At 48.2% G+C, this 57,671-nt stretch carries 47 protein-coding genes (1 of these 47 running past the window's edge); 21 read left to right on the forward strand and 26 right to left on the reverse strand.

Annotated features, from left to right (window positions below; translation table 11 throughout):
* The first annotated feature begins 277 nt into the window (after window positions 1-277).
* From dnaA to gyrB, 5 genes are all read left to right on the forward strand, one after another.
* Window positions 278-1,651 (forward strand): chromosomal replication initiator protein DnaA, encoded by a 1,374-nt coding sequence (gene dnaA, locus GN278_00005; protein ID XAT59346.1) that lies wholly within the window; start codon window positions 278-280, stop codon window positions 1,649-1,651.
* Window positions 1,652-1,795: 144 nt separating this feature from the next.
* Complete coding sequence (locus GN278_00010; GenBank protein XAT59347.1) at window positions 1,796-2,914, forward strand: DNA polymerase III subunit beta; 1,119 nt, start codon at window positions 1,796-1,798, stop codon at window positions 2,912-2,914.
* 59 nt (window positions 2,915-2,973) lie between these two features.
* Window positions 2,974-4,080: a DNA replication/repair protein RecF gene (gene recF / locus GN278_00015; protein XAT59348.1), complete on the forward strand. Its 1,107-nt coding sequence runs from the start codon at window positions 2,974-2,976 to the stop codon at window positions 4,078-4,080.
* A 65-nt stretch (window positions 4,081-4,145) separates the two neighbouring features.
* Entirely contained in the window at window positions 4,146-4,766 is a 621-nt protein-coding gene (locus GN278_00020; GenBank protein XAT59349.1) for a LysE family transporter, read from the forward strand.
* 78 nt (window positions 4,767-4,844) lie between these two features.
* Entirely contained in the window at window positions 4,845-7,262 is a 2,418-nt protein-coding gene (gene gyrB / locus GN278_00025) for a DNA topoisomerase (ATP-hydrolyzing) subunit B (GenBank protein XAT59350.1), read from the forward strand.
* A gap of 49 nt (window positions 7,263-7,311) precedes the next feature.
* Here the strand turns inward: gyrB and GN278_00030 are convergent, their stop codons facing one another.
* The 15 genes from GN278_00030 to pncB form a co-directional block, all read right to left on the reverse strand.
* Window positions 7,312-8,361: a low specificity L-threonine aldolase gene (locus GN278_00030; GenBank protein ID XAT59351.1), complete on the reverse strand. Its 1,050-nt coding sequence runs from the start codon at window positions 8,359-8,361 to the stop codon at window positions 7,312-7,314.
* A gap of 3 nt (window positions 8,362-8,364) precedes the next feature.
* Complete coding sequence (locus GN278_00035; GenBank protein ID XAT59352.1) at window positions 8,365-8,838, reverse strand: YcgN family cysteine cluster protein; 474 nt, start codon at window positions 8,836-8,838, stop codon at window positions 8,365-8,367.
* Window positions 8,835-9,773 (reverse strand): bifunctional riboflavin kinase/FAD synthetase, encoded by a 939-nt coding sequence (locus tag GN278_00040; protein ID XAT59353.1) that lies wholly within the window; start codon window positions 9,771-9,773, stop codon window positions 8,835-8,837. The genes GN278_00035 and GN278_00040 overlap by 4 nt, the downstream gene beginning before the upstream one ends.
* A 49-nt stretch (window positions 9,774-9,822) precedes the next feature.
* Entirely contained in the window at window positions 9,823-10,266 is a 444-nt protein-coding gene (locus GN278_00045; protein ID XAT59354.1) for a (R)-hydratase, read from the reverse strand.
* Window positions 10,267-10,359: 93 nt separating this feature from the next.
* Window positions 10,360-11,232 carry a TIGR01459 family HAD-type hydrolase gene (locus GN278_00050; GenBank protein XAT59355.1) on the reverse strand — a complete coding sequence of 291 codons (873 nt, stop codon included), beginning with the start codon at window positions 11,230-11,232 and terminating at the stop codon, window positions 10,360-10,362.
* A gap of 224 nt (window positions 11,233-11,456) precedes the next feature.
* Window positions 11,457-13,466, reverse strand: a complete 2,010-nt coding sequence (locus tag GN278_00055; GenBank protein ID XAT59356.1) for a sodium-translocating pyrophosphatase — start codon at window positions 13,464-13,466, stop codon at window positions 11,457-11,459.
* 216 nt (window positions 13,467-13,682) lie between these two features.
* Window positions 13,683-13,922: a hypothetical protein gene (locus GN278_00060; GenBank protein ID XAT59357.1), complete on the reverse strand. Its 240-nt coding sequence runs from the start codon at window positions 13,920-13,922 to the stop codon at window positions 13,683-13,685.
* A complete protein-coding gene (locus GN278_00065) occupies window positions 13,897-14,850 on the reverse strand; it encodes a manganese-dependent inorganic pyrophosphatase (protein XAT59358.1) in 954 nt (317 codons plus the stop codon). The genes GN278_00060 and GN278_00065 overlap by 26 nt, the downstream gene beginning before the upstream one ends.
* Before the next feature lie 81 nt (window positions 14,851-14,931).
* Window positions 14,932-15,684 carry a peroxide stress protein YaaA gene (yaaA, locus tag GN278_00070; GenBank protein ID XAT59359.1) on the reverse strand — a complete coding sequence of 251 codons (753 nt, stop codon included), beginning with the start codon at window positions 15,682-15,684 and terminating at the stop codon, window positions 14,932-14,934.
* A 30-nt stretch (window positions 15,685-15,714) separates the two neighbouring features.
* Window positions 15,715-17,754 carry a DNA helicase RecQ gene (recQ, locus tag GN278_00075; protein XAT59360.1) on the reverse strand — a complete coding sequence of 680 codons (2,040 nt, stop codon included), beginning with the start codon at window positions 17,752-17,754 and terminating at the stop codon, window positions 15,715-15,717.
* Window positions 17,755-17,897: 143 nt separating this feature from the next.
* Entirely contained in the window at window positions 17,898-18,182 is a 285-nt protein-coding gene (locus tag GN278_00080; protein ID XAT59361.1) for a YggT family protein, read from the reverse strand.
* Between the two features lie 83 nt (window positions 18,183-18,265).
* Window positions 18,266-18,700 carry an aminoacyl-tRNA hydrolase gene (locus GN278_00085; protein ID XAT59362.1) on the reverse strand — a complete coding sequence of 145 codons (435 nt, stop codon included), beginning with the start codon at window positions 18,698-18,700 and terminating at the stop codon, window positions 18,266-18,268.
* Between the two features lie 272 nt (window positions 18,701-18,972).
* Window positions 18,973-19,614, reverse strand: a complete 642-nt coding sequence (locus GN278_00090) for a queuosine precursor transporter (GenBank protein XAT59363.1) — start codon at window positions 19,612-19,614, stop codon at window positions 18,973-18,975.
* 127 nt (window positions 19,615-19,741) lie between these two features.
* Window positions 19,742-21,112, reverse strand: coding sequence for an MFS transporter (locus tag GN278_00095; protein ID XAT59364.1), 1,371 nt, complete (start codon window positions 21,110-21,112; stop codon window positions 19,742-19,744).
* 94 nt (window positions 21,113-21,206) lie between these two features.
* Window positions 21,207-22,499 carry a nicotinate phosphoribosyltransferase gene (gene pncB / locus GN278_00100; protein ID XAT59365.1) on the reverse strand — a complete coding sequence of 431 codons (1,293 nt, stop codon included), beginning with the start codon at window positions 22,497-22,499 and terminating at the stop codon, window positions 21,207-21,209.
* Window positions 22,500-23,396: 897 nt separating this feature from the next.
* On the opposite strand from pncB, the gene GN278_00105 reads away from it, so the two are divergent.
* The 4 genes from GN278_00105 (at window position 23,397) to GN278_00120 (ending at window position 33,461) form a co-directional block, all read left to right on the forward strand.
* Window positions 23,397-28,925, forward strand: a complete 5,529-nt coding sequence (locus tag GN278_00105) for a filamentous hemagglutinin N-terminal domain-containing protein (protein XAT59366.1) — start codon at window positions 23,397-23,399, stop codon at window positions 28,923-28,925.
* 1 nt (window position 28,926) lies between these two features.
* A complete protein-coding gene (locus GN278_00110) occupies window positions 28,927-30,549 on the forward strand; it encodes a hypothetical protein (protein XAT59367.1) in 1,623 nt (540 codons plus the stop codon).
* Between the two features lie 39 nt (window positions 30,550-30,588).
* Window positions 30,589-31,101: a hypothetical protein gene (locus tag GN278_00115; protein ID XAT59368.1), complete on the forward strand. Its 513-nt coding sequence runs from the start codon at window positions 30,589-30,591 to the stop codon at window positions 31,099-31,101.
* Between the two features lie 149 nt (window positions 31,102-31,250).
* On the forward strand, window positions 31,251-33,461 hold the full coding sequence (locus GN278_00120) for a response regulator (GenBank protein ID XAT59369.1): 2,211 nt from the start codon (window positions 31,251-31,253) through the stop codon (window positions 33,459-33,461).
* 94 nt (window positions 33,462-33,555) lie between these two features.
* On the opposite strand, the gene leuB is transcribed toward GN278_00120, so the two are convergent.
* The 3 genes from leuB to leuC form a co-directional block, all read right to left on the reverse strand.
* Entirely contained in the window at window positions 33,556-34,662 is a 1,107-nt protein-coding gene (leuB, locus tag GN278_00125) for a 3-isopropylmalate dehydrogenase (protein XAT59370.1), read from the reverse strand.
* Window positions 34,663-34,805: 143 nt separating this feature from the next.
* Window positions 34,806-35,411, reverse strand: a complete 606-nt coding sequence (leuD, locus tag GN278_00130; GenBank protein ID XAT59371.1) for a 3-isopropylmalate dehydratase small subunit — start codon at window positions 35,409-35,411, stop codon at window positions 34,806-34,808.
* Complete coding sequence (gene leuC / locus GN278_00135; GenBank protein ID XAT59372.1) at window positions 35,411-36,817, reverse strand: 3-isopropylmalate dehydratase large subunit; 1,407 nt, start codon at window positions 36,815-36,817, stop codon at window positions 35,411-35,413. The genes leuD and leuC overlap by 1 nt, the downstream gene beginning before the upstream one ends.
* A gap of 428 nt (window positions 36,818-37,245) precedes the next feature.
* Between leuC and rsfS the strand changes: the two genes are divergently transcribed.
* From rsfS to idi, 7 genes are all read left to right on the forward strand, one after another.
* Window positions 37,246-37,614: a ribosome silencing factor gene (rsfS, locus tag GN278_00140; GenBank protein ID XAT59373.1), complete on the forward strand. Its 369-nt coding sequence runs from the start codon at window positions 37,246-37,248 to the stop codon at window positions 37,612-37,614.
* Between the two features lie 12 nt (window positions 37,615-37,626).
* On the forward strand, window positions 37,627-38,097 hold the full coding sequence (rlmH, locus tag GN278_00145; protein ID XAT59374.1) for a 23S rRNA (pseudouridine(1915)-N(3))-methyltransferase RlmH: 471 nt from the start codon (window positions 37,627-37,629) through the stop codon (window positions 38,095-38,097).
* A gap of 39 nt (window positions 38,098-38,136) precedes the next feature.
* A complete protein-coding gene (locus tag GN278_00150) occupies window positions 38,137-39,720 on the forward strand; it encodes a 2,3-bisphosphoglycerate-independent phosphoglycerate mutase (GenBank protein XAT59375.1) in 1,584 nt (527 codons plus the stop codon).
* Window positions 39,717-40,868 carry a peptidoglycan DD-metalloendopeptidase family protein gene (locus GN278_00155; protein ID XAT59376.1) on the forward strand — a complete coding sequence of 384 codons (1,152 nt, stop codon included), beginning with the start codon at window positions 39,717-39,719 and terminating at the stop codon, window positions 40,866-40,868. The genes GN278_00150 and GN278_00155 overlap by 4 nt, the downstream gene beginning before the upstream one ends.
* Entirely contained in the window at window positions 40,865-42,196 is a 1,332-nt protein-coding gene (locus tag GN278_00160; protein ID XAT59377.1) for a PDZ domain-containing protein, read from the forward strand. The genes GN278_00155 and GN278_00160 overlap by 4 nt, the downstream gene beginning before the upstream one ends.
* 169 nt (window positions 42,197-42,365) lie before the next feature.
* On the forward strand, window positions 42,366-42,872 hold the full coding sequence (locus tag GN278_00165; GenBank protein XAT59378.1) for an RNA pyrophosphohydrolase: 507 nt from the start codon (window positions 42,366-42,368) through the stop codon (window positions 42,870-42,872).
* On the forward strand, window positions 42,869-43,411 hold the full coding sequence (gene idi, locus GN278_00170; protein ID XAT59379.1) for an isopentenyl-diphosphate delta-isomerase: 543 nt from the start codon (window positions 42,869-42,871) through the stop codon (window positions 43,409-43,411). Before GN278_00165 ends, idi begins: the two co-directional genes overlap by 4 nt.
* On the opposite strand, the gene GN278_00175 is transcribed toward idi, so the two are convergent.
* Both GN278_00175 and GN278_00180 read right to left on the reverse strand, forming a co-directional pair.
* Window positions 43,408-44,121 (reverse strand): HAD family hydrolase, encoded by a 714-nt coding sequence (locus tag GN278_00175; protein ID XAT59380.1) that lies wholly within the window; start codon window positions 44,119-44,121, stop codon window positions 43,408-43,410. The genes idi and GN278_00175 overlap by 4 nt on opposite strands.
* Entirely contained in the window at window positions 44,121-45,029 is a 909-nt protein-coding gene (locus GN278_00180; GenBank protein XAT59381.1) for an aminotransferase class IV, read from the reverse strand. The genes GN278_00175 and GN278_00180 overlap by 1 nt, the downstream gene beginning before the upstream one ends.
* A 162-nt stretch (window positions 45,030-45,191) precedes the next feature.
* On the opposite strand from GN278_00180, the gene msrA reads away from it, so the two are divergent.
* Window positions 45,192-45,842 (forward strand): peptide-methionine (S)-S-oxide reductase MsrA, encoded by a 651-nt coding sequence (msrA, locus tag GN278_00185; GenBank protein ID XAT62469.1) that lies wholly within the window; start codon window positions 45,192-45,194, stop codon window positions 45,840-45,842.
* A 1-nt stretch (window position 45,843) separates the two neighbouring features.
* Here the strand turns inward: msrA and GN278_00190 are convergent, their stop codons facing one another.
* Both GN278_00190 and GN278_00195 read right to left on the reverse strand, forming a co-directional pair.
* Window positions 45,844-46,716, reverse strand: coding sequence for a ribokinase (locus tag GN278_00190; protein ID XAT59382.1), 873 nt, complete (start codon window positions 46,714-46,716; stop codon window positions 45,844-45,846).
* Window positions 46,717-46,769: 53 nt separating this feature from the next.
* A complete protein-coding gene (locus GN278_00195; protein XAT59383.1) occupies window positions 46,770-49,025 on the reverse strand; it encodes an NADP-dependent malic enzyme in 2,256 nt (751 codons plus the stop codon).
* Window positions 49,026-49,160: 135 nt separating this feature from the next.
* Here GN278_00195 and mutS point away from each other — a divergent pair, with 135 nt between their 5' ends.
* Window positions 49,161-51,764, forward strand: coding sequence for a DNA mismatch repair protein MutS (mutS, locus tag GN278_00200; GenBank protein ID XAT62470.1), 2,604 nt, complete (start codon window positions 49,161-49,163; stop codon window positions 51,762-51,764).
* Between the two features lie 43 nt (window positions 51,765-51,807).
* Here the strand turns inward: mutS and grpE are convergent, their stop codons facing one another.
* Entirely contained in the window at window positions 51,808-52,380 is a 573-nt protein-coding gene (gene grpE, locus GN278_00205; GenBank protein ID XAT59384.1) for a nucleotide exchange factor GrpE, read from the reverse strand.
* A 9-nt stretch (window positions 52,381-52,389) separates the two neighbouring features.
* Window positions 52,390-53,454, reverse strand: coding sequence for a heat-inducible transcriptional repressor HrcA (gene hrcA, locus GN278_00210; protein ID XAT59385.1), 1,065 nt, complete (start codon window positions 53,452-53,454; stop codon window positions 52,390-52,392).
* Window positions 53,455-53,566: 112 nt separating this feature from the next.
* On the opposite strand from hrcA, the gene GN278_00215 reads away from it, so the two are divergent.
* The 3 genes from GN278_00215 to GN278_00225 are packed head-to-tail and all read left to right on the forward strand — an operon-like array spanning window position 53,567 to window position 56,035.
* Entirely contained in the window at window positions 53,567-54,280 is a 714-nt protein-coding gene (locus GN278_00215; GenBank protein XAT62471.1) for a ribonuclease PH, read from the forward strand.
* The gene (rdgB, locus tag GN278_00220) at window positions 54,277-54,888 is read left to right on the forward strand and encodes an RdgB/HAM1 family non-canonical purine NTP pyrophosphatase (GenBank protein XAT59386.1); all 612 of its coding nucleotides are present in this window, start codon (window positions 54,277-54,279) and stop codon (window positions 54,886-54,888) included. Before GN278_00215 ends, rdgB begins: the two co-directional genes overlap by 4 nt.
* On the forward strand, window positions 54,851-56,035 hold the full coding sequence (locus GN278_00225; GenBank protein XAT59387.1) for a coproporphyrinogen III oxidase: 1,185 nt from the start codon (window positions 54,851-54,853) through the stop codon (window positions 56,033-56,035). Before rdgB ends, GN278_00225 begins: the two co-directional genes overlap by 38 nt.
* A 45-nt stretch (window positions 56,036-56,080) precedes the next feature.
* On the opposite strand, the gene GN278_00230 is transcribed toward GN278_00225, so the two are convergent.
* Entirely contained in the window at window positions 56,081-57,004 is a 924-nt protein-coding gene (locus GN278_00230; GenBank protein ID XAT59388.1) for a ParB/RepB/Spo0J family partition protein, read from the reverse strand.
* Between the two features lie 10 nt (window positions 57,005-57,014).
* Window positions 57,015-57,671, reverse strand: partial view of an AAA family ATPase gene (locus GN278_00235; GenBank protein ID XAT59389.1) — the 3' portion only. The gene runs 165 nt beyond the window's last position; only the last 657 of its 822 coding nucleotides appear in the window; the start codon falls outside the window, past its right edge; its stop codon occupies window positions 57,015-57,017.

The following is a 57,671-nucleotide window of genomic DNA, read 5'->3' on the forward strand; positions in this document are numbered from 1 at the left end:
CTTGATTCTTGCGAGTCACTGCGCCTTGGGGGACAGTACATTGCCTTGTGATGTTTGATTGTTCAGGCTTTAAAGCCAACGATCATTTCTTTGGTTATGCTGTTTTTACTTTGTCGGATTTAATCCTGACAAAAGTAGGTCGTTGTATTTGTGGGCTTTAAGTGGGTCGCGAACAGCATGCCGTATAAGTAACGGTGTTTTTGGTGAACTGTGGTGTATTGATCCAGTGTGTTATGGGATCAATACAGGGGATATGGATGGCTGGGATAAAAGGATTATGACTGAGGACGAATGGGGTGCTTTACAAAAAACACTTTCAAACACAATTGGCCAAAATAACTATGCTAACTGGATTGCTCCTTTGGAATTTTGCTGTGTTGAAGGAAACATAGCGGTCTTTAATGTGCCTACAAATTTTCTTGGGAACTACGTGTCCCAGAATTTTGGCGATATATTACTGTATCAAATTTCGGCGTCGAATGCTGAAATTCAGCGTATTCGGTTTCAAGTTCCGGAAAACAAGCCCAAGAACGCTATGCAGTCAGAGCCTAGTCAAAAATTTGTTTCTAAGAACATTAAATCTGACAGGAACTTTCAAAAAGACGAAGAGCTTCCCGGTGCTCCATTAGATCAAAGGTTCAAATTTGAAACCTTTGTAGTTGGCAAGCCAAACGAGCTTGCACATGCTGCGGCAAAGCGGGTTGGCGAAGGCGCTTCTGTCACATTCAATCCGTTGTTTCTTTATGGCGGTGTGGGTTTGGGCAAAACCCACCTGATGCACGCTATTGCATGGGAGTTACAGTCCCGCCGCCCTGAATTGAACGTTCTTTATCTATCGGCAGAACAGTTCATGTACCGATTTGTACAGGCCCTGCGCGATCGCAAAATGATGGACTTTAAACAGTTGTTTCGCTCGGTTGATGTTTTGATGGTAGATGATGTTCAGTTCATCGCCGGAAAAGACAGCACCCAAGAAGAGTTTTTCCATACTTTTAATGCTTTGGTTGATCAGAACAAACAAATCATCATTTCGGCAGACCGCGCTCCAGGCGAAATAAAAGACCTTGAAGATCGGATCAAAAGCCGGATGCAGTGTGGTTTGGTGGTTGATCTACATCCAACTGATTATGAGCTACGTCTAGGGATCCTTCAGTCGAAAGTAGAGGCACATAAGCCGCAATATCCCGAACTTGAGATTGAACCGAATGTTCTTGAATTTCTTGCGCTGCGGATTTCCACAAATGTGCGCGTACTAGAAGGCGCTTTAACGCGGCTGTTTGCCTTTGCGTCTCTTGTCGGACGACCGATCAATCTTGAGCTGGCTCAAGATTGTCTTGCAGATGTCCTGCGCGCTTCTGAGCGCAAAATCACGGTGGAAGAAATTCAGCGCAAAGTATCCGAGCACTATAACATTCGTCTATCTGACATGATTGGCCCCAAACGCGTGCGGACTTATGCCCGCCCAAGACAGGTCGCGATGTATTTGGCAAAACAGCTGACCAGCCGTAGCCTGCCTGAAATTGGACGCCGCTTTGGCGGCCGCGACCACACGACCGTAATGCACGGTGTAAAGCGTATCGAAGACCTAAAAGTACAAGACGGTCAAGTGGCTGAGGACTTAGAGATGCTTCGGCGGGCGCTTGAGGCTTAATTATTCATTAATTTAGACTTTTTTATCAGTTTCAGAAGGCTTGCCTTTGACAGTGGGTTTGTTTGCATGGCAAATAAGAAAACACTTGAGCCTGACGACTGATAGGTTAACTTTCGCCTCCCGGCAAAGATTGGAGCAAAGGCAATGAAACTGAGCATTGAACGCAGCGTGCTGTTAAAAGCGGTCTCTCAGGCACAATCCGTGGTCGAGCGCCGGAATACGATACCGATTCTCGCAAATGTGTTGATCGAGGCCGAGGATGAGCACGTGCATTTCCGCGCCACTGATCTAGACATTGAAGTGATGGACCGCGCAGTTGCGCAGGTCGAACGCGCTGGATCAACAACCGTATCTGCGGTTACCCTGCATGAAATTGTTAGAAAATTGCCAGACGGGGCTTTAGTCACCCTGACAGACGACGGCGCAAGTGGCCGGATAACCGTTGAAGCCGGCCGCTCAAACTTTTCGCTTGCAACGTTGCCAAAAGAAGATTTTCCAGTGATGGCAAGCTCGGAATATACGGCGAACTTTACCGCGCCTGCGCCAGTTTTGCGGCGTCTTTTTGATAAATCTAAATTTGCCATTTCCACCGAAGAAACAAGATATTACCTCAATGGTGTCTATATGCATGTAAGCGAAGCCGACGGCGGTCAGGTCTTGCGCTGCGTTGCCACAGACGGCCACCGCCTTGCGCGGATCGACGCAGACCTTCCAGAAGGCGCCAAAGATATGCCAGGGGTGATTGTACCGCGTAAGACGGTCGCTGAGTTGCGAAAGGTTTTGGAAGACGACGATATGCAAATTGCCGTATCTGTGTCAGAAACCAAAGTGCGCTTTGCAACACCCGATATCACAATGACTTCTAAAGTAATCGACGGTACGTTTCCCGATTACACAAGGGTTATCCCACAAGGTAACACACGAAAGCTTGAAGTTGACGCAAGTGAATTTGCACGTGCTGTTGATCGCGTGTCCACCGTATCTTCTGAGCGCTCGCGCGCCGTTAAACTATCGCTTGACGAAGACCGTTTGGTTTTGTCCGTCAACTCGCCCGATAGCGGCGCAGCTGAGGAAGAACTGGCTGTGGCCTATGGTGATGAGCATCTCGAGATTGGCTTTAACGCCAAGTACCTGTTGGAAATTGCCAATCAGGTTGATCGTGAAAATGCGGTCTTCATGTTCAATTCGTCTGGCGATCCAACCTTGATGCGCGAAGGCAACGATGCAAGTGCCGTTTATGTCGTCATGCCTATGCGCGTTTGATTTGCCATTTTCAGACATCTATTCGGTGTTTCTTGCACGCGATCTGTTGTGCCTAAAAGATACAAAAAATGTCGTACCTTAGTACGCTAACCCTGTCGCATTTTCGCTCACACAAGGTTGCGCGTTTAAGCGCAGGCAAGCGGCCCGTGGCCATCTACGGCGCAAATGGATCAGGCAAAACAAATATATTGGAAGCTATTTCTTTGTTTTCCCCTGGGCGCGGCCTGCGCCGGGCCAGTGCCGAAGATATGATGCGCCGGCCAGATAATTTAGGCTGGAAAATCGAAGGCATTATATCCGCTGAATCAACCAAATATGAGGTAGAGATTACCTCGACCAATGGCGCATCCCGCCAAGTTAAAGTGGATGGAAAACCCAAGGCACAAACCACATTAGGTCAACTTGTTCGGGTGCTATGGCTTGTGCCGGCGATGGATAGATTGTGGATTGAAGGCGCCGAAGGCCGGCGGCGCTTTCTTGATAGAATTACCCTGAGCTTTTCACCTGCCCATGCAGACCACTCCCTAAAATATGAAAAAGCTATGCGAGAACGCAATCGGCTTTTAAAAGATCAGGTTACTGATCCGCATTGGTATGCCGCTTTAGAGGGACATATGGCAGAGGCCGGTGTGGCGATTATGTCTGCGCGCCGGGATGCATTGGACAAAATACGTGCAGCTCAGATTGGGGCAAAAACCGCATTTCCAACAGCTGATTTATCCATTGCTGAAATAGAAAGGGAATTGGGCGAAGATGTTGACGCCTATTGCGCAGCATTGCGGGACAATAGAGGCCGCGATATGGCCGCTGGGCGCTCTTTGCTAGGGCCTCATAGAAGTGATTTGCTCGGGGTTTACCAAACCAAAGCCATGGCGGCCAAAGATTGCTCAACTGGAGAGCAGAAAGCGCTGTTAATTTCGATTATTTTGGCAAATGCACGCGCCTTATCTGCAGAACTCGGCGATCCCCCTCTGCTTTTGCTGGATGAAGTGGCCGCCCATCTTGATATTGATCGCCGCGCCGCACTTTACGACGAGATTTGTGAACTAAATGCCCAAGCTTGGATGACCGGAACAGAACCGGGACTTTTTACCGAATTGGAAAATAGGGCCCAAATGGTTTTTGTTTCGGATAGCGATGGGCTTTCTGTTGTATCGCAGGAATAATTTAGCTTGATGGGCTGGGGCAGCGTTTGTAAGCCCGACCAGCTTCTAAAAGGGGTTTTCAGACTGTGACCGTTTCTTTTGTTGAGCTGCTTCTGTACGCCGGTGGAATTTTCATCCTTTTCATTACACCCGGACCAGTATGGGTTGCAATCGTGGCGCGCACGCTTTCCGGCGGCTTTAACGCGGCATGGCCTTTGGCTTTAGGTGTAGTGGTAGGCGATATCATCTGGCCATTTCTTGCCATCCTAGGGGTCACATGGGTGATAGGGACCTTCAGCGGCTTTATGATCATTTTGCGCTGGGTTGCATGTCTCATTTTTCTTTTCATGGGGATTTCTTTAATCCGCAACGCAGATAGAGAAATTCATCAAAATAGCCATCTGACCAAACCCGGGGTATCCGCAGGGTTTTTTGCAGGTCTCGCTGTTATTCTCAGTAACCCAAAAGCCATCCTCTTTTATCTTGGCATATTGCCCGGGTTTTTCGATTTGGCGCAAGTTTCGGCATTGGATATTTTCGCCATCATTACAATATCTGCCCTGATCCCCTTTTTAGGAAATTGTTTTTTATCCTTGATGGTGACGCAAACTCAACACTTATTGAAATCTCCGCAAGGCTTGCGCAGAGCACATATCTTATCCGGGTTTCTGTTGATAATGGTCGGGATCATTATCCCACTTACATAATGCAAAAAAGCTGCCGTTAAGCGTGACATTCCTCTTAAAAAAACATATAGTGGGGCCAAAATAAATAGGATATCAGAATTGTCCGAAACCGAGCAAAACAATCAAGACTACGGCGCCGATTCTATTAAGGTTCTCAAGGGTTTAGAGGCCGTTAGAAAACGCCCGGGAATGTACATTGGCGACACTGACGATGGCAGTGGACTGCATCATATGGTGTATGAGGTTGTCGACAATGGAATTGATGAGGCGCTGGCCGGTCATGCCGACCATGTGAGCGTCAAAATTAACGCTGACAACAGTATTTCAGTTTCTGACAATGGTCGCGGAATTCCGGTGGATATCCACGAAGAAGAGGGTGTTTCTGCAGCTGAGGTTATCATGACCCAACTGCATGCAGGTGGTAAGTTTGATAGTAATTCCTACAAAGTTTCCGGCGGTCTACATGGCGTTGGTGTTTCTGTGGTTAACGCTTTGTCAGTCTGGCTTGAGCTGCGCATCTGGCGGAACGGCAAAGAGCATTATGCAAAGTTTGAAAATGGCGAAACCAGCGAACATCTAAAAGTTGTCGGCGATGAGGGTGACCGGCGCGGCACCGAGGTGCGGTTTCTGGCCTCAACCGAAACCTTTTCTAATCTGGATTATTCTTTTGATATCCTCGAAAAACGCCTGCGCGAGCTGGCCTTTCTAAATTCTGGTGTCAGAATTATCCTAGAAGACCTTCGGCCTGCCGAGGCACTTAAAAGCGAGCTCTTTTTTGAGGGTGGGGTAAAGGAATTTGTGAAATACCTCGATCGCTCAAAAACTTCGGCCTTGCCCGAACCCATTTTCATGAGCGGTGAGCGCGACGATATTGGGGTTGAGGTCGCAATGTGGTGGAACGACAGCTATCATGAAAATGTACTGCCGTTCACTAATAATATCCCGCAGCGCGATGGCGGAGCGCATTTGGCCGGATTTCGCGGCGCTCTTACCCGGACAATCAACAATTATGCACAGTCCAGCGGGATCGCAAAAAAGGAAAAGATTAACTTTACGGGCGACGACGCGCGTGAAGGGTTGACCTGTGTGTTATCTGTAAAAGTCCCAGATCCTAAATTTTCCAGCCAGACCAAAGACAAATTGGTCAGCTCTGAGGTGCGCCCCGCCGTAGAAGGTTTGGTCAATGAAAAACTTGGCGAATGGTTTGAAGAAAACCCGAACGAAGCCAAGATTATTGTCGGTAAAATCATCGAAGCGGCTTTGGCGCGGGAAGCAGCCCGCAAAGCACGCGAATTAACCCGCCGCAAAACCGCAATGGATGTAAATTATCTTGCCGGCAAACTTAAAGATTGCTCAGAAAAAGATCCGGCCAAATCCGAAGTCTTTCTGGTCGAAGGTGACAGCGCCGGCGGCTCTGCGCAAACTGGACGTGATCGGCGAACCCAAGCGGTTCTACCTTTGCGGGGCAAAATTCTAAACGTCGAGCGCGCGCGTTTTGACCGCATGCTCAACAGTCAGGAAATTGGAAATCTTGTGATGGCCCTTGGGACGGGAATCGGTCGCGATGAATTTAATATCGAAAAGCTGCGCTATCATAAAATCGTAATCATGACCGACGCGGATGTGGATGGCGCGCATATTCGAACTTTGCTGCTGACATTCTTTTACCGCCAGATGCCCGAACTAATAGAAGGCGGATTTCTTTATATTGCCCAGCCGCCCTTGTTTAAAGTCAGCCGCGGTAAATCCGAGGTTTATCTAAAAGACCAAGCCGCGCTTGAAGATTATCTGATACAGCAAGGCGTAGAAGGCGCGGTTCTAAAGCTTAGTGGTGGCAGTGAAATCGCCGGTCAGGATCTTGTGCGGGTGGTTGAAGAAGCACGGCAACTAAAGCGTGTTCTTGATGCCTTTCCCACATATTACCCCCGCCATATCCTAGAACAGGCCGCCATAGCCGGTGCGTTTGTGCCGGGCGTTGTGGATGCCGATTTAAAAGGGACAGCGGATAAGGTTGCAGAGCGCTTGAACCTGATTGCGGAAGAGTATGAACGCGGTTGGCAAGGCCGCATTACTCAAGATCACGGTATTCGTTTAACCCGCATTTTGCGCGGTGTTGAAGAAGCAAGAAATTTAGACGGGCCAATGCTGCGATCAGGCGAGGCGCATAAAGCCGGAAGCTTTACCCAAAGCCTGCAAGAAACCTATAGTGCAGCAGCATCTTTGCACCGCAAAGAACGAAGCCAAATGATTTTTGGGCCGCTTAGCTTGCTTCAGGCAATTTTGGATGAGGGCGAAAAAGGGCTTTCGCTACAGCGCTATAAGGGCCTTGGGGAAATGAACCCGGGCCAGCTATGGGAAACTACGCTTGATCCGGATGCGCGCACATTTCTTCAGGTCAAAATTGATGATGCCGCTGAAGCAGATGATTTGTTTACCAAGCTGATGGGTGATGTGGTGGAACCCCGCCGTGAATTTATTCAGAAAAATGCTCTCAACGTTGCCAATTTGGATTTCTAAGAGGCTTTCATCTAGCGTCTTTTCATGATGCTAGCCGTCCCAAAACGTCTTAGATATCCCGCATAATATCCAGAAATATATCAATCTGGTGTTTTTCGATGGACCAATCACAGACAAAACGGGCGGTTAGGATTTCATCGGCCGGTCCGTTGTCTAGATCGCTGTTCCTCAATGAATAGTCCGCCCCAGCCCGGTTTGCTTTTTGGTGATCTGCACGGCTTAGGCGAATAAATATCATATTGGCCTGCGGTTCATAGGCAAAGTTCACATGTGGCATTTGACGCAAGCCATGCGCTAAATAACTGGCATTGGCATTGGCTTTTCGCGCTAGGTCCAACCATAAATCGTTTTTGAGGTATCCCTGCATTTGAGCCGCCAGATAGCGGGTTTTGGAAAACAGATGCGCACTACGTTTGCGCCTTAATTCAAATTCCCAAGCGTGCTTTGGATCAAAAAAGATCACCGCTTCAACACCCATAAGCCCGTTTTTAGTCCCGCCAAAACTCAACGCGTCAACTCCTGACTTCCACGTCATATCGGCGGCGCTGCACTCAAGCGATACCAAGGCATTGGCAAATCTTGCGCCGTCCATATGGACAGGTATTCCATATGATTTTGCAATTTTCGTCAAAGCCCGAAGCTCATCCAGAGAATAAAGCGTTCCTTTTTCGGTTGTCTGGGTTAGTGAAACCGGACCTCTTTGCGGGCCATGTACGCCGTGGGTTTCTTGGGCAGTGACCGCAGCTCTCAAAGCATCAGGGGTGATTTTGTCATCACATTCGATCAAGGTCAGCTTTGCACCGCCGGTGAAAAACTCTGGCGCATTGCATTCATCTTCGTGGAGATGCGCAACTGGAGAACAGAAAATTGTTTGCCATGGCTCGCTTAGGGTGGCCAATGCCAGAGCGTTTGCCGCTGTGCCCGTGCCAACAAGATAAACGGCGGCCTCGGGCGCTTCAAAAACCTGACGCAGACTGCCCTGCACATCGGCCATAAATCTGTCATCACCATAAGCTTTGTGATAGCCACTATTTGCGTCCCTTATGGCATCAATAATTTGATCTGGTATAGGTCCAGCATTGTCCGATTCAAAAAACAAAGCTTACTGCTCCTCAATCAAATGATGTTCCCAATCATCTTCGTCAATTTCGAACTCTGGCACAGTTTGCCCTTGAATGGAAATCCCTGCTTGATGAACACTTTGCGGCGATCCTGAGATCAGAGGGTGCCAGTCAAACAGAGGTTTTTCCTGCCATAGCAACAAATAGGCACAGGTTTTTGGAAGCCAATAGGCGTGCGTTGGAATGCTGTCTGGGGTCAACGAAATGCATTCAGGAACAAACTGATGCCGGTTGCTGTATTGGCTGCACCGGCAGGTATCGTTGTCAAATAGACGGCAAGCAACGCGGGTTAGAAATACCTCGCCGCTGTCTTCATCTTCGATTTTATTCAGGCAGCATTTTCCACAGCCATCACACAGCGCTTCCCATTCATCAACCGACATCTCGGCAAGGGACTTTTTCTTCCAGAACTCTGCGCTAAGGCCGCTGTTCTCACCCCGGTCCCGCTGGGTCATTTTGCAGCCAGTATTTCACGCGCCAAAAGGCAATCGGCATCCATTTGTTTTATAAGTGCCTCTAAACCGTCAAATGACAGCTCAGGGCGAAGACACTCAACCAATCCAATGGACAGGCTGGTACCATAAAGGTCGCCGGAAAAATCAAAGATAAAGGTTTCCAAGTTTGGGGTGTTTTCCCCGAACATCGGGCGCACGCCCAATGATGCTGCGCCGTGGTAAGACCCGGCAAACGGGCCTTCTAAAATATCCACCATTACCGCATAAACACCAAGTTTTGGAAGATGCAAACCATCCATTGACATATTGGCGGTTGGATAGCCCAACTCGCGGCCGCGCTGCTCGCCGCTGATGACTGGGCCTTCTATGCGGTGCCAATGGCCAAGCTGATCTGCCGCATCGCGCGGCCGTCCTTCAGAAAGTGCCGTTCTAATGGAGGTTGAGGATACTTCACCAAGACCTGCTGCAATCAAAGGCGCAATCGTGACCCCAAAGCCGTATTCATGCCCAAAGCTCACTAAATCCTCTACCGTGCCTGCACGGGCTTTGCCAAATCGAAAATCGGCGCCAACCACGATGTGCTTTAGCCCCAAACCATCGACAATGACGCCTTTTGCAAACTCTCGCGGCGTCAACGCTGAAAGGGCCGCGTTGAAATTTAGCTCATAGAGACGCTCGACCCCAAGTTTTTCTAACCGGGTTGAGCGGGCCTCTGGACTCATCAAACGAAAGTCCGGCGCATTAGGAGCAAAATAGCTTCTTGGGTGCGGCTCAAATGTTAAAACCCCAAAGGGGGCGGAAATAGAGCTGCCTTGGGTTCGGGCGATATCAATCACGGATTGGTGCCCAAGATGGACACCATCAAAGTTGCCAATCGCAACACTCGCGCCTTTGTCCTGAGGCTCTACATATTTATAATCACGAATAATTCTCATAGATTTGAGGTAGCGCTCAAATTAGTCAGACGCAAGGGCGAGCGATGGGTTAATCAAATTTTCGACTTGGGGCCAAAACAGTAGCTTCACCTACCAGAACGTTTTTCCCACCTACCTGACACAGGCAGTCCATGCGCACCCGCCGTTTTGATAGATCAATATCCGTGACCTTCACCTCGGCGTAAACCATATCCCCGGGTCTTACTGGCGCAAGAAATTTTAAAGTCTGTCCCAGATAAACCGTCCCGTGACCAGGAAGCTGTTCACCAATCACTGCCGAAATAAGTCCCGCCGTAAGCATACCGTGGGCTATTCTTCCTTCAAAAATTGTATCCCGCGCATAGGCGTCGTCTAGATGAACGGGATTATGATCCGTAGACACTTGCGCAAACATTTCTATATCTTCATCGCTCACCACTTTTCTGAGGTGGCGGGTCATGCCCATTTCTATATCTTCGATACAAATTGTTCCGCGTGGCAGATTGTCCAACATGGGTTCCTCAAGGTTTTCATGTAATTTTTTTACGAATAATGTATGTATTGAGAAACTTTATTACTTTGCAGGTGCAGAAAATCAACCCCTGTTTCAGCGTAAAAACCCAATTGTATAGCGTGGTGCTAGGTTTTGGGTGGCAAGATAAGTGTTTAACGCTTCGGGATTAGGTTGATTTTCTGTTTTGGTTTCCTCGGCGGCCAAACCGCCCGAGATGAACAAAGCATCAATGCCTTCATCCACCGCGCCTTTGATATCTGTTTGAATGCCATCGCCAATAGCCAAAATTCTTGTGTCTGGAATTGGCTCACCCATTGCCGCCAACCTACGGCGCGCAAGATCATAAATCGGGGTGTGGGGCTTGCCAAAATAAAGGCTTTCGCCTCCCATTTCGCTATAAAGCTGCGCCAAGGCCCCGGCGCACCATTCGCGGGTACTTCCCCGATCTACAATAATATCAGGGTTTGCACAGAGCAGTTTTAAACCGTTGCTTTGTGCGTATGAAAACTCCTTGCGCATAACTTGTGGATCTGCTTTCGCATCAAATGGGCCAGTACACACGATACCTTCGGCTTCGTCCAAAGAAACGCGGCTAATATCAATGGGATCATCCAAAATTTTCAACGGATCAAAAAACGGTAAATCGCGCGGCTCACCGATAAAATACACCTTTTGCCCGACTGCGCCTTGATAAAGGGCTGAGCGTGCGCTGTCACCCGAAGATGCAATGGTATCCCAGGCTTCATCATCAACGCCAAATGTACCAAGCTGATTTTGAACCCCGGCGCGCGGCTTCGGGGAATTGGTCACCAAGATAACCTTGCCGCCCATCTTGCGATACTCTTTAAGCGCCTGATTGGCGGCGGGAAAGGCTTTGACACCATTATGAACACAGCCCCACAGATCAACAAAGAGGGCATCATACTGGGCAGAAATTTCCGAAAGCTCGCTGATGATTTGCGTCATTGTGATCCTTTAGCAGTATTGCATTTTCCACCTGCTGCCGTGGTATCATTCGTTTTGCAAATTGAAAATACACTTAAAGGATCAACGGGGTGGATATTATCTAATGTACCATTTCACCGCAAAACGGCGCAAATTAACATTTTAACGCAGCCCAGTATTTATCAATGTCAGAGAATTAAAAAGTGGGCAAAGCCCCGAAGCTTGTCGGGGCTTTGCATAAGTCTTTAAAGCAGTGGCGCAATCACCAAGCTGACAATGGCCATAACATTGATCAAAATGTTCATGGACGGACCTGATGTGTCTTTGAACGGATCACCAACTGTGTCGCCCACAACAACGGCACTATGGGTTTCGGACCCTTTGCCGCCAAGGTTGCCCTTTTCGACGTACTTCTTGGCATTGTCCCAAGCCCCACCGGCGTTCGCCATCATAAGGGCCATCAGCACACAGCCCAGAAGCGCGCCGCCAAGCATGCCACCAAGCGACTGAGCGCCAAGACCAAAACCAATCACCACTGGCGCACCAACAGCAATTGCACCCGGCAGGACCATCCGCTTAAGCGCAGCGGTTGTCGCAATATCAACACATCTTGCTGTATCCGGCTCTGCTTTGCCTTCTAGCAATCCAGGAATTTCACGGAACTGTCTGCGAATTTCGTTGATCATGTCAAACGCCGCTTCGCCCACAGCTGTCATTGTGATGGATGCAATCAAGAACGGGATCGTTCCGCCGATAAACATCCCAATCAAAACCGTAGGATCAGAGATTTGCAATGTGAACGCGCCTCTTCCGCTGGCAGCCCAAGCGGCCTCAACGGTTTCCGAGAACGCAGCAATGATCGCCAAAGCGGCCAGAGCAGCAGCGCCAATGGCAAAGCCTTTACCGATCGCTGCTGTTGTATTGCCAACCTCATCAAGGCCATCTGTGATTTTGCGTGTCTCTTCGCCCATACCAGCCATTTCAGCAATGCCGCCAGCGTTGTCTGCAACAGGGCCGTATGCGTCGATTGCCATGGTGATGCCAACTGTGGCCAGCATACCGACCGCAGCAATGCCCACACCATAAAGACCGGCAAGTGATGTTGAGATAAAGATAATCAATGACAACACCAAAATCGGTGCAACAACTGATTCAAGTCCGACCGCAAGGCCGGTGATCATCACAGTGGCTGTACCGGTTTCGCCCGATTTAGCGATTTTGCGCACGGGGGCGCCGCCAGTGTAATATTCAGTGATCAAGCCGATTGCGATACCGCCTACAGCCCCGCTTACAACGGCCCACCAGTAATTTGCCGAAATTCCCATGTTTTGGATCAGGAACCATGCCATGATGATGAAGACCAGTGGTGCGCCCATTGTTCCGCTGCGCAGCGCCGCTTCGGGGGCTGAACCGGAACGCAAGTTGACCACAATGATGCCCAGAACCGACGCGATCAAACCTATGCTTGCAAGCATCAAAGGCAGAGCCATCATCGAAGCCTGAAGTTCGGGGCTGATCGCCATTGTTGAAGCGATAGCAATACATGCGATCATTGCGCCACAGTAAGATTCAAAGATATCTGATCCCATGCCCGCAATATCGCCGACATTATCACCAACGTTGTCAGCAATCACACCGGGGTTGCGTGGATCATCCTCTGGAATGCCGGCTTCAACCTTGCCGACCAAATCCGCTCCGACATCGGCGCTTTTGGTAAAGATACCGCCGCCAACACGGGAAAATAGCGCAACTGTCGATCCGCCCATACCAAAGCCGTGAATGGCATGTGCAGTGTGCGGGTCACCGCCAAAATAGTAATATAGACCGCCCAGACCCATTAAGCCAAGCGATGCAACACAAAGCCCCATAATCGATCCACCTAGAAAGGCAACCGACAGAGACTTTGCCTCGCCATGCTGGTTCGCCGCAACAGCTGTACGGACATTGGCTTTGGTTGCTGAGAACATCCCAAGATAGCCTGCAACCGCTGAGGAAACCGCACCGACGACAAATGAGATCGCTGTGTTTAGGCCCAGTGGCGAGAAATAAATTCCCACGAGCAAGACCAAGCAGAAAAGCCCAAGCATTTTATACTCGCGGTGCATAAACACCATGGCCCCCAAGTGGATTTGGTCACCGATTTTTTTCACTAAGCCGTCACCTGCGTCTTCCCGTAATACCATCCGGTAAATAACAAACGCTATGATTAACCCCAACACGCCAAGTGCGGGCGGCAGCGCCAATAAATGAGTCATCCGTGGATTTCCTTTTTTGTGCTAAGAAACTGTTAGGGCGGGTTTTACCTATATTTCTGCCAGCGTTGCAACACATTAATCCACAAATAGAGAACCCAGCTAATCGTGTGATCTGCAGGTTGACAAATTACAGCTGATTTGGATGCAAAGCGAAGGTGCAGCAAATACCAAAATTGACAGCGTATGTACTAACTAACTATCTAAAAAATATAAATTTTATTCAATTCCTATCATTTTTGTTAACTGTCGTTTTACAGCTGAGCCGGGCGTAAAGCCCAAAGTGGGAAAACCGCCTCTCTCTGCAATTAATTTTGAAACTGTAGCTTTCTGTGCTGCCCAAATGCATTCCGGTATTTGGTTTTTACCCACACGTTGAAATATACAGCACTCTTTAAATTTTAAGCTTGAGAGAATTTGGCGGCTTAATCCATCAAGCCGCCAAATTACAGTTGCCATCTAGCGATCGATGTAGCGCAGGAACAATCTGTTTTTTGCGGCTCATTAAGCCCGGTAAAACCATTGTATCTTCTGTCACTTTTGCCCCGAATACCAGCTCTGCAAGCGCTTTGGTATGCTCGTCTGGAATTATCAAAGTTGCCTCTTCTCTGGATATATCAATCACAAACAACAAAATCTGATCGATGCTGCTTGATGCAATGGTATCGGGAATTGCTTTTTTCAGTCCAGCCTTACGGGATAGAACAGCCCCGGGTGTTTGGGTTTCCAGTAGCGACACTCTAAATTTTGTGTCATTTATCACATAATCTTTGCTATCCAATGTGAGCAAGCTGCTGTCACTCAGACCTGAAATATCTGATTTGGCCTGCAACATTTGGTTTGCATAACTTTTGATATCGATCCCTAAATCCACAGCTAGATTTTCCGCCACTTTGCGGTCTTGCTCGGTTGTTGTCGGGCTCTTGAAAACTAGAGTATCTGATAGAATGCACGACAGCGCCAGCCCCTTTAAACGATCAGGCATTTGATCCGCCACCTTGACGCCCATCAACTCAATCATCAAGGTTGCCGTGCATCCGAGGGGCCGCACGGTAATATTTATAATGTCTTTGGTAGCTAAACCGCCTACCCATTTATGATGGTCGATTATTTCTTGTATCTGGCATTGGTTGATGTTTTCCGGCAGTTCGTCGGGATTGTTGGTGTCAACAATGACAACCGGGGTCTCTGCTGCCAATTCACCAAGAACATCAGGCTTGCTGATTCCCCAGAAGTTCAAAACAAATTTTGCTTCATTATTCGGCTCACCAAGCACTTTGGCGGTGGCAGGTGTCTTTTTAATTTCCGTCAGATACCAAGCCCAGATTATGGCGCTGCCGGTACTATCCGTATCGGGGGACCGATGCCCAAACACAAAAAAACTCATAAACAAATTCCTTAGATAAAAATATAAAAAAGTCATATAATCTGCAGGAAACAAATTGTCACCGGGCTGCGGCCAAATGCCCTAACCGCGAAGAAAAACAGGCTTGTTTTCAGTGGATAAATTAGGCTTATACCGATATCCGCCAGCATCAAAATCACATAGTGACTCTGTGTTTGAGATCCGGTTTGAAACAACAAAACGCGCCATCGCTCCACGCGCACGCTTTGCATAAAAGCTAATAATTTTTGGGCCTTTTTCAGTGTTTTCCATAAATACCGGCGAAATTACCGGCATTGACAGTGCTTGGGTGTCCACGGCTTGAAAATATTCTTGTGAAGCGCAGTTAATTATGGCTGTGCTTTTTGTGGTTTTTGCTTGCGCGCTAAGCTCTAACGCCAATGCTGAGCCCCAGTATTCGTAAAGGTTTTTACCGTGTTCAGTCTTTAACCGGCTGCCCATTTCCAACCGATAGGGTTCAATTTCATCCAAGGGGCGCAGTATCCCGTAAAGACCTGATAAAATCCGCAAATGCTCTTGTGCCCACCGCAATGCGTCTGCATCTAGGGTTGCCGCCTCTAGCCCTTGAAAAGTATCTCCTGCAAAAGCAAAGGCCGCGGGTTTGCGATTTTGGCTGCCAAAATCAGAAAATCTTTGATGGTTGAGTTTTGCCAAATTGGGGCTGATCTTCATCAGCTTTGCAAGCTCACCGCTTGTCAGTTTCGCTGCTTCTGTTACCAGTTCGCGCGTACGCTCAGGAAACACTGGCTGTGTTGGCTGCAATCCGGCAACCGGGTCCATATCAAGTTTTTTAGCGGGTGATACAACAACCAGCATGAGCAACCTCAAATGTTTACACCCTGTTATCTAGGGCGCTTTTTCAAAAACGTCCAGAAACGCTTGGCCAAACCGATGTGTTTTTTGATCACCCAGCACTTTTGCCATGCTGTCCAGATCGCGCGGCTTTAGCTTAATAAGTTTGGCCAGTAATGCGGCCGAGCAAGTAAGAGGTTTATCAATGCCCTGCGTTCCGCGTGACAGTTCGGCCTGAACCTCAAGCAACCGGTCATAAAGCTCGCCATCCTTGCGCCCCGCAAGCTTTCTACGCTGCGGATGGGGCTGTGTGACGCTTTCGTTGATCACATTTAAAAATGTCAGACCATAATTTTCCAGTTTTTTGGCCCCTACACCGTTAATGCGCGCCATATCATCAAGGGTTTGTGGACGGCTTTGAGCCATCTCAATTAAGGTGCGATCATTAAAAATGATATAGGCTGGCACATGCGCAGACTCAGCCAACTGGCGGCGCTGTGCTTTAAGAGCCGCCAGTAAGGGCGCATCTTCTTCACTAACGAGCGCCTTTGCCTCAGCGCCTTTTTGAATCTGTTTCATCGTGTCTTTTCGCAGCGATATGGATTGCTCTGCACGCAGCACAGGCAATGCTGCATCCGTCATTCGAAGGGCGCCCATACGCTCTTTATCGGGCCGGATTAAATCATGGCCCATCATTTGCCGAAAAACCGCTTGCCATTGCGCCCTCGAAAGGTCTTTGCCGACCCCAAAGGTGGGCAGGTCCTGATGCCCGCGCTGCCGGACCTTTTCTGTTTCCTGACCAAGTAAAATATCGATCAAATGCCCAGCGCCAAAGGTTTCTTTGGTACGCAAGGCCGCCGACAGAGCTTTTCGAACAACATCGGTTCCGTCAAATATCTCTGGTGGTTGGTCGCATAAATCGCAATTTTTACAGGTGATTTTTGTTTCACCAAAATAGGACAAAAGCGATTTGCGGCGGCACTCTAGCGCCTCTGCCAAACCGAGCAATGCATTCAAGCGGCCATGATCGGCCAAACGCCGATCGGCGTCGGCCAATCCTTCGTCGATTTGGCTTCGCCTTAGGCGAATATCTTCTGCCCCATAAAGCGTAATCGCTTCGGCTGGCGCCCCATCGCGCCCAGCGCGGCCAATTTCCTGATAGTAGCTTTCGATGGATTTGGGCAGGTCAGCATGCGCAACCCAGCGGATGTCAGGTTTATCCACCCCCATCCCAAAGGCCACAGTTGCCACGACAATCAACCCATCCTCGGTGGCAAACCGGGCTTCAACATCGCGCCGCATATCGGCCTCCATCCCGCCGTGGTAGTGGCAGGCTGAATGTCCCTCTTCCCTCAGTGCAGCGGCAAGCGTTTCGGTTTTGGCCCGAGTACCACAATACACTATGCCAGATTGCCCTCTTCGCGCCAGAGCAAAGGCAAGTAGCTGTTTTCGGGGGGCATTTTTGATAGCAAAGGATAAATGAATGTTGGGTCTATCAAAGCCGCGCAGGAATGTAGTGGGCGCTGCACCGTCGAATAGCCTTTCGACAATCTCTTGCCGGGTTTCGGCATCTGCGGTTGCTGTAAAAGCAGCCAAGGGCACGCCCAAAGCACGTCGCAATGCGCCAATGCGCAGATAATCGGGCCGAAAATCATGTCCCCACTGGCTCACACAATGGGCTTCATCCACCGCCAGCATACTGACGTGATACCGACGTAATACCGACTGCATAGAATCCGCCGCCAACCGTTCTGGCGCTAGGTATAAAAGTTTTAGCTTTCCTGCGTTCAGCGCCTCAAAAACCGCATCCGTTTCCTGCTGGGTATTGGCCGAAGTTAGAGCCCCCGCAGCAACACCCGAGGCTTGCAAAGCCCGCACCTGATCCCGCATCAAAGCAATCAATGGAGAGATGACAACCGTCAACCCATCGCGCATCAGCGCAGGAAGTTGAAAGCACAAAGATTTGCCGCCGCCGGTTGGCATAATGGCCAAAACATTGTCACCGCAAGCCACTGCTTCAACGATTTCTTTTTGACCGCGGCGAAACTTACTAAACCCAAAAACATCGCGCAGCAGTGTTTCTTGGTGCGCCATCAAAGTCCCTGTTTTTCTTTTTCAATGCTCGTGAATTGGGTGTCCCATACTCGCCAGCATCAAACAAGTCCCAGACATGAAATTAACCAAAATATCGCCCAATTGAGTTTCTATCAGGTTAAATATCCGTACTAAACAATTGCTTATCGCAATAGGATTTCTGGCAAAATATAGTCACGCAAGGAAATGATAATGACAAAAGCCACCAAAGGAGCAAGATCAAGAGGGCGCGTGTCAGGAAGAATGCGCCGGATCGGATTATAAATCGGTTCCAAAAGCCGGTTCAAACCATACCAGATTTGCGACACCAATTGCTGATGCAAATTAAGCACCTGAAAGCTAATGAGCCAACTCATGATGATATGTACAATCATAATAAAGAAAGCGATATCAAGAACCAGCCTGATCGGTCCGTAAATTGCCATCATCTATGCGGCCTCCTAATTTTGATACTGCACAAGTAGGGAATTGATTACAAAAGGGCAAGGGGAGCGGTCAAACAGTGTTTAAATTAATCATCGGCAGTATCAGTTGGGCGCAATCTTCCACGGGTTACTTTCACGCCTGCGCGGGCCTTTTTTGAATCTAACCTACGCCTTTGGCTGGCTTTGGTCGGCCGTGTCGGGATGCGCCTTTTCGGGGTAACTAACGCCCGAGAAATCAGTTCCACCAACCGCGCACGCGCAATTTCACGGTTGCGCCCCTGATGACGAGTTTCATCGCACTGGATGATAATTGCACCTTCTTTAGTCCACTTTCGTCCTGCCATTTTTTTAAGCCGTGATTTAACCGGGTCAGCTAAAGACGGAGATCTTGCCGCTTCAAACCGCAGTTCAACTGCCGAGCTGACTTTATTGACGTTCTGTCCACCAGGACCAGATGCGCGGGTAAAGTGCTCTGTCAGCTCCCAATCCTGCAGGCTAATGTCATCCGAAATCCGCAGCATGTTGCAGGTGTCCTGATCTAATCCCTAAAATGTTTTTACTATCATTCAAAAAGGGCCGTCCGTTGCGGACGACCCTTCGAGACTTACGGAGGTGGGCCGGTTAGGCGCTCACCAATTTAGTCGATCACACGACCAAGGTTTGCCTCAGGCGTGTGTCTCCCAAACTGTTCCGACACCTCTCTCCAATACCTCTCTAGACACTGGACCACCTCCTTTCGTTTTGTTTCAGATACAAAGTATGGTGGCACAGATTAAAGATTTGTCAAAATGTTTTATGCAGAGGGTTGCAAAATTTTGCCGATAGCAATCCGAAAGGGGATCAGCGCAATCAATGCTAAGGTCATTTTCACCAACCAATCGGCAATAGCTAAAGACACCCATAGCGGATAAAGCGCACCAATATTCATCAGCGGAACAGCCTCCCATGCCCAAGAGATTTCTTCATTTGCAGAGGCCGGAAACAGCGTAATGCGGGCAGAAAAGGCAATGGTGAAAAACAGTGCGGTATCTAAAGCCGAACCGACAAAAGTAGATGCCAGAGGCGCACGCCACCAGACGCCTTGTCGCATGCGGTCAAAGATGAAAACATCGACAAGCTGCGCGGTCAGGAAAGCTATGCCTGATCCAACCGCAATCCTTAAAGCAACGGCAGCATATTCATATCCGTCGCCCTGCAGCAGTATCTGACTGCCGATCAAAGAACATATAATGCCGGTCACAAAACCTACAAAGACAACCCGTCTTGCAGCGTGGGGGCCGTAAACACGGTTCATCAAATCCGTTACCAGAAAGGCAAAAGGATAAGTAAAGGCACCCCAGGTCAGTAGCCCATCAAGAATAAGAAACTGAACGAGGATGTTTGAGGCCACAACAATGGCCGCCATGGCAATTACGCCGGGAAGAAGTCTTTGCATTTTGTAATCCGTTTTATCAAGGTCGCGGAGACTTGGCCTTTGACCGCCAAAGGCCTGCCGCGTCTAAGCGCTTCTTCATTGGGCGTCAATAGCCAGAGGTGTTGAATACAACATCCGGGCGGGAAAATTATGCCGCCGAACTGTCGTATTCACCCTTGGGGTGAACCCATAACAGCAACACCAACCCCACAATGAAAAGACCAACGAGCGGCGAGATGCCAATGCGCGCATCGCCGCTAATTGCCGTAACAATCCCGATAAGCGCCGGGGCCAGAAAGGCTGTTGCCCGACCAGACAGAGCATAAAGCCCAAAGCCTTCAGTGGCTTTTTCCGGACGCGTGTGGCGTACCATCATTGAGCGACTTGCAGATTGCAAAATACCGCCCATGCCGCCGATGAAAACGCCGCAGGTATAAAAAACCATATCCGGAAGATTAGAGCCCTCGGGAACGGCCATACCGAACACATGGGTCAATGAGGTGTTTACAATGACAAAACAAACGACAGTCAAGATGCAGACCATGACAACAATCACAGGTTTTGGACCAATTCTTCGATCCAAAAAGCCCCCCAGCCAGCTAAAAAGAGCGGCAGATATAGCAGCAATAATGCCAAATTGACCCAATTTTACAATGTTCCAATTCAAAACAAGAACAGCGTAAGTGCCGCCGAACGTATAAAGACCATTTAGCGCATCGCGATAAAACATTGACGCAACAAGATATGAAAACAGGCTCTTTCTAGACGGAAGAGATTTTATTGACCCTATGAGGTTTGCTAAGCCTTCCGAAATATTTAATTTACGCCGAAGCGATTTATCTTCTCGTACCCATGCAAAATAGGGGATCATGAAAATTGCAAACCAAATAGCCACCAATGGCCCCACAAAGCGCGTTCCCTCTTTTTGCGAGGCGTCTAATCCAAACAGGGGATCCATTTCTAGGATCATCGTTTTACCGTTGTCTTGTTCGACAAAAAACAACAGCATTATAAGCAATGACAAAACACCGCCTGCATAGCCGAACCCAAAGCCCGATCCGGATATTTTGCCAACCTCATCAATAGATCCAAGCGAGGGAAGCTGCGCATTTGTGAAAATGTAAGTGTACTCGGCCATAATGAAACAAAGACCAAAAACTGACAGCATCAGCCACATGTTTGAACCGTCTGGCAATGTGAACCAGAGTGCTAGGGCAGTCACCAAATAGATCACAGAAAATGTACTTATCCAGGGCTTTCTCAACCTTGTCGTATCAGCAATAGCCCCGAGTATGGGGCCACCAAACCCGATGATCAGACCCGTGATCGCCAAACAATTTGACCAGACAATCTGGGCATTAGCATCTGCAAGCGTTTCATCCTGCCCAATCCCCATGTAATATTGTGAGGCGACAATGGCAAAATACGGTCCAAAGACAAATGTCATGAGCAGCGTGTGAAACGGCTGGCTCGCCCAATCATAAAAGAACCAGCCCCAGATTTTTTTTCGATTGCTCATGTGATTTCTTTCCCAGTTGCCTGATTAACTTAGACCGTTTTACGTAAACGAGATCAAGTTATTCCTGTAAAAGCAAAGAGCGCCCAAATTCATTTTACACAAAAACTTCAATGGGCTTTTGGTGGCCCAATTTGAATATGCGTTTGTAACGTTCAATTTCTGAAAGGGGGCCCATCGCCTTATTGGGATTATCCGAAAGCTTGACTGTTGGCCGACCATTGGCTGACACCGCCTTACACACCAAAGAAAATGCGCCCAACTGTTCATTGGGTACAAGGCCGCGGAAATCATTTGTTAAATTGGTGCCCCAGCCAAACGATACTTTCACGCGTCCAGAAAACTTCTTATGCAGATTAATAATGCTATCCGTATCTAGACCATCCGAAAAAATAACTAGTTTTTGTGTTGGATCTTCGCCACGATCTTGCCACCACTTGATGGCAATTTCTGCACTAGCAGCAGGATCACCACTGTCAATGCGCACTCCAGTCCATGCGGCAAGCCAATCTGGTGCGTTCTGTAAAAAGCCCTCGGTTCCATAAGTATCGGGCAAAATTACTCGCAAGTTTCCATCATGTTCCTCTTGCCAGTCTGAAAGGACGTGATAAGGCGCTGCCGCGAGCTGATCGTCGGTTTTGGCTAGGGCGCAGTACACCATTGGAAGCTCGTGCGCATTTGTGCCAATGGCTTCAATGTCCCGTTCCCTGGCCACAGCACAATTCGATGTTCCGATAAATTTGTCGCCCAAACCTTCGAGCATTGCCTGCACACACCAATCTTGCCAGAGGTAAGAATGTCTGCGACGCGTGCCAAAGTCTGCTATGCGCAAACCCTCTATGGTTCGCAGGCTTTCAATTTTTTCCCAAAGCTTTGTCATTGCCCGAGCGTAGAGTACCTGTAGTTCAAACTTTGCCATCCCTTTAAGAACGGCACGCCCGCGCAACTCCATTAGCACCGCAAGCGCAGGAATTTCCCACATCATAACCTCAGGCCAGCTGCCTTCAAAAGTCAGCTCGAATTGTCCATCACGTTTTTCAAGATTATAATCGGGTAGCTGCAAGTTTTCGAACCACTCCATAAAATCCGGTCGAAACATCTGACGCTTTCCATAAAAGGTATTCCCGCGCAGCCAGGTGCTTTCACCGCGCGTCAGGCTTAAGCTGCGAATGTGATCAAGCTGCTCACGCAATTCACCTTCGTCAATCAGCTCTGCAAGCCGAAGGCTTTTGGACCGGTTAATAAGGCTAAAGGTCACAGCCGTGTCGGGTTTGTTCCGATAAATCGACTGACACATGAGAAGTTTATAAAAATCAGTGTCGATCAATGATCTGACGATTGGGTCGATTTTCCATTTATGGTTCCAAACCCGCGTCGCTATATCAACCATTCAAGCCCCCAAACTATATAAACTCTGCACATTGTCTGTTGCGCAGATGTCTGTGGTCAAACCTTGTCTACTACAAGAAAGGTTACTTCAACAACCTGCACATATTTTATCAAACTGCGTCACACGTTAATGAAAGGTGGTCAGTCTTTTTTGTGTAAATTCTAATGCAAAACAAGTTCATCTTACTCTATTAACCTGCGGCATATCAAAGACTTGATTTTATGACCACCCTCTTGCATTGGCGTCCTAAAATATCAAAACCTACTTTGAACATCAAATACTAAGAGACCAACGTCATTTTATGCTCGTGGCGGCATATTATTCTCCAATTTGGGAAAATTAGGAAAAGCGCAAACACAACGAACCCGCTAAGGGCTATCCATCAAGGCTGTCAGAAATCATCTTGCCGGTGGGAATCAGGCCAATCAGACGTCAGCAAAACTCAACGCGTAAAGTGGGGCTGCTTATGGTATTTTTTGGGTTTATTTCTGAAATTTTTCTTCCGTTGTGGATGAGACTGCAACGAGAGCGCGCCGCTAAATAAACATAAGACCGATAGCGAAATCATAAAGGTTATTCTTAATTTTCCTTTATTTTCAATCTATCCATAATTTGGATTATTTAGTTTTTTAATTGAATAGCCCATTTAGTTATTAATTATCATAACCCTATATTTTATCATGGCTAAAGTTTGTATAATTTTTTTTATACATGGTAATTTAACCCTAATGTAGTGTTTTTTATACTTTAGAGACAGACATGATAATAATTTACCTACTTTAATTATTTTAATTATCTGGTTAGGTTTTTTTTGTTATTTTATTATTATCTTTATGGTGAGCCAAAATAGTTTACGTTGTAAAAAAATATAGCTTTACCCGTTGCTTAAGTGCAATTTTGTGCGCTTTTCCATTTGTGTTGCCAGTTCAAGCGCAAGACAGCAGTGATCTGCCTGTTTTACGGAACGTAGTGTCTGGGAGTGGAAGTTTACAGCACTCAACCGATAGCTTGGTTGTCAATCAGAGCTCAAACAAACTTGTTTTGGACTGGCAAGGGTTTTCAATTGCGCCTGATCATAAGGTTGAATTTCAGCAACCTTCTACCGAATCGACAGCATTGAACAGAGTTTCGGGGGGAATACCATCTGAAATTTTTGGAGCGCTTGAAGCGAATGGCCGCGTTTTCTTGGTTAACCCTGCGGGAGTTCTATTTTCTCCCTCGGCCCAAGTAAACGTTGGCGGGCTTATTGCCTCAACTCTTGATATAACACAGGACGATTTTCTAAGCGGTCAATATATCTTTGGTGGTTCCGCAAGAACAGCAGTTGATAATCAAGGGTCTATTTCGGTCTCAAATGGCGGTTTGGCGGCCTTTATTGGGGCGCAGATTGATAATTCAGGTACGATAACCGCCAAAGACGGAAGTGTCCTCATGGGGGCAGGAAGTCGTGTAAAAGTTAATGTGGATGGTTCGCTTTACTCTCTTGAGATTCAAGCAGATGCAGTTGATGGGCTTGTTAATCAAGATGGCATAATCCAAGCTGACAATGGGCGGATTTGGCTTTCGGCTGGTGCTGCTGCTGATTTGAAATCGAATGCCATCAATCACACAGGGATAAGTCGGGCAAATAGCCTGCAAGTGGGACCAAAAGGCGAGATTGTTCTTTCAAGCAATGGTCACGTCAATATTTCAGGCGGTTCAGAACTTTCTGTGGCGGGCCAAGAGGCGGGCAAGATTAACATTAATGCTGATACAGCGATGCTGGGCGGTGTTTTGGTGGCCTCTTCGACCGGAAACGGGGTTGCCGCAGGCGAGATTGAGTTGAAATTTGAAGGTCGGCTAAACATTTCAGGCCAACTACAGGCCTCCTCAGACACCGGCAAGGGCGGATTTATAGGGGTAACCTCAGGGCAAATTATCCAAAGTGCCTCATCCGAACTAAATGTTGACGGGGCCGTTGGGGGTTACATTCGTATGGATGCCGGCGCGGGGCTGCTGACATCTGGCGATTATACTGCACATGGGCATGTTAGTTCGGGCGGTATGGTTGATATAACTGGATCTGACTTGCGCTTTTTTAGTGCAACGCTGAATGCCTCGGGTCAGTCTGTGGGTGGAATGGTTCGACTTGGTGGCGCTTTTCAGGGCGGTAAGGATGTAGATCCAGATACCAGCTATTATAGCAGCTTTATTGGCCGCTGGGGTGCTCTGCCATCCCTTGGTTCTAGTCAGCAAACTTTTATCAACAATGCCACCCAAATCGACACTAGCTCTGCGGCGGGTGTCGGCGGTACGGCAATCATTTGGTCTGATGATACGACGACATTTTTAGGAAAGATTGACTCTCAAGGCAGTACCGGAGGTGGATCTGTAGAGATTTCTTCGGCCAATGATTTGCGCAAAGCATCGCTTGCTAATGTTGACGTTGGAGATGGTGGACATCTTTTACTGGATCCAAAAAATATTATCATTGGCGATAGTGCAACAGCACAAGATTGGTCCTATGCCGGGATACTGGGCTTTGGGTACAGCACGACGACAAAAAACCTAGATGTCAGTGGGCTTGATGCAAGTGGTTCCTTTGGCATGGCGGTTTCGCTGAACGCAGCAGGTGATCGCATGGCGGTGGGGTCTCATTCAGATAATGGGTCCGGTGATGATACCAATTATGCCGGCGCAGTTTATCTATTCAGCTTTACGGATAGTGACTTTTCTGGCGGCGTGCTGCAGGCAACAATCGGCGAAGGCTATACGGGCGGTAAAAATGTCGATGTCAGCGCAATTGAAGAAAATGACTACTTTGGCCGTTCAGTTTCGCTAAATGCAGCGGGCGATCGCTTGGCTGCGGGGTCTAATGGAAATGACGGGTCTGGAAATGGCACCACTAATAGCGGCGCGGTGTATCTGTTCAGCTTTACGGATAGCGCCTTTTCCGGCGGCGCGCATGAGGCCACGCTTGGCAAAGGTTATACCGGCGGCAAAAACGTCAACGTCAACGGACTTGAAGCAGAAGACATGTTTGGCGTTGCGATTTCGCTCAATGCAGCAGGAGACCGCTTAGCCGTCGGAGCTCATAAGGATGACGGATCCGATAATGGGACAACTCTAGCCGGCGCTGCGTATCTTTTCAGCTTTACGGATAGTGACTTTTCGGGCGGCACGCTGCAGGCCACAATCGGTAAAGGTTATACGGGCGGTAAGAATGTCGATGTCTCTGCCCTTGCAGCAAGTGACACCTTTGGCGTTGCAGTTTCGCTCAACGCGGCAGGTGATCGCCTGGCGGTGGGGGCTCATGGAGATGACGGATCCGATAATGGGACATCTGGAGCAGGCGCTGCGTATCTTTTCAGCTTTACGGATAGTGACTTTTCCGGCGGTGCGCTGCAGGCCACTATAGGCAAAGGCTATACAGGCGGCAAAAATGTCAATGTCTCAGCCCTTGAAGCAACTGAATACTTTGGCACATCGGTTTCGCTCAACGCAGCCGGCGATCGGTTAGCTTTGGGGGCCACCCACGATGACGGATCCGATAATGGGACAACTCAAGCCGGCGCGGTGTATCTGTTCAGCTTTACGGATAGCGCCTTTTCCGGCGGGGCGCTGCAGGCCACAATAGGCAAAGGCTATACGGGCGGCAAAAATGTCGATCTATCCGCAATTGAAGCAAGTGACTTCTTTGGCCGTTCACTTTCGCTCAACGCGGCGGGCGATCGCTTGGTAGTGGGGGCTAATGGAGATGACGGATCCGGTAATAGCACATCGGGCGCCGGCGCAGTTTATCTGTTCAGCTTTACGGATAGTGACTTTTCCAGCGGGGCGCTGCAGGCCACAATCGGTAAAGGTTATACGGGCGGTAAAAATATCGATGTCTCCACGCTTGAAGAAGAAGACAACATTGGCCGTTCACTTTCGCTCAACGCGGCGGGCGATCGCCTGGCCGTGGGGTTTGGTAGAGATGACGGATCCGATAATGGGACCTCTGGAGCCGGCGCAGCGTATCTGTTCAGCTTTACGGATAGCAACTTTTCCGGCGGGGCGCTGCAGGCAATAATAGGTAAAGGTTATACGGGCGGTAAAAATGTCGATCTCTCCGCGCTTGAAGCAGATGACACCTTTGGCCGTTCGGTTTCGCTAAATGCGGCAGGAGACCGCTTGGCTGTCGCATCTCAATGGGATGAAGGGTTTGATAATGGGACATTTCAAGCCGGCGCGGTGTATCTGTTCAGTTTTACGGATAGTGACTTTTCCGGCGGGGCGCTGCAGGCCACAATCGGCAAAGGCTACACGGGTGGTAAAAATGTCGATGTCAGTTCACTTGATAGACATGACTGGTTTGGCCGTTGGGTTTCGCTGAATGCAGCAGGCGATCGTTTGGCCGTAGGTGCTTACGGAGATGACGGATTTAATAATGAGGACCGTAGTCCCGGTGCAGTTTATCTATTCAGCTTTACAGATAGCGATTTTTCCGGCGGCGCGCTGCAGGCCACAATCGGCGACGGCTATACGGGCGGTAAAAATATCGATATCCCCGAGCTTAGAAGACATGACAACTTTGGCATGGCGGTTTCCCTAAACGCAGTGGGGGATCGCTTGGCAGTCGGAATTCAAAAGGATGACGGATCCGGGAATGTGGCCAAGCAGTCCGGCGGAGTTTATCTATTCAGCTTTACAGATAGTGACTTTTCCGGCGGTGCGCTGCAGGCCAAAATCGGTAAAGGTTTTACGGGCGGTAAAAATATCGATGTCTCCGCGCTTGAAGAAGAAGACTTATTTGGCCATGCGGTTTCGCTAAATGCGGCGGGCGATCGATTAGCCGTCGGAGCTTATTCGGATGACGGATCCGGTAATAGCACATTGAACGCCGGCGCGGTTTATCTGTTCAGCTTTACGGATAGTGACTTTTCCGGCGGTGCGCTACAGGCCACAATCGGCAAAGGCTATACGGGCGGTAAAAATGTCGATGTCAGCTCACTTGAAGCAGGTGACGGCTTTAGCCGTTCGGTTTCGCTAAACGCGGCAGGTAATCGCCTAGTGGCGGGGGCTGCTGGAGATGACGGATCGGGTAATGGCACCTTGAGCGTCGGCGCTGTGTATCTTTTTACCAGCAGTGCAGAAACTGGATCATATAACGCGGAAAGCGCAGCATCATTTACCGCCCATGCAGATCAAGGTATCACAGTAAGTGCCGCAGATTTAAGATCACGGCTAGGCCTTGGTCAAAATGTAATTTTTCAGGCCTCGAATGACATCACATTAAGCAGTGATTTAATGGTGGTAGGAACTGAAACTGGTGGCAGTTTAACGCTTAGGGCCGGACGTTCCATTCTTTTGAACGCTGATATGGTGACAAACAACGGAGATCTAAATCTTATTGCCAATGACACGTTGGCCAATGGTGTTGTCGATGTGCATCGCGATACAGGCAACGCCGTGATTACAATGAGCGCAGGAAACAGCATCAATGCCGGCACCGGTGCGGTGTCCATCACTCTGCTGGACGGCGCTGGAAAAACCAACCTTGCAAATGGCGATATCAGTTTAAGGGACATTACCGCCGGCACGATCACAGCGGTCAATTCCGGTTCCACATCAGGAACCGGCATAACATTGAGCTCTGGCGCTCTCACAGCGTCCAGTAGCGGTGACGCTATCGCTTTATCAGCACAGAAGTTCACTAATAGTGCAGGCGCTTCTGCTCTATCGGCGACATCTGGGCGCTGGCTTGTCTGGTCATCAAATGCAGATCCTTTTGATGGTTCGACGGGGGATACGATAGGTGGCCTCAGTTATGATTTCAGACAATATAATGCCACCTACGATAGCACGGCTGCCGCACAGTCCACTGGAAACGGGTTTCTTTATACCCTAGCGCCGAGCCTGAGTTCATCCCTTTTGGGCAGTTTAACAAAATCCTACGATGGGTTGGCCTCTATCTCTACCCTAGAAGCAGGGAATTACAGCACCATCACTGGGGTGATTGGTGGCGATACCATATCCTTGACCACACCAGCCACTGCTGCGTTGAACAGCAAAGAGGTGGGTAATAATAAATATACTTCAGTCACACGTGCGAAAGACAGTTGGACCAATGGTAGTATCGCGGTTTATGGCTATCAAATTGCTCTATCTTCCGGAAATATCACTAGTATCACCATTCCGACCAATTCGGGCGAAGCCTTTATTGTTTCTTCATCCGGCATTGCGTCCAGACCCATTATAGCCAACTCGGCGACAGGCATGGGTGCGTTTGACACACAATACGGCTTAGCCGGTGACCAAATAAGCACGGTCTCAGGTAGTGCATTCCAAACAGTCAAGATTTTAATGGATATAGCAAAACCCCAGAAATGCCGGATTGGCTCTGGCTTTGATTTAATTTGCGGAAATTCACAAAATATTAGTTACCAAAGAAGTGTGCAGCGCTGAGATGTTAATATATAGGTTTCCACAAATTACATATTTGTTTTTAATAGCTTTGTTCGCATTTTTTGTGGGCACTGCAGCCACGCATGCCGCGAATACAATCTTGGAACCAAACAAAGCCCCATATAATGGCTGTAGCAATATGCTCATAGACGGTGCAACAGGATCACTGGAAAATCAAACCGACCAAGATCAAGGCTCGCCGAATGTCATATCTTCTGGCCCAAAGGTTTTGATTAAAAACATCAACTTTATTGGTAATGCGGCTTTATCTGATGATGAATTAGCTGCTCTTTTAAATGGTTGTTTAGGAAAAAAATATGATTTTCAAGGATTGTCGGAATTAACAAATCACGTGATGAGTTATTATCGAGAAAAGAATTATCCCTTTGCGACCGCCATCTTCCCTCCGCAAACAATGAGCAAAGGGCTTTTGATAATACGCATTATAGAAGGTAAGTATGGGGAAGTTAAAACCAGCGGTGAAGCAAGCATTGCCAATTCGGCCGCAGCTTTTCTACATAAGTTGAAGCCAGGAGATATTATTTCAGAAGATTTATTGAATAGAACCATTTTGATTTTAGACGAAATTCCCGGAATTCGGGTTAAACCCAGCATAGCAGCCGGTGAAAAACAGGGGCTAGGAAATTTGGATGTATTGGTTTCGAAAGAAGAGCCTTGGTCTGGTAGTTTGAAGATTGATAACCATGGGGAAAAATCCACAGGCAAAAATTCAATGACATTGAACCTTACAGCTAATCATTTAGATACATTTGGGGACAGTTTGTCATTTTCCGCAATACAGGCAGATCAAAATCTGACTTTAGTTGATTTGAAATACGAACATCCAATAGGTTTTTCGGGTGCGCGCTTGGGAATTAACGTCGCAACGAGCCAGTATCATCTTGGTGGTGATTTCTCAGTCTTTAGTGGGAACGTTACTAAATATAAAAGTACACTTTCATATCCCTTTGTGCTCACGCCAAAGCGAAAACTAAAAAGCTATTTTAGTTATAATATTTCCAAAAAACACCAATTTGTTGGTGCGACTTTAACGGATGAAACTTTCACTTCGGGTTTTGATTTAGGGATGGAATTCGAACAATTATATAGGTCCAATAATGGACGATCCACAAAATCAAATTTGAGTCTGGTAGTTGAAGATTTAAAGTCCACCCATAATGCACAAGATAGTCGAAAGTACAAATATTTGAAAGGGTGGATACAGCACAGAGAGCCCATTAACGATCAACTCATGGCATCCCTTGAATTGTCTTTCCAAAATTCAGTTGATCAACTTTCTCATTCGTCAAACGCATATTCTCTGGGGGGCCCTAATAATATCAGGGCTTATTCAAACGATAAGATATCAGGCCCTTCAGGATACCACGCAAGTTTTGAGTTAAGTTATAACAGCCTAGGTTCAAGCTCTTTTGTTTTTGGCGACTTCGGTGAAATTTCCGCACCAAGTGGGCAATTGCATCAGGCTTTAACAGGGGCTGGTTTTGGTGTTCGCAAAAAAGTTAAGAACCTATATACAGAAGTTTTGTTTGCATTCCCCCTGAAAAGTACCGAAACAGAAGAAAGTGACCCAAAGCTATGGTTGGCTATTCAAAGTAATTTTTGAAGAATGTAACCAGAACTCAGGGCAAGGAGAAATTGCAAAGTGCTGAAATCCCTTCTAAGTACTGCTCTCCTTTGCTTAATGACAACTGTTACGAATGCGCAAGAAGAAAGCCAGCAAGATGGTCCCAGTGTAACGCAAACAACCCATCAGGATTGGCAAAGCATTTGTGTTGAGGAAGCTGAGAAGGCCGAGTTTTGTCTAATTCGTCAGCAGTTTACGATTGAATTACCTGATGGAAAAATTGCAGGCGTTACGGTTATAGTAAGTAACCAAAATGATGAGTATATTATTGAAATCAAATTGCCTCTTGGGCTGGATTTGCGCAATGGTCTAACCATGCAAGTTGATGATATCGAAGAAATAAATCTGCCCTTTACGACATGTGTCACCCAAGGGTGCATCGTTATGAGCGCATTGGATAAGGCTTTGGTTTCGAGCTTTAAAAGCGGCTCACAACTCCAATTTAGAGTTATGTTCATTTCTTTAAATGAGAGGGTTAACATAAATGCATCCCTTCTTGGTTTCTCACGTGCCCTATTAATGCTCAAGTAAAATTTCCGCCAAAAATTATACAATGTTTTTGGTTTACAGCCATTTTTTGTGATCATTGGCTTTAACTGAGGTGCGCGCCATTGCTTGCTACCAGTGGCCACTTATTGTTTCACGTTTTTCGGAAAATAATAAGAATATAATAGAAATACATGGTCAACTTAGGAAATCTTTGGCAAAATGACAGCGTTAATTGTTTCTCATTTGTTATCGCGTCGTTGGAAATACATATGTCAGCAGAGCAGAATTTGGAAAATCTAGATTTAGATCTTCAACGCAGAATAAGAATTAGCCATCTCGCAGTGCTGGTTATAGTATGTTTGGCGTCAGCTTGGACGATAATATTTTTAATGCTTGGAGAAGCCATGGGGGCCTATATCTCTGGGTCTGTTGCGCTTGTGTATTTTGGCTGTCTGATGCTTTTTCAAACTGGATTGCAACGCTTGGCGCGATCTGTTTGGTTGTTCAGTGCAAGCCTATCCACATTTGCAGGCCTGGTTTTTGGACACCCCGGTGTGGATGTGGACTTGTTGTTTTTGCCGGTGATGGCGCTTTCTTTCCTGGCTATTTCTTGGAAAAAAGAACGTACTTTATTGATTTTTTTCCTCTTTTTGCCGCTTTTATTATGGTTTTCAGCAATTCGGTATGACCTTGTTGGATCGTCTCAAGCCCTCTTTGGTATTCCCGTTTTTTACAGTTCACTCAGCACCGAAACTGTGAATTTTCTTCTGCGCAGCACTGTTTTAATTTTACTTGTTGCAGAGCTTTTTTACTTTACCCAACTGGCAAGTAGTGCCGAAACGGAACTTCATACCGCAAGAATTAAGGCAGAAGCAGCCGCCAAAGCCAAAGGCGATTTTCTGGCCAATATGAGCCATGAAATCCGAACTCCCATGAACGGGATGATCGGCATGATCGAAGTGCTTGAAGCCATGAAGCCTAATGAAGAACAAAAGCGGGCTGTTGGCACAATCCGAAATTCGGCTTTTTCACTTCTAAGAATAATTGATGATATATTGGACGCCTCCAAAATTGACGCAGGAAAGATGGTGATCGAGTCTTCTCGCACCGAGTTACGGCCTGTGATTGAAGGTGTGGCCGTCACCATGCAGACTATGGCCGACAACATGGGGGTGAGAATTGTCCTTGGGGTAGACCGCAAAGTCCCAAACTGGATTTTAGCCGATTCCGGACGCCTAAGACAAATTATGCTGAATATCCTGAGTAACGCGATAAAGTACTCATCCCAAGACCTAACCGGCAGGCCCAATACAGTTTATTTTCTAGTTGAAATGGACAAAGAGGATGTAATCAAGCTCGAATTTGAGGATCAGGGGATAGGCATGTCCCAGGAATTAATGGAAAAAACTTTCGAACCTTTTGTTCAAGGTGAGTCCGCGACCACAAAGCGGGTTGGAGGTACTGGTTTAGGACTGGTTATAACTCAAAAACTCGTTCACCAAATGGGTGGTCAAATCATTACGCAAAGCACTAAAGGAAAGGGAACTACGGTTACCATTCTATTGCCTATTAAGGTATTTGACGGCCCAAATCTAGCTCCTGACATATCACAAACAAAAATCGAAATGCTCACAGAAGTGGGAAAATTTAGCAAAAGGCTGTCTAACTTTGTTGATCATCTAAACTATATTGAAAAAATCCGGTCTGTCCGCCCGGACCTTGAAGGCTACGCGATACCAGATGAACAAGAAACGGTTTTCGTATTATTCTCCGAAAATCAAAAAACCGTTACTTCTTGGATGTCCATCCTAAGAAAACAGGCAAAAAATCCGAAATTTGTTGTCGTGTCATCAAATCGATCAGAGCAGCTCGGACTTTTGCATGAGGATGTATACAAAATACAGAGCTTCCCGATGCTTCAATCAGAGTTGGTAAAAGCGATTGCATTTTTGACCAAAAAGCAAAAACCCACTTTGATCGAAAAGCAGCCTAACGAATTGACTGACGCGCAAAAAGAAAGTCGTGCAAAAAAATCTATTTTATTGGTTGAGGATAATGAAATTAATCAGATTGTTTTCCTGAAACAGTTGGAAATTCTTGGTTATCCGGCTGTGATTGCAAAAAATGGATTAAAAGGGTTAGACTTGTGGAAGACCGGAAATTACGATGTTATTTTGCTGGATTGCCATATGCCAGTTATGGATGGTTTCGAAATGGCGAAAGAAATTCGGAAACAAGAGGAAGGCGGTAATCTGCCTAGAGTGCCAATTGTGGCAATAACCGCGAATGCTCTGACAGGAGATGCCGACAAATGCTATGCCTGCGGCATGGATGACTATCTTGCAAAACCAGTCGAGATTAAATTTTTGGAAGCGAAACTTATGCGGCATTTGAAGTGCTGAGTCCGCCCTTTTTTAAAAGCAGGTCGGACCCCTAGTTCAATCAGCACACAGAAAAGAGCAGCAAAAAGCTACGATCAACGCTACGCATAACGTCTTAGACGCTTGTGCCCAGCGCCTCTAAAATAGCATCACCCATTTGCTCTGTTGTCATCGGCGTGCCGTCCTCTGGCCCCATTAGATCAGGGGTGCGGGCTCCATTGGCTAGAACCGTCTCAATCGCTTGTTCAAGCCGATCTGCTTCTGCACCTTGGTCAAAAGAATAGCGAAGCGCCATAGCAAAACTAAGAATACAGGCAATTGGGTTTGCTTTGCCTTGGCCTACAATATCAGGCGCAGATCCATGCACTGGTTCATACATTGCCTTTGGCCGACCATTGGGCATAACAGGGCCCAGCGTTGCAGAGGGCAACATACCAAGGCTACCGGTCAACATTGCCGCTGTGTCAGACAGGATATCACCAAATAAGTTATCCGTCACGATCACGTCAAATTGCTTGGGCCAACGGCAAAGCTGCATGGCGCCAGCATCCGCATACATATGGCTTAACTCTACATCCGAGTAATCAGTATCATGCACCTTTTGAACAATCTCACGCCATAAAACACCAGATTCCATGACATTTGCCTTTTCCATCGAGCAAACTTTATTGTTACGACGGCGAGCAAGCTCAAAGGCGCTGCGTGCAACCCGGTCAATTTCGCTTTCGGTATATCGCTGCGTATTGATCCCAACCCGCTCATTGCCCTCTTTAAAAATGCCTCTGGGTTCCCCAAAGTAAACGCCAGATGTGGATTCCCGAACTATCATTATATCTAGACCTGAAACCACCTCTGTCTTTAATGATGAAAAATCCGCCAATGCATCAAAGCATTGCGCGGGGCGCAGATTGGCAAACAGATCCATTTCTTTGCGAAGCCTCAGCAAACCGCGCTCTGGCTTTAAGCTAAAATCAAGATCGTCATACTGGGGGCCGCCCACCGCTCCAAGCAGAACCGCATCAACCTCTTGAGCCTTGGCCATTGTATCATCATGCAGTGGTGTTCCATGCGCATCATAGGCACATCCACCCACCAGATCTTCACTCACGTCAAATTCAAGCCCTCGATTTTCACTAAACCAAGCGATGATTTTACGCACTTCGGTCATGACCTCGGGGCCAATGCCGTCACCAGGTAGGATAAGAAGGGAAGGTTTCGTCATTTGGGCCATCCATTTACAAAATTTTAGTTGATTAGCGGGTAGCGATTGTCAGTCAGGGGGTCAAGAAACAAACGTCTCTCTATCCCCTGGCTAATAGCTGTAGCAGCATTATTTTTTACGGTTTAATGTTCAGGTCTTTGCCCTCACACCCAAGGTCGCTCTGATGATAGTTTTAATTCATAATTATCAATTGACCCGACTTTTTCCATGGTGAGCCCGATATCGTCTAACCCGTTTAAAAGGCAATGCTTTTTGAATGAGTCGACCTCAAACGAATACACTTCACCATCTGATGAGGTTACTGTCTGATCCTCCAAGTCAATCTCGATGCGCGCATTGGAACCTTTTTCGGCATCTTCCATCAAAGCGTCCACCTGTTCTTTCGGCAAGATGATCGGAAGGATGCCATTTTTAAAGCAGTTATTGAAAAAGATATCCGCAAAACTTGTTGAAATAACACAGCGAATGCCAAAATCTTTGATTGCCCAAGGCGCATGCTCTCTTGAAGACCCGCAGCCAAAATTATCTCCAGCAACCAATATTTCAGCGTTTCTGTATTGTGCTTTGTTCAACACAAAATCTGGAATTTCCGCGCGGTCATCATTATAGCGCATTTCATCAAAAAGATTCACACCCAATCCAGACCGCTTAATAGTTTTCAAAAACACCTTAGGAATAATCATGTCCGTGTCGATATTGATCAAAGGCATAGGTGCCGCAACACCGCTAAGTTTTTCAAACTTATCCATTATATCAACTCCCGAACATCTGTCAGTTTTCCTGTGACCGCAGCAGCAGCAGCCATAGCCGGGGACATCAGATGGGTACGCCCACCTCGGCCCTGACGGCCTTCGAAGTTCCGGTTTGAGGTTGCGGCACAGCGCTCACCAGGGGCAAGCTGATCTGGGTTCATCGCAAGACACATAGAACAGCCCGCTAGGCGCCACTCAAATCCTGCCTCCAAAAAGATGTCCGCCAAGCCCTCTTCTTCTGCCTGCGCACGCACCAGACCTGATCCGGGAACCACCATGGCCCGCATACCGTCTTTAATTTTTTTGCCCTTCAAAATCTCTGCCGCAGCGCGTAAATCTTCGATCCGGCCATTGGTGCACGAGCCTATAAATACGGTATCAATTTCAACCTCAGATAAGGGCGTTCCAGAATTTAGCCCCATGTATTCCAAGGACCGTGCAACAGCATCAACTTTGCCGCCGTCAAAATCCGATGGCGCCGGCACGCTGGCAGTGATCGGCAAAACATCTTCAGGCGAGGTTCCCCAGGTGACCACGGGCGCAATATCTTCGCCCTTAATTGTGACAACCTTGTCAAAATGGGCGCCGTCATCTGAAAACAGGGTTTTCCAATAGGCAAGCGCTGCTTCCCAGGCGGCCCCTTTGGGGGCATGCGCACGGCCCTTGCAGTATTCAAAGGTCTTTTCATCTGGCGTAATAAGCCCAGCGCGAGCACCCCCTTCAATGGCCATATTACAAACGGTCATCCGGCCTTCCATCGACAAATCGCGGATTGCTTGCCCGCAATATTCGATCACATAACCCGTGCCCCCGGCTGTGCCAGTTTCGCCAATGACAGAAAGCGTGATGTCTTTTGCGGTCACTCCGGGCCGGAGCTGACCGGTGATTTCCACTTTCATATTTTTTGATTTCTTCTGGATCAGCGTCTGAGTGGCCAGAACATGTTCTACCTCAGAAGTCCCAATTCCATGGGCCAATGCGCCGAATGCGCCGTGGGTTGCCGTATGGCTGTCACCACAAACCACGGTCATTCCCGGCAATGTCCAGCCTTGTTCAGGGCCGACAATATGTACAATCCCTTGGCGCACATCGGAAACAGGATAGTAATGTATCCCAAAGTCTTTTGCGTTTTTATCCAGCGCTTCGACCTGAATACGGCTTTCTTCGTTATCAATGCCTTTGGCGCGGTCCAAAGTGGTCGGTACATTGTGATCCGGCACCGCAATGGTTTTTTCCGGCGCGCGCACTGCACGGTTTGCCATGCGCAACCCTTCAAAAGCCTGCGGGCTGGTAACCTCATGAACCAGATGGCGATCAATATATAAAAGACAGGTGCCGTCTTCTGAAGTGTGGGCGACATGCGCGTCCCAGATTTTATCATAGAGTGTTTTCGGGGCGGTCATCTTAATCCTCTCCCGTGTTGTGGTCAGTTCAAGTGAAACTCTTTTAGATTTATAGTCGTGCTATAAACGTTGTCATAGCACCAAAAAACCGCCAAGGCAGCCGAGCCTGTTCATCCATATCAAATATGCGATTCATCATCCATCAGTCATATGCGTAAAAATTCGCGGCTTCAAGTTTCGAGAGAAAAAAGATCACTGTCGGCTGCATTAAATGCACTGGCAGATCCAAAACAGCCCTGTTCAGGATGTGTCATAGTTGTCAATTTTTTCAGAATATAAGAAAACTCTTGTCAGACTATCATTGAGATTTCACAAAACCGGTGTTAACCTGTTGATAAACCCAGCGCCGGGGGAAGCGGCGTAAAACGTAAGGAGGAAAAGTCCTGACTCTCTCTGTCGATGCAGCTCCCGCTGCAGCCCGGCCTTCAATACGACCTGAAGTGCCCCAAGAGGTAACAAGCGAAACGCTGTTAACCCAGATTGTTGAATCCCTGACTGATGACAAAGCTGAAGAGCTCGTGCAAATTGATCTGCGCGGCAAAACAGCTATTGGTGATTATATGGTCATTGCCTCCGGCAGATCATCTCGTCAGGTTATAGCAATTTGTGAAAAACTGACCGATCGCTTGAAAGAAGCCTTGGGTCGCCGTGTGTTACTTGAAGGCAAAAATACCGGTGATTGGATCGTGGTGGATGCCGGTGATGTTATAGTTCATGTGTTCCGACCCGAGGTACGCGCATTTTACCAGCTGGAAAAAATGTGGATGCCGGTTGGAGCAGACTCAAATAGCGCCTGAAGACGCTAAAGCATGCGGGTGTCTATTTACGCGGTCGGACGACTTCGCTCCGGACCGGAAAAAGCTCTGATCGAAGATTATATAGGCAGATTCGATAAAAGCGGGCGGGCATTGGGGCTTGGTCCTTTGACAATTCATGAAGTCGAAGACAAGAAAAACATTGGCAGGCTCGCCGAGGGCAAACTTTTACAGCAGGCAATCTCAAAAGGCACAAACATCTGCGGCCTAGATGAGCGAGGCAAAATGATAAGTTCTATTGAGTTTGCGAACCACCTTGCCAATCTACGCGATCAAGGAGTTGCCAATTTGGGGTTTGTTATCGGCGGCGCAGACGGTTTGGATGAGGGGCTGAAAAAGTCATTCAACCAAAGCTTTTCGTTCGGAAAAATGGTTTGGCCACATATGCTGGTCAGAGCAATGCTTTGTGAACAACTTTACCGGGCAGCTTCAATACTTGCGGGCGCACCATATCACCGAGAGTAGTCTCGATATGAGAAAAACATGTAAACGTGAGGTCTTCATATGCCTTGCGCCAAAGACATATCCCAAATAAATCCGTATCAATTACAAAAGGATTTTCTAATGCCGCCCAAACCTGTCGTTCTATGTATACTTGATGGCTGGGGACAGAGTGATACCAAAGAGGGCAATGCGCCCGCTCTAGCGCATACTCCTACCTTTGACAGAGTTATGCGCGATTTTCCAAATTCGACGCTCATTACGCACGGGCCGGATGTGGGTCTTCCAACCGGGCAAATGGGGAATTCGGAAGTCGGCCACATGAACATTGGCGCCGGCCGCGTGGTTGCCATGGACTTGGGTCAGATTGATCTGGCAATTGAATCCGGTGCGTTTCAAAAAAACCCATCCCTGATTTCATTCATAAACACCCTGAAAGAAACCGGCGGCACAGCGCATTTAATGGGCGTGGTATCTGATGGAGGGGTGCACGGTCATATCACCCACCTTGTGGCATCCCTTAATGCGCTCAACGATGCTGGAATTCCAACAATTTTACATCTGTTTACCGATGGGCGAGATGTACCACCCAGTTCTGCGGTGGGTTATTTGCAAAGCCTGACTGAGCAATTGCCGCATAGGGTTAAAATTGGAACCCTCATTGGACGGTACTATGCAATGGATCGTGATAATCGGTGGGAACGGGTGAAAACTGCTTATGATGCTATCGCGTTGGGAACCTCACAGTCCCAGTCGCTAAGCGCAAACGACGCTGTTGAGCAGGCCTATGGTTTAGGCTTGAGCGACGAGTTTATTCCAGCCACGGTTTTAGGCGACTACCGAGGGGCCAACGATGGGGATGGAATTTTTTTCCTAAACTTCCGCGCAGATCGAGCCAGAGAGATTTTAAGCGCGCTTGCCGATCCAGGGTTTGACAAATTTCCAACTGGCGCACGCCCCACTTGGGCCTCTGTACTGGGCATGGTCAATTATTCTGACCAACATAATAATTTTATGAGCACCTGCTTTCCAAAGCAAGAAATCGTGAACACATTAGGGGCATGGGTGGCACAGCATGGAAAGCGTCAATTTCGCTTGGCAGAGACAGAAAAATACCCACATGTGACGTTTTTTCTAAATGGTGGAAAAGAACCACCTGAAAATAATGAGGATCGGTTTATGCCAAAGTCACCTGCGGTAGCAACCTATGATATGCAACCGGAAATGTCGGCACCAGAAGTGACCAAGAGCTTTGTTGCCGCAATTGAAAACGGATATGACCTAATCATCACCAACTTTGCAAATCCGGATATGGTGGGTCATACTGGTAATCTAGAGGCTGCGAAAAAGGCTTGTTCAGTTGTTGATGCCGGTTTGGCCGACATCGTGGATGCACTGGAAAAAGCAGGTGGAACAATGATTTTAACGGCTGACCATGGAAATTGTGAAACGATGACTGACCTCAAAACAGGAGCGCCGCATACAGCTCATACTTTGAACCCTGTGCCGGTCGCGCTTGTTGGGGCAGCACCCAGCGTGGGCCTGCGTGATGGTGGGCGGCTGGCGGACCTTGCGCCGACCCTTCTGGATTTAATGCAGCTTGAAGTGCCTGTGGAAATGACTGGAAAGAGCCTGTTATCGCGATGAGCTGGATTAAAATGACACTAATGTGCGCGCAGCTCTTTGGCGTCATTTTCGCAACCACGGCCCATGCCCAAGCAGACTTGCTAACATCAGCCAAAGAGGCGACAAAAAAGCTTGATCAGGCTTCGATAGATTTGGTAGCGGCCTATAGTGCTAAAAACCGAGTGGCCGCATTGACAAAAACAATTCGCGCCTTTGAGTTGGGCTCTGCATCTGTGCGGCAAGGGCTACGCCGAATAGCGATTAAAAAAGCGCAGGTTTCTGCAAAGATAAACCAGCAAGAATTGGAAACAAGCCGACTGATCGGCGTCTTATATAGCATCAATAAAACGCCCCAATTTCAATATCTCGTTCATCCGGATGGAGCGCTCAAAAACGCAAGGGCGGGCATGATTGTGGCCGATATTCTACCAGCCTTGCAGCTCAGCATCGCGCCCCTGAAACAAAGCCTTGAGGAATTAGAGGCTTTAAACCAAGTCCAAGAAAAAACCCAGGATGCTCTGAGCGTTGGTCTTTTGGATTTGCAGCAAGCGCGAGCAGCGCTGTCTCAAGCCATTGCAAAAAGAATAGAGTTACCGCAAAGATTCATAGAAGATCCGGCAAAAACCGCGTTGTTGGTGGCCGCCTCACAAAGCTTAGCCGAGTTTTTAAAGGGCCTAGGGATCATTGCAACTCAGACAGTTGAAGGCTCTTTGCCGGATATAGAAAATCGCAAAGGCAATTTGCCTATGCCCGTTTTGGGTAGAGTGTTGCGGAAGTTTAACGAAGCCGATGCTGCAGGGATCAAGCGACCGGGGGTGATTATTGCCACTGCACCCGGGGCTATCGTCACCAGCCCGACTGCAGCAACAGTACGCTACAGCGGAGAGTTGCTTGATTATGGGTTGGTTTCAATTCTTGAACCTCAGGCCGGCATGTTGATTGTGATCGCAGGTATGGACGCAATTTATGGTGATATTGGCGATGTTCTTCCTGCTGGAAGTCCGGTGGGGCTTATGGGCGGCAACGCAAGCCCAGAGTTCACAACCGCGCTAGCAAAGTCGAACACGGCTAGCGATCGGACTGAAACGCTCTATATAGAAGTTAGAGAAAATGAAACGCCGCAGGATCCTCTCACGTGGTTCCAACAGGTAAAGGAAGATCCGTCATGAAAAAATTCGTTCTTGCCGCAAGTTTAGGCTGTGGCCTTGGGATTTGGGCTGCTATCCAGTTCACCGGGCCCGTTCTAGCGCAAAGCAACTCGGATAAAGCTTCGGTCTATGAACAGTTGGATCTTTTTGGTGATATTTTTGAACGTATTCGGGCACAATATGTCGAAGAGGTTGATGAAGCCGATTTAATCGAAGCCGCTATCAACGGCATGCTGACATCACTTGATCCCCATTCAAGCTATTTATCACCAAAAGATGCAGAAGAAATGCGTTTTCAAACTCGGGGTGAGTTTGGCGGGTTGGGAATTGAAGTCACTCAGCAGGATGGTTTTGTAAAGGTTGTTTCACCGATAGATGACACACCAGCAGATGCCGCCGGTATTGAGGCAGGTGACTTTATCACCCATGTAGACGGCCAAAGTGTTCTTGGACTAACGCTAGATGAGGCCGTTGAAATGATGCGTGGGCCAAAAGGCTCGGAAATTATCATTACGGTCGTGCGCAAAGGCGAGGATGAGCCCTTTGATGTTTCAATCATTCGGGACACCATAAAGCTCACCGCTGTTCGGGTCCGCTCAGAAGGACAAACGGTGGTGTTACGGGTGACAACCTTTAATGATCAAACCTATCCGAACCTGTCTGACGGTATTGATAAATATATCGAAGAAGCGGGCGGTATCGAAAATGTAAACGGTTTTATTCTAGATTTGCGCAATAATCCGGGCGGTCTACTGTCTCAGGCTATCAAAGTCTCTGATGCCTTTTTGGAAAAAGGTGAGATCGTCTCAACCCGAGGACGTGATCCTCAGGATGGTGATCGTTATAATGCCACCCCTGATGATCTTGCCTTTGGCAAACCGATTGTAGTTTTGATAAATGGTGGATCTGCCTCTGCTTCAGAAATTGTCGCGGGCGCTTTGCAAGACCACCGCCGCGCCATAGTCGTAGGAACCAAAAGCTTTGGCAAAGGGTCAGTACAGACGGTTATGCCATTACGTGACGACGCTGCCATGCGCTTGACCACGGCGCGCTATTATACCCCCTCGGGGCGATCCATTCAGGCGCTGGGCGTTTCGCCAGACATCGTTGTTGAGCAGCCGCGCCGCAAGCCTGATGAGGATGAAAGTGATGCTACGCGCAGCGGCCGAAGCGAAGCCGACCTAAGGGGTTCGCTGGACAATGACAGCCTAAGTGAAGATGAGATTCGTCAGATAGAGGCCGATCGGGAAGAGGCCGATCAGGCCGCACAATTGCGTGAAGATGACTATCAACTGGCTTATGCGATCGATTTACTTAAAGGGCTGACTGCTTTGTCGCTGCGTGAATAATCTGACCGGCGTTAAAAACCAAAATCGCTTAACTGCGGCCTTACTGAAAATGAAAAGGATTGGGGCTTTTCAAAGTGTATAGCTTTGTTTGGGTCCGCAATTGCAAATCAAAAGCGCATCTTTTACAGAGGGGCCGTGAGACTGTTAATTAAGTAAAGGTGAACCAAACATGGCCTCGGACGCGCATGATGCCCTACCCTATCGTTTGAATGTTGGCATAATGCTCATCAATCATGACGGTCTTGTTTTTGTGGGTCAGCGGCGCGACAACCATTCTGATGCATGGCAAATGCCACAAGGTGGAATTGATGATGGCGAAAATCCAAAAGAGGCCGCATTGCGCGAATTGCATGAGGAAACCGGCATTCCCGCAAATTTGGTTCAAGTACTGGAGGTCTCAGAAAACTGGATAAGCTATGATTTACCGAAAGACCTCATTAGCCAGCTTTGGGGGGGTCGTTTTCGGGGACAAAAACAAAAATGGTATCTCATGCGCTTTTTAGGCTCTGATACCGAGGTGAATATTCAAACCGAAACCCCTGAATTTTCAGCTTGGAAATGGATACCGCCTGACGCTCTTGTTGAGAATATTGTTCCATTCAAAAAATCTGTTTATCAAAAGGTCTTATCTGAGTTTTCCAAGACTCTTTTAATGCCGGGCCAGCAAGTCCCATGAGCGTTATGATCCCAACATGGGTTAATGGCCAACTAATGCCTGTGGAAAAGCTTAAGGCCCACCAAGATGGTTTGCTGCACAAAGCGGTGTCGGTGTTTATGATTTGCGGCACGTCTATTCTAATCCAGCGGCGCGCATTGGAAAAATACCACACACCTGGTTTATGGGCCAATACGTGCTGCACCCATCCATTTTGGGACGAACCCGATATGAAATGTGCAATACGTAGGATGAAAGATGAGCTTGGAATTGCCGATTGCCAACCTGTTTTTCGGGACAAAATTGAGTATCGCGCTGATGTTGGCAATGGTTTGACAGAACATGAAAGCGTTTCAGTGTTTTCCATTCATGTTGAAACTCCGCCCCTGATGACGCTCAACCTAGACGAGGTCATGGAGATCAGATGGGTTAACTATCACACTTTAAAAAGTGAAGTGCGGGCAGATTCGGGAAAGTTCACTCCATGGTTAAAAATATATTTAGAGCAGCATGCCGAACGCATTTTTGACCCTAAGCTTTTAAATCCTGCAGACCACTAAAGGCTATATTGTGCAAGCTCTTCATAAGATTTAAGCGATTGATCCACAAGCTCCAATAGCCGGCCAGACAGGATAGGCAATGGCCCTTCTGCAGCGTCGAAACCGGTGGAATTATGCACTGCCCCATACCAGTGAGGGGCCCAAACACCATCGCAGCTTTGTCCGCCTTTTGTCCATTTAAGCATATTTGCATCAAACGTCAGACCAAGAGCGCCGCACAGGTCCCGCAATTTCTGTTCTGGGTTGGACCGGATATCCGCACTGTTTATTACGATTGGTTTTTGTCCATTTTCGACAAGATATCGAAACAGATCTGCCTGTTGATGAAAGCCGATGTCTTCAATTTTTGGATCGGGGTATTTCTTTGCAAAACTGGCAACAACCCGCGCCGGATGGCGGATAAGGAACACATTTGTAACCTTTAGCATCCAGTCGCGCGGGATGGCTTCAATCATATGTTGGGTCATGTGTTTGTGATACACATTTGAACGACCCTCAAGGTTTGGCCCTAACAGGTCATCCACAACTTGATACGGTTCCTGAGACTGCGCTTGCAAAATTTGGTCCCGCATAGGGTGGTGAAGTCCGGTCAAATTGAGATAGGCCGCATAAAAGGGCTCGTCCACCGCCGAAAAATCAGACCGGCTCGCAAATGCATACATCATGGCTGTCGATAGGTTTCGAGGTCCGGACCACATTGCCAACTGCATTATGAACAGTCCCTAGAGATGATGGTTTTATATAGCGATCTTAGATGTTCTGTCATTGGACCGATTTCGCCTGTGCCAATAATGCGCCCATCAATTTCACCCACGGGGGTCTGCGCCCCAAATGTACCTGTCAGAAAGGCCTCGTCAGCGCTATAGACATCCGCCAGTGAAAAATTGCGCTCGAACACAGGGATTTCGTTGTCACGGCACAGGTCAATGACCTTTTGTCGGGTGATCCCGTTCATACAGTAATCCCCGGTGCTGGTCCAAACCTCACCCCGCCGTATGATAAAGAAATTACAGGCATTTGTGGTGTTCACAAAGCCATGAACATCCAGCATCAAGGCTTCGTCAGCCCCAGCTTTTTCCGCGGCAATACAGGCCAATATACAATTGAGCTTTGAATGCGAGTTAAGCTTGGGATCTTGGGTCATCGGCAAGCCGCGCATATGCGGCACGGTGGCCAGCCGAACGGGACGAGGGATTTTAGGGCGTGAATGCTCTAAAATCATCACAATTGTTGGACCGGACTTGGACAGCGATGGGTGTTGAAACGGGCGGCTTTTGATGCCGCGTGTGATCATGACCCTTGCATGGGCATCGCTGGCCATATTGTTGGCTTTTTGGGTTTCAAGAAGCGCCTCTTTGATCTGTTCGCGGTTTAAACCAATGGATAAATCAATCGCTTTTGCGGCGGCAAACAACCGATCAAGGTGCTCGTCAATAAAGGCCCAGCGCCCATTATAAAGTCGCAATCCTTCCCACACACCATCCCCAAGCATGAAACCGCTGTCAAAAACGCTTACCTTGGCCTCCACTTTGGGAGTAATTTGACCATCCACGTAAATTAAGACGGTTTCATTCCTGACGTCTTCTTCGGCTTGGTGGGTGGTGACCTGATCAATCATGTGGCTCTCCTTAACGCCGCCGAGGCTAGGAGGATTTTTACAAAGTTCCAAGTGGTAAATTCCTGTCACCTCTGCGTGATTTCGGCGCAAAAAACTTGGCAAATCCTAGAACGGCTATACATTCCACTTTATTACTTTTGGAGGTAAATTATGTCACAATTGATGCATCTTTCGCACCGCGTTACCCATTTAGTCGCTTTTTTAGTTCTCGCCTTGGGGGTTTCTTCCTCAGCCTTCGCAGCACAAAGTGATCGGTTAGTTGTTGCCGGCGGATGCTTTTGGTGCGTTGAGGCCGACTTTGAAAAAGTTGCCGGCGTTCAAGAGGTTGTCTCTGGCTATACCGGCGGCACCGTTGAAAACCCGACCTATAAACAGGTGGTTCGGGGCGGCACAGGGCATTATGAAGCGGTTGAAATCCAATTTGATCCCACGGCTGTTTCGGTTGATGCGTTGCTTGATCTTTTTCTAAGGTCTGTAGATGTTTTAGATGACGGGGGTCAGTTTTGTGATCGCGGTCACAGCTACAAGACAGCTATTTTTACGTCCAATAATGCTCAGGAATCCGCCGCAAAAGAAGCGGTTGAAACGGCTGAAGCTGCTCTGGGTAAGCAGATTGTGACCCCTATTTTACCCTTGGAGAAATTCTATATCGCAGAAGATTATCATCAAGATTACTACAAAGGCAAAAAGCTGGTTCTCACCCGTTTTGGTCCGCGCAGACAGTCCGAAGCCTATGAATTATACCGCCAAGCTTGTGGGCGCGATGAGCGTGTCAAACAAATTTGGGGAAAGGACGCCCCATTTGTAAAGTAGACTATGGCCCAAACCGATCCTGAATATCTTTTAGATCTGGTATAACGTCTGCTGTTCCGTGGCGTGTCACCATAATAGCCCCAGCACGGCTGGCTAATTTTAACGCTTGCTCCATTGGCAAACCGCGATCCAATCCGGCAACCATAAAGCCGGTAAATGTATCCCCTGCTCCTGTTGTATCAACAGCTTTAACTGGCTCTGCGTCAAAAACCTTAGACACTTCGGTTTCCGCATTAAACCACCGGCAGCCTTTGGCGCCCAGAGTGATAATTACCTGCGCCACACCTAGATCTTGCGGCGGTTTGCCTGTGGCTTTTTGGAGCTGATCTGCCTCGACCTGGTTTAAAACCAAAATGTCAATCATCGGCAACATCATCTGGACCACATCGACATCAAACGGCGCAGCAGCGTAAACAACTGTTAACCCGAGCTTTTTGGCAAGGCTTGCGGCTTCAAATTGCATATTGGTTTCATTTTGTGCCACAAAGTAATCACCCGTGCTGGATTGTCCAAGCGCTGCGCCAATAGCACTTTCAGTGATTTCCAAATTTGCGCCAGAGTGGATTAAAATGGCATTTTCGCCCGATCGGTCAACCATGATAATCGCGTGTCCCGTGGTAGACCCATAGGTAATATAACGCGTATCAACCCCGTATTCTGTCAGGCGCTCAATGGCCCAATCGCCATCGCGCCCAACTGCGCCAATATGTACAACATGTGCCGCAGCGCGCGCAGCAGCAACGGACATGTTTGTGCCTTTACCGCCCAGACCCCTGCTCACTGAATGGGCGCTAATGGTTTCCCCGGGTTCGGGAAACGCATCCACACTATAGGACAGATCTGCATTGATAGACCCGAGGTTAAATATGGCCATCCAGATAACTCCTTTGTCTTATTAACAGCCTGTGCTGCTATAATTTGGCAAAGTTATCCTACCTTACAGGCGGCCAAAACAGCCATATTTAAAATATCTGTTGCCGTTGAAACCGATGAACATATTTGGATCGATTCATCCACGCCTGCTAAAATAGGGCCAATAACAGTTGCACCCGCCATTTCTTGCATCAATTTAACCGAAATGCTTGCCGAATGCCGCGCAGGAACAACCAAAATATTGGCCGGCCCTGTCAGCCTCGAAAAGGGATAGGCCTGCATTGAATGAGTGTTTAAAGCAACATCAACGGCCATTTCACCCTCGTATTCAAATGAAACACCGCGCTCATCCAAAACCTTGGGCGCAAGATGCATTTTTTCAGCTCGCTCAGAAACCGGATACCCAAAGGTGGAAAAGCTTACAAATGCCACCCGAGGTTCAAGCCCCAAATGGCGCGCAACACCTGCAGCCCGCTCGGCGATATTTGCCAAATCTTCGGCTTCTGGCCATTCATGAACCAATGTGTCGGCAATCAATACGATCCGGCCGCGATGCAAAACCGCCGTAACACCTGCCACCCCATGCTCGGAATCAGCATCAAAAACATGATTGATCAACCCCATAACATGTGCTGACTTGCGGGTAGCGCCGGTGACCAAGCCATCCCCGTGCCCATGCGCCAACATCAAAGCTGAAAACACGTGGCGATCGCGCGCCGCCAGACGGTGCACATCAGCCCGGTCATACCCTTTTCGTTGCAGTCTAGAATAAAGGAAATCTTTATAGGTTTCTAAGTGGTCGGTATTTGCGGCATTGACAATTTCAAGCTCTTGAAAGGCTTCGCCCATTCCAGCGGCTTCAAGCTTTTGCTTTACGTCATGTTCACGGCCAACAACCAAAGCTTTTCCAAAGCCTGATCTTTGATACATCACCGCTGCGCGTATCACCTTGGGATCATCGCCCTCAGCAAAAATCATCCGTGCCTGTGCCGCCCGTGCTCGATCGTTTATGCTGCGCAATATGCTCGCCGTTGGATCCATTCTAGTTTTTAAAGTCAGCTCATAGGCTTCCATATCAATTATGGGTCGGCGGGCTGCACCGGTTTGCATACCAGCCTGCGCAACAGCGGGAGGAATGCGGTGGATCAGGCGCGGATCAAATGGGGTTGGAATAATATAATCACGCCCAAAGGTTAGTTTTTCTCCATAGGCCATGGCCACTTCGTCCGGGACATCTTCGCGCGCCAGATCCGCCAGCGCCTGAGCACAGGCGATTTTCATTTCATCATTGATCGCGCGTGCATGAATGTCGAGTGCGCCTCGAAACAGGTAAGGAAAGCCCAAAACATTATTGACTTGATTTGGATAATCGCTTCGCCCAGTGGCAACGATTGCATCGGCGCGCACTTCGCGTGCTTCTTCTGGTGTAATTTCAGGGTCGGGATTTGCCATGGCAAAAATCACTGGGTTTTCCGCCATTGAGATAAGCATGTCTTGCGTCACTGCGCCTTTGACAGACACGCCCAAAAACACATCCGCACCGCGCATTGCCTCTTCTAACGTTCGGGTTTTGGTTTTGATTGCATGGGCCGATTTCCATTGGTTCATGCCCTCGGTGCGGCCTTGGTAGATGACACCTTTGGTATCACAGACGGTGCAGTTCTCGTGCCGCGCACCCATTGTTTTAAGAAGCTCAATGCAGGCAATACCCGCAGCGCCAGCTCCGTTCAGAACGATTTTGACATTTTCGATTTTCTTGCCGCTGATTTGCAGGGCGTTGATTAAGCCAGCTGCGCAGATCACGGCGGTTCCATGTTGGTCGTCATGAAACACCGGAATGTCCATTTCCTCTTTCAGCCGCTGTTCGATAATAAAGCATTCAGGAGCTTTAATATCTTCTAGGTTTATGCCGCCAAAGGTAGGCCCGAGTAATTTTACTGCTTTGCAGAACTCATCAGGGTCTTCTGTGTCAACCTCAAGATCAATGCTGTTTACATCTGCAAAGCGCTTGAAAAGAACGGCTTTTCCTTCCATCACCGGTTTGCTGCCCAGCGCACCTAGATTGCCAAGACCCAAAACAGCCGTCCCGTTCGAGATAACAGCAACCAGATTTCCTTTATTTGTGTAATCATAGGCAAGCTCGGGGTTTTTGCTTATTTCTTCGCAGGGAACCGCGACGCCTGGGGAATATGCCAAAGACAAATCACGCTGGGTTGTCATCGGAACGGTTGCCGCAACCTCCCACTTACCCGGCGTTGGATCGAGGTGAAAGGCGAGCGCGTCTTCTCGCGTAATTTTTGACTTTGACATTGGAAATTCCTTTATTGCGCAAATGAGTCTTAGCGCGCAATTTTATAACCTTCAACCGGTTCGTTTTCGACTTTCCCCTTCTATCAGCTATGGCTAAGTTACTAGCAATACCGTGAGGAGTTTTTCGTGACACCAATGATGGCACAATATCAGGACATCAAGGCGCAATACCGCGATGCTTTGCTGTTTTACCGCATGGGTGATTTTTACGAATTATTTTTTGACGATGCTGTTGCCGCCGCTGAAGCGCTTGATATTGCGCTTACCAAACGCGGCAGGCATCAAGGCGACGATATACCAATGTGCGGCGTTCCGCACCATGCGTCGGAAAACTATCTTTTGACGCTGATAAGAAAGGGGTTTCGCGTTGCCGTTTGTGAACAAATGGAAAGCCCAGCAGAGGCGAAAAAGCGGGGCAGAAAATCCGTTGTGCGGCGCGATGTTGTTCGACTTGTCACCCCCGGTACATTAACCGAAGACTCGCTGTTAGAGCCCAGACAACATAATTTTCTGGCTGCTTTTTCCAAAGTCCGCGATGCCTATGCTTTGGCCTGGGTGGATATTTCCACCGGCGTGCTGTGTGTAAGCCCCCTTGCGCTGGTTCAATTGGGCCCAGAGCTTGCAAGGCTGCGACCAAGCGAGGTGATCTTATCAAGCTCGGCACATGAGGAATTGTCACACATATTCGATGATGCCGGCGTTCCAACCACATCTCTGGGCGCTGCCGCCTTTGACAGCGCAGCGGCAGAAAAGCGCATTAAATCCCTTTTTGATGTTGGCGCTTTGGATGCATTTGGAAATTTTGGCCGCGCCGAAACTTCGGCTTTAGGCGCAATTATTGAATATTTGGACATCACGCAGAAAGGCCGGCTTCCGATGTTGCGGCCGCCCGTGCGGGATGCCAGCTCAAAGGTGATGCAGATTGATGCAGCCACACGCCGCAATCTAGAAATCACCCAAGCGCTATCCGGCGGACGGGCGGGGTCATTACTGGCAACAATTGACTGTACCGTCACCGCAGCAGGTGGACGATTGCTTGAGCAGCGGCTATCAGCCCCCTCACTGCAGCTTGACGTTATTGAAAATCGTCAAAGCTTAATTGATCTCATGCTGAGCAGCCCAAATGAGATGCGCACTTTGCGCGATGTGTTAAAAGCAGTGCCGGATTTGGACCGTGCGCTCTCGCGGCTTTCACTTGAGCGTGGCGGCCCAAGGGATATCGCCAATATTCGCGATGGCTTAGAGCAAGCCAAAGAAATGGACCCGCTTATCAGCAGGCTTGATCTGAAACGCGCGTTGGAAACTTTGAATGCATCCTTTACCGGCCATGAGGTGCTCATTGAGCTTTTGGGTGAGGCTTTGGTGGGCGAGCCGCCTTTAATGGCGCGCGATGGTGGTTTTGTTGCCAGCGGTTTTGATGCAGATTTGGATGAAGCCAGAAAGCTGCGCGATGAAGGGCGCGGCGTGATTGCCGCGATGCAAAAGGAATACATTGAAAAAACCAATATATCGTCTCTGAAAATTAAACATAACAACGTGCTTGGGTATTTCATCGAAACCACTGCGACCCACGCGGAAAAAATGCTTGCCGCGCCGCTCGCGGAAACCTTTATCCATCGGCAAACAACAGCCAATCAGGTGCGCTTTACCACCGTTGAGCTGTCTGAGATTGAAACAAAAATTTTGAACGCTGGAAATCGTTCTTTAGAAATTGAAAAGCGCATATTTGCAAAACTTACCGCAGCTATTTTGAATGTGGCAGAAGCCATTTCAACCACGGCGCAAGCCATAGCTGAAATAGATTTGGCGAGCTCATTGGCGGATTTGTCAGAAAGAAATAACTGGTGCAGACCAGTGGTTGATGACAGCTGTGCGTTTGACATCTCAGGCGGCCGGCATCCGGTTGTTGAAAATGCGCTGATAAACAGCGGTGATCCGTTTATCGCCAATGATTGTGATTTATCAAACAGCGCTATTTGGTTGCTGACTGGTCCAAACATGGCTGGTAAGTCCACTTTTTTACGGCAAAATGCGCTGATTGCGCTACTGGCACAAATGGGCAGCTTTGTTCCGGCAAGCAGCGCGCATATCGGATTGGTTGGCCAATTGTTCAGCCGCGTGGGCGCTTCCGATGATTTGGCGCGCGGGCGATCAACTTTTATGGTTGAAATGGTCGAAACCGCTGCAATTTTAAACCAAGCTGACAACAAAGCCTTGGTCATACTTGATGAAATTGGTCGGGGAACTGCCACATATGACGGCTTATCCATCGCATGGGCAACTTTGGAACATTTGCATGAGGTCAATCAAGCACGGGCGCTTTTTGCCACGCATTACCACGAACTGACCGCACTTTCCAAAAGTCTGGCCAATGTGGAAAACGCCACTGTTCGGGTCAAAGAATGGGAGGGCGAAGTTGTATTTCTACATGAGGTGCACAAAGGGTCAGCTGATCGGTCTTATGGGGTGCAGGTTGCCAAATTGGCCGGTTTGCCAGAGGCGGTCATTGAACGCGCTCGGGTGGTTCTTGGAACATTAGAGAGCGGTGATCGTGCGGGGTCTGAGAAAAAGCAGAGCCTGATGGATGATCTGCCTTTGTTTTCCGCAACTCCTGCTCCGAAAACAGCCCAAGGCCCGTCGCAGTTGGAACAGGCAATGGAAGATATTCACCCAGATGACCTTTCGCCCAAAGAAGCGTTAAAAGCGCTGTATGAGTTAAAAGAGCTTTTGCATCGGTAAACAACCCACCTTTAGATGAAAGTGGCAAGGCCTCAGTGCGGGTTTACGAAGCAGGGGTCGAGGACACGCCGACCTGACTTGGGCGCAACAAGCGATCATGCAGCATAAAGCCTTCGGCAGATACCTGAATAATATCGCCAGCTTTTGTTCCCGGAACCGGTGCTTCGAACATGGCCTGGTGCAGTTGCGGATCGAATTTATCGCCAACTTCAGGCGATATGGACTCAATCCCGTGGCTGCGAAATACGTTCAGTAGTTCCCGCAGTGTTAGCTCGACACCTTCAATAAACGCGCCTGCAGTTTCTTTTTGCTCATCGCCGACCGCGTCAATCGCACGTTTTAGATTGTCATAAACCGGCAAAATATCACGAGCGAGTTTTGATCCGCCATAATTTTCTGCTTCACGGCGGTCTTTGTCGGCCCGCTTACGTGAATTTTCTGCATCGGCCAAAGCGCGCATAAAACGGTCACGAAAGTCATCTCTTTCGACTTTTAAGGCTTCAATCTCATCTAGCTCTGCGGCTTCTTCATCAATATCTATTAGCTCGTCGCCAAGCTCTTCGATTTCTGCTTTTTCAATCTCATCCAAAAATTCTTCAGTTTTTGGTTCTGCCATATCGCACCTCTAGCTTCGATCGGAAATTAGCTTTCCAATCAATTGCGCCGTGTAATCTACTATCGGCACAATTCTTCCATAGTTCAGGCGTGTCGGACCAATAACACCGATCGCGCCAATTATCTTCCGATCAGAGTTCATATAAGGAGAAACCACCAAAGATGAACCCGAAAGTGAAAAAAGTTTGTTCTCAGAGCCAATAAAAATGCGAACACCGTCGCCCTGATCGGTTAATTGCAGAAAATCGGCTATATCACGCTTGCGCTCAAGGTCATCAAAAAGGGCTCGGATGCGTTCAAGATCAGCTTCTTCTGTCTCTGATTCTAACAGATTCGCTCTACCCCGAACAATCAAACGCTCATTCTGGTCGCCTTCATCGTGCCAAACCGCTAGCCCCTTTTCCACCAAATCCTGCGCAAGGTGGTCAATTTCCTGCCGGCGTTTTTGAACGTCTGTCTCAACCAGCTGTAAAACTTCGCTCAATGTAAGCCCGCGAATCATTGAGTTTAGATAATTGGCAGCTTCTCGCATTGCGCTGGGGGTTTGGCCTTTTGGCGGCGTGAACAAGCGATTTTCAACTTGGCCATTGGCAAAAACCAATACCACCAAAGCGCGCTCGGGGGACAAAGACACAAATTCAATATGTTTGATGGGTTGCTCTTGTTTGGGTGTCAAAACAAGCGAAGCGCCATGGGTTATCCCCGAAAGAGCAGAACCGACACGGTCCAACATACCGCCCATGTCCTTACTGTTGCTTTCCACAGTTTTATCCAGTTTTTCGCGGTCTTCTTGGTCTAATGTGCTAACCTCTAAAAGACCGTCAACAAACATCCTTAGCCCCATTTCTGTGGGCACGCGCCCCGAGCTTATATGGGGGCTGTCCAAAAGCCCCAAATATTCCAGATCCTGCATTACATTACGAACGGTAGCTGCGCTAACCTTTTCATTTAGCGTTCGGGTCAGCGTGCGCGAGCCAACGGGATCACCGTTTTCCAGATAGCCCTCAACAACACGTCGAAACACCTCGCGTGAGCGATCGTTCATCTCTTCAAACATGCTGTTGTTTTCTGTCATCTTTTATCCACGGCTCTTTGTCATTAAAGGTTTTACAAAGAAAAGGTCAATCGGGCTTGCGCAACTATGCTAGCCCCTTATATCCATCTGGGGATCAGTGAAAGGATTTTCCATGCGGCCCTCTGGCAGAGAATTAAACCAAATGCGCGAAGTTTCAATCGAAACCAATGTAACAAAACATGCCGAAGGGTCTTGTTTGATAAAAATGGGCGACACTCATGTGTTGTGCACTGCCTCACTTGAGGATCGTGTTCCGCCCTTTATCCGCGGAACCGGACTGGGGTGGGTAACTGCCGAATATGGCATGCTACCACGTTCAACAAGTTCACGCATGCGCCGCGAAGCCGCGAGCGGAAAACAAGGGGGCCGAACAGTTGAAATTCAACGCTTAATTGGCCGCTCCCTTCGGGCCGGTGTTGACAGGGTTGCCCTGGACGAACGGCAAATCACCGTTGATTGTGATGTTCTGCAGGCCGATGGTGGCACCAGATGCGCATCAATTACAGGTGGATGGGTTGCTTTAAAGCTAGCGGTGAACCAGCTTTTAAAACAAGGCGCGATTAAAACTGATCCGCTTACCTCACCAGTTGCGGCGATCAGCTGCGGTATTTATGCCGGTCAACCGGTTCTTGATTTGGATTATCCAGAAGACAGCGAAGCGGGCGTCGATGGCAATTTTATCATGCTTGGCAATGGGCAAATGATAGAAGTGCAAATGAGTGCAGAGGGCGCAACCTATTCACGCGATCAGATGAACCATTTGATAGATCTGGCTGAATTGGGTGTTGGACAATTGGTTGCCAAGCAATTGTCGGCGGTGTCATGACCCGTAAGTTCACTGGCGATACGCTCGTGGTGGCCACCCATAACAATGGCAAACTAGAAGAAATTGCCAGCTTAATACGACCATTTTCCGTATCTGTGAAAGGCGCAGCCGAGCTAAACCTTGCTGAACCGGATGAAACGGAAACAACTTTTGTGGGGAATGCAAAGATCAAGGCCCATGCTGCGGCGCAAGCCACGGGTCTTCCGTCCTTATCCGATGATAGTGGAATTGAAATTGATGCTCTAGACGGTGCGCCTGGTGTTTATACAGCAGATTGGGCAGAAACACCCAACGGACGTGATTTTATAATGGCAATGACCAAAGCGAACGACATGCTTGATCAACGCAGCGCAGCGCATCCTAGAAAGGCGCGGTTTTGTTGTACCCTGGTCATGGCTTGGCCCGATGGCCATGATGAAATTTTTCCCGGCATTATGCCCGGGCAAGTGGTTTGGCCCATGCGCGGGTATCAGGGCCATGGTTATGATCCGATTTTTCAACCAGACGGATACGATATAACCTTTGGGGAAATGGATCGCTGGGAAAAAAATAGAATTAGCCATCGCGCGGATGCATTCCGCAAACTTGTTGCAGGCTGTTTTGAATGAAGACTGGCAAAATGGCGGCTTTGGCATTTATGTCCATTGGCCGTTTTGTGCTGCCAAGTGCCCCTATTGTGACTTTAACAGTCACGTCAGTGATAAAATAGAAGAAAAACAATGGATTACATCCTATTTGAAAGAATTGGACCGGCTATTCCAAACAATAGGCTCACGTCCGCTTAAGTCGGTTTTTTTTGGTGGCGGAACACCCAGCCTGATGAGCCCTGATTTAGTCGATCAAGTTCTATCTAAAGTCTTCGCACTTTGGCCAAGATCAAATAATCTTGAAGTCAGTTTGGAGGCCAATCCAACATCCGTTGAGGCTGGAAGGTTTAACGGCTATCAGCAAGCCGGTGTAAACCGCATATCCTTGGGTGTTCAGGCGCTGAATGATGCCGATTTAAAACGTTTAGGACGCTTACACAGTGTAAAAGAAGCCCATCTGGCTTTTGATATTTCACGAAACACTTTTGATCGTGTCAGTTTTGATCTGATTTATGCGCGGCAAAATCAAACCCTATCAGATTGGCGGTCTGAGTTGCAGCAAGCTCTTTCCATGGCTGTTGATCATGTTTCGCTTTATCAACTGACCATTGAACAAGGAACTGCTTTTGGCGATCGCTATGCGATTGGAAAGCTTCCCGGTCTACCAAATGAAGATCTTGGAGCAGATCTTTTTGAGGCTACGCAGGATATATGTAGCAAATTTGGGTTTCCAGCCTATGAAATTTCCAATCATGCTAAAACTGGTGCTGAGTGCCAACATAACATGGTGTATTGGCGGTATGGGGATTATGCTGGCATTGGGCCCGGCGCACACGGCCGTTTAACGATCAATGGCCACCGGCATGCAACAGCTGCGTTTCGAAATCCAGCCGATTGGCTTGAAGCTGTGCGCCAAGGATGCGGCGATAGCATTAACGAGCCGCTCTTGGCGAAAGATCAAGCGGCCGAATATTTGGTGATGGGCCTTCGCATCAATGATGGCATTGATCGGGCGCGATATAAGTCCCTTAGTGGCCGTGATCTTGATCCAGATAAAATAGCAGATTTGTTTAATCAGGGTCTAATATTAGACTCAAATAACATTATTTCGGCCAGCCAGAGGGGCCGTCCAGTTTTAAATCATATCATTCGCGAGCTTGCTGGTTAGAATAAGTCGGTGATGCTATTGCGCCTTCATCTGACAGGCACAGCATTAGCTTGGCGTGCTTAAAATCCGGCACAGGTCATCTAATTGATCCAAAGACGTATACTGCAATGAAATCTGGCCTGCTTCGCCGCCCGGTTTATGGTCGATAACAACCCTGAGCCCCAATGCTGCAGATAGATCGCCTTCAAGAGCCTTTGTGTCGGCGTCTTTTTCACCCAATGAGGGCCTGCTTTTTGGGGTGGCGCCTCGGTTTTCATCCGGTTTCGACGCTTTTTTCACCAGTTTTTCAGTTTCGCGGACAGAAAGCCCTTTGGAAATCACAATGCCAGCAAGCAAAGTGGGGTTTTCCGCGGTCACCAAAGCGCGCGCGTGCCCCGCGCTAAGACGCCCATCGCGCAAAAACTCTTGGACATCAGGCGGCAGACTCAAAAGACGCAAAAGATTGGCAATATGGCTTCTGCTTTTACCAAGTGCTTCGGCCATCTGTTCTTGGGTATGGTCAAATTTATCCATCAGCTGTCGGTAGCCAAATGCCTCTTCGACCGGATTAAGATCGGCGCGCTGGATATTTTCAATAATTGCAACTTCAAGAACTTCGGTATCGGTAAAAGACCGAAGGATTACAGGCAGATCATGCTGCTGCGCCATTTGCGCCGCACGCCAGCGGCGTTCGCCCGCAACAATTTCATATTCTCCGGGGTGATCGGGACGGTCGCGCACAATCAATGGCTGGAGAACACCTTTGGCGCGAATGGAATTGGCGAGATCTTTTAGCTGATCGGGTTCAAATGTCCGCCTGGGTTGATCAGGGTTGGCAAATATTTTTTCAATCGGCACAGATTGTTCAGTGGAAGGGTTACTAACCTCTTGTTTTTCTTTCATTTTTTCGGATTTTTGTACATTTGCATCAGCCATTAATGCCGATAATCCGCGGCCAAGACCTCGTGACTTTGATTTTTTTTCACTCATTATTGCTCCTTTAGGCCGCGGGTGTTGCCTGCGTATCGTGATTATTTTTTAAGAACTCTAAAGCCATATCGCGATAAGCCAAAGAGCCTTTTGACCCTGTATCATAGGCCAGAACCGGCATGGCATAGGACGGCGCTTCGCTTACACGGACGTTTCGGGGTATGATCACCTTATAAACAAGCTCGTTCAAATTATCTCGGGCATCTTTTTCAACCTGCTGCGACAGGTTGTTGCGCGCATCAAACATGGTAAGCACCACACCTTCGATCCGCAAATTGAGGTTCGCAGATTCGCGCACCTCACGGATTGTCAGCATCAGCTGCGATAAACCTTCCAGCGCGAAAAATTCGCTTTGAAGCGGGATAAGCACTGAATGCGATGCCACCAGCGCATTCACGGTTAACAAGGTCAGCGAAGGCGGACAATCAATGAGGATATAATCAAATGCAAACTGATCCATCGCCGGCTGCCGCAGCGCATCATGAAGTAGAAAAATTCGTTTTTCATTGGAGTAAAGTTCAATGTCTGCTGAGCTAAGATCAATATTTGCTGGAATAATCGAAAGCCCGTTAATGTCAGTTTTTGATATGACATCAGTAAGATCGGCATCTTCAAGTAATAGATCAAAGGTGGTGAATTCGCGATCCTCAAGGTCAATTCCCAATCC

Source organism: Rhodobacteraceae bacterium Araon29 (assembly GCA_039640505.1).
Taxonomy (GTDB): domain Bacteria; phylum Pseudomonadota; class Alphaproteobacteria; order Rhodobacterales; family Rhodobacteraceae; genus CABZJG01.

What these genes read in the sequence shown, in the direction of transcription:
- dnaA (XAT59346.1), top strand. Translation starts at nt 278, where the DNA reads ATGACTGAGGACGAATGGGGTGCTTTACAAAAAACACTTTCAAACACA.
- GN278_00010 (XAT59347.1), top strand. Translation starts at nt 1,796, where the DNA reads ATGAAACTGAGCATTGAACGCAGCGTGCTGTTAAAAGCGGTCTCTCAG.
- GN278_00035 (XAT59352.1), bottom strand. Translation starts at nt 8,838, where the DNA reads ATGACCCAGCGGGACCGGGGTGAGAACAGCGGCCTTAGCGCAGAGTTC.
- GN278_00040 (XAT59353.1), bottom strand. Translation starts at nt 9,773, where the DNA reads ATGAGAATTATTCGTGATTATAAATATGTAGAGCCTCAGGACAAAGGC.
- GN278_00045 (XAT59354.1), bottom strand. Translation starts at nt 10,266, where the DNA reads ATGTTGGACAATCTGCCACGCGGAACAATTTGTATCGAAGATATAGAA.
- GN278_00050 (XAT59355.1), bottom strand. Translation starts at nt 11,232, where the DNA reads ATGACGCAAATCATCAGCGAGCTTTCGGAAATTTCTGCCCAGTATGAT.
- GN278_00055 (XAT59356.1), bottom strand. Translation starts at nt 13,466, where the DNA reads ATGACTCATTTATTGGCGCTGCCGCCCGCACTTGGCGTGTTGGGGTTA.
- GN278_00060 (XAT59357.1), bottom strand. Translation starts at nt 13,922, where the DNA reads ATGGCAACTGTAATTTGGCGGCTTGATGGATTAAGCCGCCAAATTCTC.
- GN278_00065 (XAT59358.1), bottom strand. Translation starts at nt 14,850, where the DNA reads ATGAGTTTTTTTGTGTTTGGGCATCGGTCCCCCGATACGGATAGTACC.
- yaaA (XAT59359.1), bottom strand. Translation starts at nt 15,684, where the DNA reads ATGCTGGTTGTTGTATCACCCGCTAAAAAACTTGATATGGACCCGGTT.
- recQ (XAT59360.1), bottom strand. Translation starts at nt 17,754, where the DNA reads ATGGCGCACCAAGAAACACTGCTGCGCGATGTTTTTGGGTTTAGTAAG.
- GN278_00080 (XAT59361.1), bottom strand. Translation starts at nt 18,182, where the DNA reads ATGATGGCAATTTACGGACCGATCAGGCTGGTTCTTGATATCGCTTTC.
- GN278_00085 (XAT59362.1), bottom strand. Translation starts at nt 18,700, where the DNA reads ATGCTGCGGATTTCGGATGACATTAGCCTGCAGGATTGGGAGCTGACA.
- GN278_00090 (XAT59363.1), bottom strand. Translation starts at nt 19,614, where the DNA reads ATGCAAAGACTTCTTCCCGGCGTAATTGCCATGGCGGCCATTGTTGTG.
- GN278_00095 (XAT59364.1), bottom strand. Translation starts at nt 21,112, where the DNA reads ATGAGCAATCGAAAAAAAATCTGGGGCTGGTTCTTTTATGATTGGGCG.
- pncB (XAT59365.1), bottom strand. Translation starts at nt 22,499, where the DNA reads ATGGTTGATATAGCGACGCGGGTTTGGAACCATAAATGGAAAATCGAC.
- GN278_00110 (XAT59367.1), top strand. Translation starts at nt 28,927, where the DNA reads ATGTTAATATATAGGTTTCCACAAATTACATATTTGTTTTTAATAGCT.
- GN278_00120 (XAT59369.1), top strand. Translation starts at nt 31,251, where the DNA reads ATGGTCAACTTAGGAAATCTTTGGCAAAATGACAGCGTTAATTGTTTC.
- leuB (XAT59370.1), bottom strand. Translation starts at nt 34,662, where the DNA reads ATGACGAAACCTTCCCTTCTTATCCTACCTGGTGACGGCATTGGCCCC.
- leuD (XAT59371.1), bottom strand. Translation starts at nt 35,411, where the DNA reads ATGGATAAGTTTGAAAAACTTAGCGGTGTTGCGGCACCTATGCCTTTG.
- leuC (XAT59372.1), bottom strand. Translation starts at nt 36,817, where the DNA reads ATGACCGCCCCGAAAACACTCTATGATAAAATCTGGGACGCGCATGTC.
- rlmH (XAT59374.1), top strand. Translation starts at nt 37,627, where the DNA reads ATGCGGGTGTCTATTTACGCGGTCGGACGACTTCGCTCCGGACCGGAA.
- GN278_00150 (XAT59375.1), top strand. Translation starts at nt 38,137, where the DNA reads ATGCCTTGCGCCAAAGACATATCCCAAATAAATCCGTATCAATTACAA.
- GN278_00155 (XAT59376.1), top strand. Translation starts at nt 39,717, where the DNA reads ATGAGCTGGATTAAAATGACACTAATGTGCGCGCAGCTCTTTGGCGTC.
- GN278_00160 (XAT59377.1), top strand. Translation starts at nt 40,865, where the DNA reads ATGAAAAAATTCGTTCTTGCCGCAAGTTTAGGCTGTGGCCTTGGGATT.
- GN278_00165 (XAT59378.1), top strand. Translation starts at nt 42,366, where the DNA reads ATGGCCTCGGACGCGCATGATGCCCTACCCTATCGTTTGAATGTTGGC.
- idi (XAT59379.1), top strand. Translation starts at nt 42,869, where the DNA reads ATGAGCGTTATGATCCCAACATGGGTTAATGGCCAACTAATGCCTGTG.
- GN278_00175 (XAT59380.1), bottom strand. Translation starts at nt 44,121, where the DNA reads ATGCAGTTGGCAATGTGGTCCGGACCTCGAAACCTATCGACAGCCATG.
- GN278_00180 (XAT59381.1), bottom strand. Translation starts at nt 45,029, where the DNA reads ATGATTGATCAGGTCACCACCCACCAAGCCGAAGAAGACGTCAGGAAT.
- msrA (XAT62469.1), top strand. Translation starts at nt 45,192, where the DNA reads ATGCATCTTTCGCACCGCGTTACCCATTTAGTCGCTTTTTTAGTTCTC.
- GN278_00190 (XAT59382.1), bottom strand. Translation starts at nt 46,716, where the DNA reads ATGGCCATATTTAACCTCGGGTCTATCAATGCAGATCTGTCCTATAGT.
- GN278_00195 (XAT59383.1), bottom strand. Translation starts at nt 49,025, where the DNA reads ATGTCAAAGTCAAAAATTACGCGAGAAGACGCGCTCGCCTTTCACCTC.
- mutS (XAT62470.1), top strand. Translation starts at nt 49,161, where the DNA reads ATGATGGCACAATATCAGGACATCAAGGCGCAATACCGCGATGCTTTG.
- grpE (XAT59384.1), bottom strand. Translation starts at nt 52,380, where the DNA reads ATGGCAGAACCAAAAACTGAAGAATTTTTGGATGAGATTGAAAAAGCA.
- hrcA (XAT59385.1), bottom strand. Translation starts at nt 53,454, where the DNA reads ATGACAGAAAACAACAGCATGTTTGAAGAGATGAACGATCGCTCACGC.
- GN278_00215 (XAT62471.1), top strand. Translation starts at nt 53,567, where the DNA reads ATGCGGCCCTCTGGCAGAGAATTAAACCAAATGCGCGAAGTTTCAATC.
- rdgB (XAT59386.1), top strand. Translation starts at nt 54,277, where the DNA reads ATGACCCGTAAGTTCACTGGCGATACGCTCGTGGTGGCCACCCATAAC.
- GN278_00225 (XAT59387.1), top strand. Translation starts at nt 54,851, where the DNA reads ATGCATTCCGCAAACTTGTTGCAGGCTGTTTTGAATGAAGACTGGCAA.
- GN278_00230 (XAT59388.1), bottom strand. Translation starts at nt 57,004, where the DNA reads ATGAGTGAAAAAAAATCAAAGTCACGAGGTCTTGGCCGCGGATTATCG.